The 56,067-nt window shown below is 62.8% G+C and carries 54 protein-coding genes and 2 pseudogenes (1 of these 56 cut by a window edge); 22 read left to right on the top strand and 34 right to left on the bottom strand.

Annotation, left to right across the window (positions count from 1 at the left end):
• Both aroB and XALGPE39_RS09755 read right to left on the bottom strand, forming a co-directional pair.
• Positions 1-33 carry the beginning of a 3-dehydroquinate synthase gene (gene aroB / locus XALGPE39_RS09760; protein ID WP_045728017.1) on the bottom strand. Its footprint begins 1,077 nt before the window's first position, so 33 of the gene's 1,110 nt are visible here — the first part of the coding sequence; it begins with the start codon at positions 31-33; its stop codon lies off the left edge, out of view.
• Positions 30-572, bottom strand: coding sequence for a shikimate kinase (locus XALGPE39_RS09755; RefSeq protein ID WP_045728016.1), 543 nt, complete (start codon positions 570-572; stop codon positions 30-32). Before XALGPE39_RS09755 ends, aroB begins: the two co-directional genes overlap by 4 nt.
• 120 nt (positions 573-692) lie before the next feature.
• Between XALGPE39_RS09755 and pdxH the strand changes: the two genes are divergently transcribed.
• Complete coding sequence (gene pdxH, locus XALGPE39_RS09750; protein ID WP_045728015.1) at positions 693-1,292, top strand: pyridoxamine 5'-phosphate oxidase; 600 nt, start codon at positions 693-695, stop codon at positions 1,290-1,292.
• A gap of 200 nt (positions 1,293-1,492) precedes the next feature.
• Here the strand turns inward: pdxH and proC are convergent, their stop codons facing one another.
• The 3 genes from proC to XALGPE39_RS09735 all read right to left on the bottom strand — a co-directional run bounded on the left by proC (position 1,493) and on the right by XALGPE39_RS09735 (position 4,463).
• The gene (gene proC, locus XALGPE39_RS09745; RefSeq protein WP_045728014.1) at positions 1,493-2,335 is read right to left on the bottom strand and encodes a pyrroline-5-carboxylate reductase; all 843 of its coding nucleotides are present in this window, start codon (positions 2,333-2,335) and stop codon (positions 1,493-1,495) included.
• A gap of 152 nt (positions 2,336-2,487) precedes the next feature.
• Positions 2,488-3,513 carry a hypothetical protein gene (locus tag XALGPE39_RS09740; protein WP_045728013.1) on the bottom strand — a complete coding sequence of 342 codons (1,026 nt, stop codon included), beginning with the start codon at positions 3,511-3,513 and terminating at the stop codon, positions 2,488-2,490.
• Positions 3,514-3,800: 287 nt separating this feature from the next.
• Positions 3,801-4,463 carry a YggS family pyridoxal phosphate-dependent enzyme gene (locus tag XALGPE39_RS09735; RefSeq protein ID WP_255352743.1) on the bottom strand — a complete coding sequence of 221 codons (663 nt, stop codon included), beginning with the start codon at positions 4,461-4,463 and terminating at the stop codon, positions 3,801-3,803.
• 112 nt (positions 4,464-4,575) lie between these two features.
• On the opposite strand from XALGPE39_RS09735, the gene XALGPE39_RS09730 reads away from it, so the two are divergent.
• On the top strand, positions 4,576-5,613 hold the full coding sequence (locus tag XALGPE39_RS09730; RefSeq protein ID WP_045728012.1) for a type IV pilus twitching motility protein PilT: 1,038 nt from the start codon (positions 4,576-4,578) through the stop codon (positions 5,611-5,613).
• Between the two features lie 124 nt (positions 5,614-5,737).
• Positions 5,738-6,868: a PilT/PilU family type 4a pilus ATPase gene (locus tag XALGPE39_RS09725; protein WP_045728011.1), complete on the top strand. Its 1,131-nt coding sequence runs from the start codon at positions 5,738-5,740 to the stop codon at positions 6,866-6,868.
• 36 nt (positions 6,869-6,904) lie between these two features.
• On the opposite strand, the gene XALGPE39_RS09720 is transcribed toward XALGPE39_RS09725, so the two are convergent.
• Together XALGPE39_RS09720 and XALGPE39_RS09715 are read right to left on the bottom strand one after the other, a co-directional pair.
• The gene (locus XALGPE39_RS09720) at positions 6,905-7,444 is read right to left on the bottom strand and encodes a DNA-3-methyladenine glycosylase I (RefSeq protein ID WP_045728010.1); all 540 of its coding nucleotides are present in this window, start codon (positions 7,442-7,444) and stop codon (positions 6,905-6,907) included.
• Positions 7,445-7,560: 116 nt separating this feature from the next.
• Positions 7,561-7,782 (bottom strand): annotated as a pseudogene (locus tag XALGPE39_RS09715) (DUF4153 domain-containing protein); the annotation flags it as partial.
• 105 nt (positions 7,783-7,887) lie between these two features.
• On the opposite strand from XALGPE39_RS09715, the gene XALGPE39_RS09710 reads away from it, so the two are divergent.
• The 7 genes and pseudogenes from XALGPE39_RS09710 (at position 7,888) to XALGPE39_RS09680 (ending at position 19,219) form a co-directional block, all read left to right on the top strand.
• Positions 7,888-8,454, top strand: coding sequence for a YqgE/AlgH family protein (locus XALGPE39_RS09710; RefSeq protein WP_045728008.1), 567 nt, complete (start codon positions 7,888-7,890; stop codon positions 8,452-8,454).
• A complete protein-coding gene (ruvX, locus tag XALGPE39_RS09705) occupies positions 8,447-8,944 on the top strand; it encodes a Holliday junction resolvase RuvX (protein ID WP_045728007.1) in 498 nt (165 codons plus the stop codon). Before XALGPE39_RS09710 ends, ruvX begins: the two co-directional genes overlap by 8 nt.
• Before the next feature lie 19 nt (positions 8,945-8,963).
• Positions 8,964-9,911, top strand: coding sequence for an aspartate carbamoyltransferase catalytic subunit (locus XALGPE39_RS09700; protein WP_045728006.1), 948 nt, complete (start codon positions 8,964-8,966; stop codon positions 9,909-9,911).
• A 112-nt stretch (positions 9,912-10,023) separates the two neighbouring features.
• Positions 10,024-12,012, top strand: coding sequence for a M1 family metallopeptidase (locus tag XALGPE39_RS09695; protein ID WP_045729110.1), 1,989 nt, complete (start codon positions 10,024-10,026; stop codon positions 12,010-12,012).
• A gap of 427 nt (positions 12,013-12,439) precedes the next feature.
• Positions 12,440-14,534 (top strand): annotated as a pseudogene (locus XALGPE39_RS16455) (methyl-accepting chemotaxis protein).
• A gap of 792 nt (positions 14,535-15,326) precedes the next feature.
• Positions 15,327-17,549 carry a methyl-accepting chemotaxis protein gene (locus XALGPE39_RS09685; protein ID WP_045728005.1) on the top strand — a complete coding sequence of 741 codons (2,223 nt, stop codon included), beginning with the start codon at positions 15,327-15,329 and terminating at the stop codon, positions 17,547-17,549.
• Between the two features lie 296 nt (positions 17,550-17,845).
• A complete protein-coding gene (locus tag XALGPE39_RS09680) occupies positions 17,846-19,219 on the top strand; it encodes an amino acid permease (protein ID WP_045728004.1) in 1,374 nt (457 codons plus the stop codon).
• A 9-nt stretch (positions 19,220-19,228) separates the two neighbouring features.
• Here the strand turns inward: XALGPE39_RS09680 and XALGPE39_RS09675 are convergent, their stop codons facing one another.
• From XALGPE39_RS09675 to XALGPE39_RS09600, 16 genes are all read right to left on the bottom strand, one after another.
• Positions 19,229-20,491, bottom strand: a complete 1,263-nt coding sequence (locus XALGPE39_RS09675; protein ID WP_200893872.1) for an arsenic transporter — start codon at positions 20,489-20,491, stop codon at positions 19,229-19,231.
• Between the two features lie 275 nt (positions 20,492-20,766).
• Entirely contained in the window at positions 20,767-21,585 is an 819-nt protein-coding gene (locus tag XALGPE39_RS09670; protein WP_045728003.1) for a prolyl oligopeptidase family serine peptidase, read from the bottom strand.
• Between the two features lie 96 nt (positions 21,586-21,681).
• Positions 21,682-23,040, bottom strand: coding sequence for a magnesium transporter (mgtE, locus tag XALGPE39_RS09665; protein ID WP_045728002.1), 1,359 nt, complete (start codon positions 23,038-23,040; stop codon positions 21,682-21,684).
• 339 nt (positions 23,041-23,379) lie between these two features.
• The gene (gene ptsP / locus XALGPE39_RS09660) at positions 23,380-25,086 is read right to left on the bottom strand and encodes a phosphoenolpyruvate--protein phosphotransferase (RefSeq protein ID WP_045729108.1); all 1,707 of its coding nucleotides are present in this window, start codon (positions 25,084-25,086) and stop codon (positions 23,380-23,382) included.
• Positions 25,087-25,144: 58 nt separating this feature from the next.
• Positions 25,145-25,414 carry an HPr family phosphocarrier protein gene (locus tag XALGPE39_RS09655; RefSeq protein ID WP_045728001.1) on the bottom strand — a complete coding sequence of 90 codons (270 nt, stop codon included), beginning with the start codon at positions 25,412-25,414 and terminating at the stop codon, positions 25,145-25,147.
• On the bottom strand, positions 25,407-25,799 hold the full coding sequence (locus XALGPE39_RS09650) for a PTS fructose IIA component family protein (protein WP_045728000.1): 393 nt from the start codon (positions 25,797-25,799) through the stop codon (positions 25,407-25,409). Before XALGPE39_RS09650 ends, XALGPE39_RS09655 begins: the two co-directional genes overlap by 8 nt.
• Positions 25,800-26,039: 240 nt before the next feature.
• Entirely contained in the window at positions 26,040-26,918 is an 879-nt protein-coding gene (rapZ, locus tag XALGPE39_RS09645; RefSeq protein WP_045727999.1) for an RNase adapter RapZ, read from the bottom strand.
• On the bottom strand, positions 26,915-27,865 hold the full coding sequence (hprK, locus tag XALGPE39_RS09640) for an HPr(Ser) kinase/phosphatase (protein ID WP_045727998.1): 951 nt from the start codon (positions 27,863-27,865) through the stop codon (positions 26,915-26,917). Before hprK ends, rapZ begins: the two co-directional genes overlap by 4 nt.
• Positions 27,866-28,016: 151 nt before the next feature.
• Entirely contained in the window at positions 28,017-28,253 is a 237-nt protein-coding gene (locus XALGPE39_RS09635) for a hypothetical protein (protein WP_045727997.1), read from the bottom strand.
• Positions 28,254-28,283: 30 nt separating this feature from the next.
• Positions 28,284-28,601 carry a ribosome-associated translation inhibitor RaiA gene (gene raiA / locus XALGPE39_RS09630; RefSeq protein WP_045727996.1) on the bottom strand — a complete coding sequence of 106 codons (318 nt, stop codon included), beginning with the start codon at positions 28,599-28,601 and terminating at the stop codon, positions 28,284-28,286.
• 45 nt (positions 28,602-28,646) lie between these two features.
• The gene (locus tag XALGPE39_RS09625) at positions 28,647-30,104 is read right to left on the bottom strand and encodes an RNA polymerase factor sigma-54 (protein ID WP_045727995.1); all 1,458 of its coding nucleotides are present in this window, start codon (positions 30,102-30,104) and stop codon (positions 28,647-28,649) included.
• Positions 30,105-30,144: 40 nt separating this feature from the next.
• Complete coding sequence (gene lptB / locus XALGPE39_RS09620) at positions 30,145-30,864, bottom strand: LPS export ABC transporter ATP-binding protein (RefSeq protein ID WP_045727994.1); 720 nt, start codon at positions 30,862-30,864, stop codon at positions 30,145-30,147.
• Positions 30,864-31,448 (bottom strand): lipopolysaccharide transport periplasmic protein LptA, encoded by a 585-nt coding sequence (lptA, locus tag XALGPE39_RS09615; RefSeq protein WP_045727993.1) that lies wholly within the window; start codon positions 31,446-31,448, stop codon positions 30,864-30,866. Before lptA ends, lptB begins: the two co-directional genes overlap by 1 nt.
• Positions 31,426-31,992 (bottom strand): LPS export ABC transporter periplasmic protein LptC, encoded by a 567-nt coding sequence (gene lptC / locus XALGPE39_RS09610; RefSeq protein ID WP_045727992.1) that lies wholly within the window; start codon positions 31,990-31,992, stop codon positions 31,426-31,428. Before lptC ends, lptA begins: the two co-directional genes overlap by 23 nt.
• Entirely contained in the window at positions 31,989-32,537 is a 549-nt protein-coding gene (locus XALGPE39_RS09605) for an HAD hydrolase family protein (RefSeq protein ID WP_045727991.1), read from the bottom strand. Before XALGPE39_RS09605 ends, lptC begins: the two co-directional genes overlap by 4 nt.
• 94 nt (positions 32,538-32,631) lie before the next feature.
• On the bottom strand, positions 32,632-33,633 hold the full coding sequence (locus XALGPE39_RS09600) for a KpsF/GutQ family sugar-phosphate isomerase (protein ID WP_045727990.1): 1,002 nt from the start codon (positions 33,631-33,633) through the stop codon (positions 32,632-32,634).
• 52 nt (positions 33,634-33,685) lie between these two features.
• Between XALGPE39_RS09600 and XALGPE39_RS09595 the strand changes: the two genes are divergently transcribed.
• The 3 genes from XALGPE39_RS09595 to XALGPE39_RS09585 are packed head-to-tail and all read left to right on the top strand — an operon-like array spanning position 33,686 to position 35,578.
• On the top strand, positions 33,686-33,928 hold the full coding sequence (locus XALGPE39_RS09595) for a BolA/IbaG family iron-sulfur metabolism protein (protein ID WP_045727989.1): 243 nt from the start codon (positions 33,686-33,688) through the stop codon (positions 33,926-33,928).
• 46 nt (positions 33,929-33,974) lie between these two features.
• On the top strand, positions 33,975-35,249 hold the full coding sequence (gene murA, locus XALGPE39_RS09590) for a UDP-N-acetylglucosamine 1-carboxyvinyltransferase (RefSeq protein ID WP_045727988.1): 1,275 nt from the start codon (positions 33,975-33,977) through the stop codon (positions 35,247-35,249).
• Positions 35,246-35,578: a hypothetical protein gene (locus XALGPE39_RS09585; RefSeq protein ID WP_045727987.1), complete on the top strand. Its 333-nt coding sequence runs from the start codon at positions 35,246-35,248 to the stop codon at positions 35,576-35,578. The genes murA and XALGPE39_RS09585 overlap by 4 nt, the downstream gene beginning before the upstream one ends.
• 124 nt (positions 35,579-35,702) lie before the next feature.
• Here XALGPE39_RS09585 and XALGPE39_RS09580 read toward each other — a convergent pair whose 3' ends face one another.
• Complete coding sequence (locus tag XALGPE39_RS09580; protein ID WP_045727986.1) at positions 35,703-36,392, bottom strand: DUF3108 domain-containing protein; 690 nt, start codon at positions 36,390-36,392, stop codon at positions 35,703-35,705.
• 395 nt (positions 36,393-36,787) lie between these two features.
• Between XALGPE39_RS09580 and XALGPE39_RS15685 the strand changes: the two genes are divergently transcribed.
• On the top strand, positions 36,788-36,973 hold the full coding sequence (locus tag XALGPE39_RS15685) for a hypothetical protein (protein WP_152624871.1): 186 nt from the start codon (positions 36,788-36,790) through the stop codon (positions 36,971-36,973).
• 97 nt (positions 36,974-37,070) lie between these two features.
• Entirely contained in the window at positions 37,071-37,259 is a 189-nt protein-coding gene (locus tag XALGPE39_RS09575; RefSeq protein ID WP_045727985.1) for a hypothetical protein, read from the top strand.
• A 105-nt stretch (positions 37,260-37,364) separates the two neighbouring features.
• Here the strand turns inward: XALGPE39_RS09575 and XALGPE39_RS09570 are convergent, their stop codons facing one another.
• The 5 genes from XALGPE39_RS09570 to purM all read right to left on the bottom strand — a co-directional run bounded on the left by XALGPE39_RS09570 (position 37,365) and on the right by purM (position 41,113).
• Positions 37,365-38,048, bottom strand: coding sequence for a DUF3108 domain-containing protein (locus tag XALGPE39_RS09570; protein ID WP_045727984.1), 684 nt, complete (start codon positions 38,046-38,048; stop codon positions 37,365-37,367).
• Between the two features lie 2 nt (positions 38,049-38,050).
• Complete coding sequence (locus tag XALGPE39_RS09565; protein ID WP_045727983.1) at positions 38,051-38,887, bottom strand: DUF3108 domain-containing protein; 837 nt, start codon at positions 38,885-38,887, stop codon at positions 38,051-38,053.
• 67 nt (positions 38,888-38,954) lie between these two features.
• A complete protein-coding gene (gene purN / locus XALGPE39_RS09560; protein WP_045727982.1) occupies positions 38,955-39,608 on the bottom strand; it encodes a phosphoribosylglycinamide formyltransferase in 654 nt (217 codons plus the stop codon).
• 55 nt (positions 39,609-39,663) lie between these two features.
• On the bottom strand, positions 39,664-40,107 hold the full coding sequence (locus tag XALGPE39_RS09555; RefSeq protein WP_045727981.1) for a hypothetical protein: 444 nt from the start codon (positions 40,105-40,107) through the stop codon (positions 39,664-39,666).
• Positions 40,091-41,113: a phosphoribosylformylglycinamidine cyclo-ligase gene (gene purM, locus XALGPE39_RS09550; RefSeq protein ID WP_235429893.1), complete on the bottom strand. Its 1,023-nt coding sequence runs from the start codon at positions 41,111-41,113 to the stop codon at positions 40,091-40,093. The genes XALGPE39_RS09555 and purM overlap by 17 nt, the downstream gene beginning before the upstream one ends.
• 128 nt (positions 41,114-41,241) lie before the next feature.
• Here purM and XALGPE39_RS09545 point away from each other — a divergent pair, with 128 nt between their 5' ends.
• The 3 genes from XALGPE39_RS09545 to hda are packed head-to-tail and all read left to right on the top strand — an operon-like array spanning position 41,242 to position 43,369.
• Positions 41,242-42,357 carry a DUF2066 domain-containing protein gene (locus XALGPE39_RS09545; RefSeq protein WP_045729107.1) on the top strand — a complete coding sequence of 372 codons (1,116 nt, stop codon included), beginning with the start codon at positions 41,242-41,244 and terminating at the stop codon, positions 42,355-42,357.
• Complete coding sequence (locus XALGPE39_RS15680) at positions 42,354-42,638, top strand: hypothetical protein (protein ID WP_152624869.1); 285 nt, start codon at positions 42,354-42,356, stop codon at positions 42,636-42,638. The genes XALGPE39_RS09545 and XALGPE39_RS15680 overlap by 4 nt, the downstream gene beginning before the upstream one ends.
• On the top strand, positions 42,635-43,369 hold the full coding sequence (hda, locus tag XALGPE39_RS09540; RefSeq protein ID WP_045727979.1) for a DnaA regulatory inactivator Hda: 735 nt from the start codon (positions 42,635-42,637) through the stop codon (positions 43,367-43,369). Before XALGPE39_RS15680 ends, hda begins: the two co-directional genes overlap by 4 nt.
• Before the next feature lie 42 nt (positions 43,370-43,411).
• Here hda and murU read toward each other — a convergent pair whose 3' ends face one another.
• From murU to XALGPE39_RS09520, 4 genes are all read right to left on the bottom strand, one after another.
• Positions 43,412-44,125, bottom strand: a complete 714-nt coding sequence (murU, locus tag XALGPE39_RS09535) for an N-acetylmuramate alpha-1-phosphate uridylyltransferase MurU (RefSeq protein WP_045727978.1) — start codon at positions 44,123-44,125, stop codon at positions 43,412-43,414.
• Complete coding sequence (locus XALGPE39_RS09530; protein ID WP_045727977.1) at positions 44,122-45,150, bottom strand: phosphotransferase; 1,029 nt, start codon at positions 45,148-45,150, stop codon at positions 44,122-44,124. The genes murU and XALGPE39_RS09530 overlap by 4 nt, the downstream gene beginning before the upstream one ends.
• 72 nt (positions 45,151-45,222) lie before the next feature.
• Positions 45,223-45,492 (bottom strand): GlsB/YeaQ/YmgE family stress response membrane protein, encoded by a 270-nt coding sequence (locus tag XALGPE39_RS09525; protein WP_045727976.1) that lies wholly within the window; start codon positions 45,490-45,492, stop codon positions 45,223-45,225.
• 141 nt (positions 45,493-45,633) lie between these two features.
• On the bottom strand, positions 45,634-47,124 hold the full coding sequence (locus tag XALGPE39_RS09520; RefSeq protein ID WP_045727975.1) for a M20 family metallopeptidase: 1,491 nt from the start codon (positions 47,122-47,124) through the stop codon (positions 45,634-45,636).
• A 208-nt stretch (positions 47,125-47,332) separates the two neighbouring features.
• Here XALGPE39_RS09520 and XALGPE39_RS09515 point away from each other — a divergent pair, with 208 nt between their 5' ends.
• The 3 genes from XALGPE39_RS09515 to XALGPE39_RS09505 all read left to right on the top strand — a co-directional run bounded on the left by XALGPE39_RS09515 (position 47,333) and on the right by XALGPE39_RS09505 (position 49,577).
• The gene (locus tag XALGPE39_RS09515) at positions 47,333-47,665 is read left to right on the top strand and encodes a helix-hairpin-helix domain-containing protein (RefSeq protein WP_045727974.1); all 333 of its coding nucleotides are present in this window, start codon (positions 47,333-47,335) and stop codon (positions 47,663-47,665) included.
• A 282-nt stretch (positions 47,666-47,947) separates the two neighbouring features.
• Entirely contained in the window at positions 47,948-48,556 is a 609-nt protein-coding gene (locus XALGPE39_RS09510; RefSeq protein ID WP_045729106.1) for a HutD family protein, read from the top strand.
• A 544-nt stretch (positions 48,557-49,100) separates the two neighbouring features.
• Positions 49,101-49,577, top strand: a complete 477-nt coding sequence (locus XALGPE39_RS09505) for a hypothetical protein (RefSeq protein WP_045727973.1) — start codon at positions 49,101-49,103, stop codon at positions 49,575-49,577.
• Here XALGPE39_RS09505 and XALGPE39_RS09500 read toward each other — a convergent pair.
• Complete coding sequence (locus XALGPE39_RS09500; RefSeq protein WP_045727972.1) at positions 49,556-50,626, bottom strand: cytochrome c peroxidase; 1,071 nt, start codon at positions 50,624-50,626, stop codon at positions 49,556-49,558. The genes XALGPE39_RS09505 and XALGPE39_RS09500 overlap by 22 nt on opposite strands.
• 110 nt (positions 50,627-50,736) lie before the next feature.
• Here XALGPE39_RS09500 and XALGPE39_RS09490 point away from each other — a divergent pair, with 110 nt between their 5' ends.
• Complete coding sequence (locus XALGPE39_RS09490) at positions 50,737-56,046, top strand: IPT/TIG domain-containing protein (protein WP_082061875.1); 5,310 nt, start codon at positions 50,737-50,739, stop codon at positions 56,044-56,046.
• Positions 56,047-56,067: the final 21 nt, after the last annotated feature.

Raw genomic sequence — 56,067 nt, 5'->3', positions numbered from 1 at the left:
AGCGACCTCGACCGTGCGCGATGCGGCGCTCATACAGTGGGTTCCGGAAGTTTCCACGACGCGATCAGGCGCACGACCAGTTGTGCGGTGGCCTCGGCGGGAGTGAGGTTGTCGGTGTCCATGATTAGGTCGGCGACCTCGCGGTACAGCGGCTCGCGCACCGCTTGCAAGTCACGCAGTACCTGCTCGCGGTCTCCTTCTTGCAACAGCGGGCGGTTGCGGTCGCGTTGCAGGCGCTGCAATTGCTCGTCGACGCCGACACGCAGGTACACCACGAAGCCGTGTTCGCGCATCTCGCGGCGGCTGTCGGGGTTGAGCACGGCACCGCCACCAGTGGAAATGAGGTGGCCGGGAGTATCCAGCACGCTTTGCAGGAAGGCGCGCTCGTGCTCGCGGAAGCCTGCTTCGCCGCTTCGCTCGAACAGTGCGGGGATGCTAGCGCCGGTGCGCTCGACGATGGCCTGGTCGCTGTCGACGAAGACCAGACAGAAGCGCTCGGCCAGGCGGCGGCCGATGACACTCTTGCCAGCGCCCATCGGGCCGACCAGCACCAAATTGGGGGCGGGATTCATCCCCAGATGCTAGCAGAGACACGCCTCGCCCCGCGCGTTGGCGCAGCGCTGCGCCAACGCGCGTGCGTCGGCCAGCGCCTGGGGCGACAATAGCGCTTCGTCCGCTGAGTATTTGCCGTCATGCCCGATCTCTACCAGGAAGCGTTGTCCACGTTCACCGACCTATTTGCCGAGGCGCGCGTCAGCGACGAGGCCGAATACAACGCCATGGTGGTGTCCTCGGCGACGCTGGAAGCACGTCCATCCTCGCGGGTCGTGCTGCTGAAGGCCTATGACGCGCGTGGTTTTGTGTTCTATAGCCATCTAGACAGCCAGAAGGGACGCGAGTTGCAGGCCAATCCACAGGCATCGTTGTTGTTCCTGTGGCGACGCATGCGCGAAGACGGCGTGCAGGTGCGTATCGATGGCGAGGTGCATCTTGTTGCCGATGCCGAGGCCGATGCGTATTTTGCCTCGCGCCCGCGCATGAGTCAGATCGGTGCCTGGGCCTCGGCGCAATCGCATACGCTGCACTCGCGTGAAGAGTTCGAGGAGCGCGTGGCCAAGGCCGAGGCCAGCTTCGAAGGCCGCGAGGTGCCGCGCCCGGACGGTTGGGGCGGGTTTCGCGTGATTCCGCGCAGTTTCGAGTTCTGGTACGGCGCCAAGTACCGCCTGCACGAGCGCTGGCGCTACGAGGCCGACGTTGCGGGCCACTGGAGCAAACGCATGCTGTTCCCATGACCGAGACGTTCTCGGTTCGCGCCGCGCTTGCAGCGGACCTGCTTTTGCGCGTGTTGGCCTAGGCCGAACGCATCGTGTATCTGGTTGTCTTGCGCGATCGAGTCTGATCTCAGCCGGCTCAGCGCATTGTTTGCCCGAACCATGATCCTGCAGGTCTGGGATGCGCTCGGCGCCCACTGGGTTGTAGCGTCGGCTCCAATTCAGTCGTTGGCTGCCGATAGGGCGCGACCACGCTCGGCGGCCGCGGCGATTGCGGTGGCAGTCAGTGCTTCGAAGCCGCCTGTTTGAAAAGTCTCGATTGCGGCCTGGGTGGTGCCATTGGGCGAAGTCACCCGTTGCCGCAGGACGCTCGGCGCTTCGCCGGACTCGGTCAGCATGCGCGCGGCACCGAGCAGGGTCTGCTGTACCAGCGTGCGTGCGCTGTCGGCGGGCAAGCCTTGCGCGATGCCGGCGGCTTCCATCGCCTCGGCGAGCAGAAACACGTAGGCTGGGCCGCTGCCGGATACGGCGGTGACCGCGTCGATCAACGCCTCGTCCTCGACCCACACGGTGACTCCGGCTGCAGCCAGTAGCTGCTCGACGTGCGCACGCTGAGGAGCGCTTGTACGGGCATTGGCGAACAGACCACTGACACCGGCGCCGAGCAGGGCGGGCGTGTTCGGCATCGCCCGGATCAGGGCGTGTCCGCCGCCCAACCAGCGGTCCAGTTGGTTGGTGGTGATGCCGGCGGCGATCGATACCAACAGTGGTCGCTGCGCCAGTGCCAGCGCTGCCACCTCGCTGCAGACGCTACGCAGTACCTGCGGTTTGACCGCGAAGATCCACACGTCGGCGCCGTCGACCGCTGCGGTGGCGGTGTCCCATGCCCGGACGGCGTAGTCCGCGACCAACGCCTCGCGCAACGCGGCAACCGGTTCGGCGACACGGAGGCGCTGTGGATCGACGCCCTGGCGGATCAGGCCGGCGATCAGGCTGCGCGCCATATTGCCGCCACCGATGAAGGCGATGTTGGTGGCGGTAGCGGCGTGGGAAGCGGAAGACATTGCACAGCACCGTCGCGGCGGAAAGGAAGCGACATGGTAGCGGCTGCGCCACGCAGCGGTGCAGCGGCGCGGTGCGGTGCGGCTGCTGGCGGCATGCTGTGCGGCGCTGGATATCGTGCCGGCGCTGGTCTGCTACGCCGGCGCGGGCAGGCTCAGTTCGCCTCGGTGAACGTGATCGAAGGCATATTGCCCCCAGCGATGTAACACTTGCCTAGATACAGGTTGTTGGTCTCGGCGGTGGTGCCGCCCGCCGTGCAGGTCGGGGCGGCCGTGTCGCCATTGAACGCGGCCACTTTCACCGTGATCGACGAACCCCGGTTGAAATTCGCGCGCGATGAATTTGAATTGCCGAATACGTTGAATTCCGAATCCGTCCATACCGTGGCGATATCGACCGCGCTGTCACTGGCGCTGACGCTGTGGGCAGTGTTGCCATTGGTGAAGGTCACGGTATCCAGGCCGTTGACGTTCGCCGAGGCGGTCAGCTTGAGGTTGGCCAAATGCGTGGCCGGCACGCTGGGCAACACGACGGCGTTGCTGTTGCGATAGCAACTGACATTGCCGTCGCTGACCCAGCCACTGGGGCAGTCGGAGCCGTAGCCCTGCAGCCAGTACTGCATGAATAGTCCTGCCTGGTTCTCGGAACCGCCGTTGGCGTAGATGAATTGTTGCCACACTGTGCAGTCTGATCGGTCTGCGCATGCGCTGGTGGTGGCATCGTCGTTTGAATTGATCTGCAACGAGTATTCGTCGGGACCGAGGCCGCCGCTGCCGTTGAGGCCGCGCTCGGAGGTGACGCCGCTGACCTTGGGGAAGCTACCGACGATCTTGCTGATGAGCGTATCGGAGCTGAGCACGTCGTCGCCGCCGTTGCCGACGGCTTGGATGGTGCGCATGCGGGTGTTGCGCGGGTGCGGATTGGAGTACAAGCCAGGCGGCAGGGTTGTGCAGGTGTCGGCTTGCCAAGTGGTGTCGGGGTAGTTGGCGTGGAAGCAGCCTTCTGCCGGCGTGGGCTGATGCGCCATGGTCTCGCGCCAGTTTTGATGCGCCTGGACTTCCTCGGGGGTCATCCGTGCTTCGTTCGTATCCCATGCCGCCGCTGGTGCGGCGGTTGCTGCGGTTGAATGCAGCAACGCGATCAAGCAGGAGCCAAGCAATGATTTGGTGGATGCTTTCATCTTTGATGATCTCATTGGCGCCGAGCACATTCGGCCATGGGCGGCGGACAGCCCGTCGCCGGGGCGTATCAGAGCCTGACCTCACGGACCAAGAATGTGAACCGTTTAACGGATTGCGGCGGCGGAGACCGTGCGCTGTCGCTGTCTTCGAAAGTAATTGTGGATTCCGTCAATAATTCAATATTTTTCAATAAGTTGTAATGATGTGAGGGCGCGGGAGCTGAGCCGGGGGGAGGGGGCGTTGCCGCTGCGGTGGGTGCGGCCTGCCTGTGCGTGTCTGCACACGTTTATTGCGCCATCTGTGGCGTGCGTGCACCGAACAGCGCGGTGCCGATACGCACCAAGGTCGCCCCCGCTGCGATCGCCTGGGCGAAATCACCGCTCATGCCCATCGATAGCGTATCCACCTGCGGGTAGGCGTCGCGCAGGCGTTCGAATAAGGTGCGCATGCGCATGAAGGCGGCTTGGCGGCGTTCCGCCTCGGGCCAGGGCGCGGGAATGGCCATCAGCCCGCGCAAGGCCAATGCCGGCTGCGTGGCGATGGCGGCGGCCAGGGACTCCATCTGATCGGGGTGACAGCCGTGCTTGCTGGCTTCGTCGTCGATGTTGACCTGGATCAACACATTCAGCGGTGCCCGCGTGCCGGGCCGGCCCTTGGCCAGTGGGGCGATCAGTTTGGGCCGGTCCACGCTCTGTACCCAGTCGAACAGGCTTGCCGCCAGCTCGGCCTTGTTTGACTGCAGGTGCCCGATCAGATGCCATTCCAGGCCGGCCTGTGCTAAGGCGGCGATCTTGTCCGCCGCCTCCTGCACGTAGTTCTCGCCGAATGCGCGTTGTCCCTGCGCGGCCAGCGCCGCGACCGCCGCCGCTGTCTGGGTCTTGGACACCGCGAGCAGGTGCGCGGGCGGCCGCCCAGCGGTGTCGGCGGCGCGGTCCATCTCCAGGCGGATCTGTTGCAGCGTGACGTGGCTCACGGGGGGGCGATTCCGGTAGGGGGAAGGGCGCTATACTGCCGGTCGGGGAATCATCCTTCCAGTCGCAGCCCAAGGGGGAAAGCAGCGCATGGATATTGCTGAACTATTGGCATTTTCGGTCAAGAACAAGGCGTCGGACCTGCACCTGTCCGCAGGCTTGCCGCCGATGATCCGGGTCGACGGCGATGTGCGCCGGATCAACATCCCGGCCCTGGACCATAAGCAGGTCCATGCGTTGGTCTACGACATCATGTCGGACCGGCAACGTCGCGACTACGAGGAATTCCTTGAGGTCGACTTCTCGTTCGAGATTCCCAGCCTGGCGCGGTTTCGCGTTAACGCGTTCAACCAGAACCGTGGCGCTGGCGCGGTGTTCCGGACCATTCCTTCGGAAGTGCTGACCCTGGAAGACCTGGGCTGCCCGCCGATTTTCCGCCAATTGATCGACCAGCCGCAGGGGCTGATCCTGGTGACTGGGCCGACCGGTTCCGGCAAGTCGACCACCCTGGCGGGCATGATCGACTACATCAACAAGAACGAATACGGCCACATTCTCACGGTCGAGGATCCGATCGAATTCGTGCACACCTCGCAGAAGTGCCTGATCAATCAGCGCGAGGTGCACCGCGATACTCTCGGATTCAACGAAGCGCTGCGTTCGGCCTTGCGCGAAGACCCCGATATCATCCTGGTCGGTGAGTTGCGCGATCTGGAAACCATCCGTCTGGCGCTGACCGCCGCGGAAACTGGCCACTTGGTGTTTGGCACCTTGCACACCAGTTCGGCCGCCAAGACCATCGACCGCATCATCGACGTGTTTCCCGCTGGCGAAAAGCCGATGGTGCGTTCGATGCTGTCCGAATCGCTGCGAGCGGTGATTTCCCAGGCGCTGCTGAAGAAGGTCGGCGGCGGCCGCGCCGCCGCCTGGGAGATCATGGTCGGTACCCCGGCGATTCGTAACCTGATTCGCGAGGACAAGGTGGCGCAGATGTATTCGGCGATCCAGACCGGTCAGCAGAGCGGCATGCAGACCCTGGACCAGCATCTGCAAGACCTGGTCAAGCGCAGTTTGATCACCCGGCACCAGGCCCGCGAGTATGCCAAGGACAAGCGGATTTTCGAATGAGACCTGGCCACAGGCATGCTCATCTCTTTTAGCGTAACTTGATATTCCATCAGATGGGCCGGATAGGATCGGGATCAGCCGCGTGTGCTGTTCGCATCCTGAGCCCGAGTCCCGGAGCCACAGCATGAGCGCCACCGACTTCACCTCGTTCTTGAAATTGATGGCGCACCAGAAGGCGTCGGATCTGTTCATCACCTCGGGCATGCCGCCGGCGATCAAGGTGCATGGCAAGATCAGCCCGATCACGCAGACGCCGCTGACCCCGCAGCAAAGCCGCGACATGGTGTTGAACGTGATGACGCCGGGGCAGCGCGAGGAATTCGAGAAGACCCACGAGTGCAATTTCGCCATCGGCGTGTCTGGTGTTGGCCGTTTCCGCGTCAGTTGCTTCTATCAGCGTAACCAGGTCGGCATGGTGTTGCGCCGGATCGAAACGCGCATCCCCGGCGTGGACGAACTGAGCTTGCCGCCGGTGATTAAGACCCTGGCGATGACCAAGCGCGGCATCATCATCTTCGTTGGTGCGACCGGCGCCGGTAAATCGACCTCGCTGGCGGCGATGATCGGTTATCGCAACCAGAACTCCACCGGACACATCATCACCATCGAAGATCCGATCGAGTTCGTGCACAAGCACGAGGGCTGCATCATTACCCAGCGCGAGGTCGGGATCGATACCGATAGCTGGGAAAACGCATTGAAAAATACCCTGCGTCAGGCACCGGATGTGATCATGATCGGCGAGGTGCGCACCCGCGAGGGCATGGACCACGCCATCTCCTTCGCCGAAACCGGCCACCTGGTGCTGTGTACGTTGCACGCCAATAACGCCAACCAGGCAATGGACCGCGTGATCAACTTCTTCCCCGAGGACCGTCGCAGTCAATTGCTGATGGATCTATCGCTGAACCTGCGTGGCGTGGTCGCCCAGCAATTGATCCCGACCCCGGATGGCAAGAGCCGTCGGGTGGCGATGGAGATCATGCTCGGGACTCCGTTGATCCAGGATTACATCCGCGATGGCGAGATCCACAAGCTCAAGGACGTGATGAAGGAGTCCATCAACCTGGGCATGCGCACCTTCGATCAGAGCTTGTTCGAGTTGTATCAGGCCGGCGAGATCAGCTACGAGGATGCGCTGCGTCATGCCGATTCGCAGAACGAAGTGCGCCTACGCATCAAGTTGGCCCAGGGCGGCGACGCCAGAACCCTGTCGCAGGGCTTGGACGGCGTCGAGATCGCCGAAGTACGTTGAGTTGGTTTGCTTGCAGCATCCGCTGACAGGGTTGGGTCAGCTCTCGCGCATCCATGGCGGGTTCAATCGCGCGATGCGCGCGTATGCCGGGCAGTCGGCTCGATGCGCACCGGGTAGATAGCCCAGACTCATCAAGAATTCGCCGGTGATCTCGCCGCCGGTGAAGCGGAACGTGCGTTTGAACAGTGCGACCCACTCGGGCTTGCTAAGTGGATGGTGCACATCCAGCCAGTTGGCGAAGCTGCCGTGAGCAGCGCGTAGGCCCAGGATCACCTGCGCGTTGTGGATCGCTGCTTGCACTTTGAGACGGTTGCGGATGATGTCGGGATCGGCGAGCAGGCGTCGTACATCGGCCTCGCCATAGGCCGCGACCGTGTCCACGTCGAACCCGGCGTAAGCGGCGCGGAAGCCTTGGCGCTTTTTCAACATCAGTTCCCAACTCAGCCCGGCCTGATTGATCTCCAGCACCAGGCGCTCGAACAGGACCCTGTCGTCGCGTTGCGGCACACCGTATTCGGCGTCGTGATAAGGGCCATGCAAGGGATGCCCGGGGGCGATGTCGCAATAGCTGCTCATGCGGGAGGTGTCCGTCAATCGTCTTTGTCGTCGTGCGTGGGCTTTAGCGCGGCGTGCTGCGCGCCCGGTAATCGCAAGATCATGCCAGGTCACACACAGCGTCAAGCGAACGTCTGCTGCCACAAGCGCGGGGTATCGAGGCGCAGCAGCGACAGCGAGAATATCGTCGGTACGGTCAGCACCAAGGCATCCCAGCACACTCTTACGCCCAGCGCGCCGAACGGCCATACGCCGGTCTCGGCGCCGCGTTGCGCCAGATACAGCGCGGCACCTTGCAGCAGGGCCACAAGGACGATAAGCGCGCGGCTCTGGCGTGGTAGATCGGTGGGCATGTCCATATGCTGCGGTATCCTTGGGAGCGCGCATCGCGCGATGTCGGGTGATTATGCCGATCATTGCAATCGACCGCAGCGCGCGTGCAGCAGGGGCGATAGAATGGACGCATGTCTGCCTTGCCCACGCCCCTGGCCAACCAACTGCTGATCGCGCTGCCGGCGCTGTCTGACCCCAACTTCGCGCGTAGCGTGGCGCTGATCTGTCAGCACGACGAGAACGGCGCGATGGGCGTGGTGGTCAACCGTGCTTCCGAATACACACTGGGCGAAGTGCTGGCGCAGATGGGCATCGCGACCATCGATGCGGCGTTGCGCGAGCAGGTGGTACTCAATGGCGGGCCGGTGCATCCGGAACGCGGCTTCGTGATTCACGACGGCGATCACCCCTGGAATTCGAGTCTGGCATTCGCCGAGGGCTTGTACCTCACCACCTCACGCGATGTGCTCGAAGCGATGGCACGTGGCGAGGGGCCGCGTAATGCGGTGGTCGCGCTGGGTTGCGCGGGCTGGGGGGCCGGGCAGCTCGAATACGAACTGGGCGAGAACAGTTGGCTGACCGCGCCAGCCGATGCGGAGTTGCTGTTTGTACTCCCGCTGGAGCGGCGTTGGCTGACCGCGGCCGGACGCATCGGCGTGGATCTGTTTCGCCTCACCGACTACAGCGGGCATGCCTGAAACTGTCACCCTCACTCCTGGCAACGACGGCTCCGCCACGATCCGTCACGACGCGACCGTGCTTGGTTTCGATGTTGGCCATCGTCGTATCGGCGTGGCGGTCGGCAGCCGTTTCGGCAGCGGCGCACGTGCACTGGCGGTGATCGACGTGCATGCGCAAGGGCCGGATTGGCCGGCGTTGGATCGCCTGCATGCCCAGTGGCGCCCGCATGGGTTGGTGGTCGGCGACCCGCTCACCCTCGATGGTGCCGATCAACCCAACCGCAAGCGCGCCCATGCCTTTGCCCGTGAACTCGGTGCGCGCTATCGCCTGCCGGTGGTGCTGGTCGACGAACGTTCCAGTTCGGTCGAGGCGGCTCAGCGTTTTGCCGTGGATCGTGCCGCTGGCCGTAAGCGCCGTCGTGATGCCGATGCGCTGGACGCGCTGGCGGCTGCCGTGATCGTCGAGCGTTGGTTGGCCGCGCCCGACGACGCGATTTCTCCTCTCTGACTGTTTGCCCGGATTCGTTATGACATATCCGCAACTCGATTCTCATGGACGCCTGCGTCATTTGCTCACCCTGGAAGGACTGCCGCGTGAGGTCCTATTGCAACTGCTGGACCGTGCCGGCCAGATCCGCGACGCGGCGGTGGGACGTGTCGGCAAGCGCAGCGTGCTGGCTGGGAGCGCGGTGTGCACGCTGTTCTTCGAGCCTTCCACGCGCACCCGTAGTTCGTTCCAACTGGCCGCACAGCGGCTGGGCGCGGACGTGTTGAACTTCGATGCCTCCACCTCGTCCACGCGCAAGGGCGAAACCGCGCGCGACACGTTGAAAAATCTGGAAGCGATGGGGGTACGCGGCTTCATCGTGCGCCATCCGGAGGACGGCGCAGTCGCGCAGCTTGCCGAAGCGGCGGGCGAGGGAACTGCGCTGATCAATGCCGGCGATGGCCGCAGTGCGCATCCAACCCAGGGCCTGCTCGACATGCTGACCCTGCGCCATGCCAAGGGCGGCGATTTCTCCAAGCTCAAGTTGATCATCGTCGGCGACGTCAAACACTCGCGCGTGGCGCGCTCGGACCTGCATGCCCTGCGCACCTTGGGTGCGGGCGAGGTGCGCGTGTGCGGCCCGCAGACGCTGTTGCCGGACGACGATACCCTGCGCGGCTGCGTGGTCGGCGATGACCTCGACGCCATGCTCGAAGGCGTGGACGCAGTGATGATGCTGCGGCTACAGCGCGAACGCATGGAGGAGGGCCTGGTGGCATCGCTGGAGCAGTACCACGCCCAGTATGGCCTCACCGCCGAACGCTTGCGTCGCGCGTCCAAGGACGCCGTTGTGCTGCATCCGGGTCCGATCAATCGCGGCGTGGAGATCACCGACGAAGTCGCCGATGGCGCGCAATCGTGCGTGCTGCGCCAGGTCGCCAACGGTGTGGCGGTGCGCATGGCGGTGCTGGAGACACTGTTGGGTTGAGCGGCGTGGGCCATGAGGGGCGTGGCCGACTGCGGCGCTCGCCCCTTCCGGCATATCCGTGTCGGGCCGATTCGGCTTAGCATTGACGATGGTTCTGCCCACGGATGCCACCATGCACTACGATTTGCGTCGCGCCAGTTGCGCTGCGGTTTGCTTTTTCTGCCTCGCCTTCGCCCAAGCGCGTGCCGCTGCTCCGGTGTCGGCGTCGACCAGTGCATACGATCCGCTCGCTCTGTTCGCCCCGCTGCAGTTGCCGCAACCAGCCACGGCCTACCGCAGCGGTAGTGGCGTTCCTGGGCCGCTGTATTGGCAGAATCGTGCCGACTACACCTTGCAGGTGACGCTGGAACCGGACACGCATACGCTCCGAGGCCAGGAAACCATCACCTACAGCAATCGCAGCCCGGATACGCTGGATGTGCTGTGGCTGCAACTTGACCAGAACTTGTATCGCGCCGACGCACGTGCGCGCAGCCTGCATGCCGCGCGCGCCGACCGACCAGCCACCGACGGCGACCGCATTGCGAGAGTGGAACTGGAGCAGGACGGCAAGCGTGTGCCGGCGAAGTTCCTGGTCGACGACACCCGGATGCGGGTGGATTTGCCGCAGCCGCTGCGCAGCGGCAAAGCACTCAAACTGCACATCGACTATGCCTATACCGTGCCTGGCACCTGGGGCGGTCGCACGGCGGTCACCCCGACCCGCGATGGCGATATCTACGAAATCGCACAGTGGTATCCGCGCATGGCGGTGTACGACGATCTGCGCGGCTGGGACACACAGCCCTACCTAAACGCTGAGTTTTATCTGGAATACGGCGATTTCGACTACGCGGTGACAGTGCCGTGGAACTATCTCGTTGCCGGCTCTGGCGAACTGGTGAACCCCACGCAGGTGTTGACGGCCACGCAGCGCCAACGGCTGGCCCAAGCTGCTGCCAGCGACCGTACCGTGACCATCCGTGGCGCTGACGAAATCGGCGACCCGGCCAGTCGCCCCAGCGCCAGCGGTACCCAGACTTGGCGCTTCCATATGGACCATACCCGGGATGTGGCATTTGCCGCCTCGCCGGCGTTCGTCTGGGATGCCGCGCGCATCAATCTGCCGCAGGGCCGGCACGCGCTGGCGATGTCGGTGTACCCGCGCCAGTCGGTCGGTGCCGATAAGTGGGGGCGTTCCACTGAATTTGTGAAAGCGTCGATCGAGCATTTTTCGCAGTGGTATCCGTATCCGTGGCCGGTGGCGGTGAATCTCGGTGGACATGGCGCCGACATGGAGTATCCCGGCATCGTTTTCGAGGACATGGACGATAGTGGCAAGCAACTGTTCTGGATCACTGCTCATGAACTGGGACATGGCTGGTTCCCGATGATCGTCGGTTCCAACGAGCGTCGTCATGCGTTCATGGACGAAGGGTTCAACACCTTCATCGATGTCTATGCTTCCGACGCATTCAATCACGGCGAATACGCGCCCAAGCGCGACGGCGAATACGCGCCGAATGGCGGCAACCCGGTGGACGAAATCCTGCCGCTGCTGGCCGATGTGCAGGCACCGACGTTACTCGCCCATGCCGATGCCACACGCGAGACCTATCGACATCCGGTGATCTATTTCAAGGCAGCTCTGGGTCTGGTGCTGTTGCGCGAACAAATCCTCGGGCCGGCGCGCTTCGACCCGGCTTTCCGCAAGTACATCGCCACCTGGGCCTACAAGCATCCGACACCATCGGATTTCTTCCGGCTGATGGAAAGCGAGTCCGGCGAGGATCTGGCCTGGTGGTGGCGCGGTTGGTACTTCAACAACTGGCAACTGGACATGGGTGTTCAAGCCGCCGCGTATGTCGACCACGATCCGGCCAAGGGCTTACTGGTCACTCTGCGCAGCCGGCAGAAGCTGGTGATGCCGGCGACGTTGCGTATCGATTTCGCCGATGGCCACCATCTGGACCAGCGTGTGCCGGTCGAAACCTGGATGCAGCAGACCGAGCCGCAGATTCGCGTGCCAAGCACGCAGAAAGTGCTTCACGTCACGCTCGATCCCGACCACGTGTTGCCTGACGCCGACCGTGGCGACAACCGCCTGGACAGGGTGAGCTGAGTCGGGGCGCACCGTTTGCACTGCATTGCAGTGGCTACAGCACCACCGCGCGAACGTGCTGCAAGCGCAGTCAATGGGTTACCGCAACAAATGGCATGCTCTATCCCGTGAGTGTCGTTGTGCGCGCAAACTTGCCTTATTGCCGAAATTGTGCGTGCCCCATCAGATTGCATGAGTGATCTGCGTTGCGTTTCCTCGTTCCTCATGAGGCAGGAATCAAAACGGATGCTCATTGGTTCGTAAAGAACCTGGGGTACTGGCCGTTACAGTCAAGCGAGCACTCAAAAAGATATCGCCGCTGTGGTGGGTACGAAGTGTGCTTTTGTCTTTCCTCCTCATCTCGTCTGACTGGGAGGCTGGCAGATGTGTCGCGTGATCCTTGAGCGTGGCGCGTGCTCCTCCAACTTTCTCATTATTTGGTGATCTGATGATCCATTTCCTTCAACGCTACAACGTCGGCACGCGCCTATCTTCGGCCTTTGGTGTGCTCATTTTGCTTTCCTGCGGTCTGGTCGTCGCCGGTTTGATCGCATTGGCTCAGGCGCGTGACCGAATGGAACTGATCGTCAAGCGCAACATGACCATCCTCGATTACACCAGCACGATGCGCGGCTCAAGCTCAGCCATTGCCGTGCAACTGCGTAACATCGTGTTGCCGACCTCGCAGGAAGACAACATCGGTTTCGCCAAGATCATCGAGCAACAGCGCGCCTCTTATATTGAAGCGCACGACAAGCTTTATAAGATTCCTGTGCTTAGTGAAACTGGTATGCAGATGCGTCGGCAGATCGACCAAACCTACGAGCGCGCCAGGGCTGCCAACCAGAAAGTGTTAGATCTTGGCATGAACGACAAGTCTGACGAGGCGCTAAAGCAGTTGATGGTGAATGCAGCGCCTGCCACGCAGAAGTGGCAGGACGCGATCAACGCGTATGCCAATCGGCAGCGCGACAACAACACCACTGCCTACAATCTCGCCAATAAAGCGATGAATAATGGCCGCATGCTACTGATCCTGGGTGGTGTTGCCGTATTGGTCGTCAGCAGCCTGCTGGCGTGGTTGATCACCCGTAGTCTGAGCTTGCCGTTGAATCGTGCGACCCGCGTTGCCGAGGCGATTGCGGGGGGCAATCTGGATAACGACGTGCGCACCGCCGCCAAGGACGAGACCGGCCGGCTGTTGATCGCGATGGATGGGATGCAGCAGCAGTTACGCAGCCTGATCGGCGCGCAGTTGGAGATGGCCAAGCGCCACGATGCCGGCGAGGTCAGTCATCGTATCGATGCGCAGACGTTCCCAGGCGATTACGGGCGCATGGCGGCGGAAACCAATGCGCTGGTGTCCTCGCACCTGGCGGTCAAGAGCAAGCTGGCACAGATCATGGGGCGCTATGCGATTGGCGATCTGAGTCAGGACATGGATCGCCTGCCCGGCGAGGAAGCGGTGTTGAGCAAGACCATGGACGAGGTGAAGGCAAACCTGTCGGCGATGAACGGGCAGATCAAGCAATTGGCGCACTCGGCGGCGCATGGTGACTTCGCCGCGCGCGGGGATGCCGAGCGCTTCCAGTACGACTTCCGGGTGATGGTGGAGAGCCTCAATCAACTGATGTCCACCGCCGATGGCAATTTGCAGTCCTTGTCGGCGCTGTTGCAGGCGATTGCGGCGGGCGATCTGACCGCACGCATGCGTGGCGACTTCCACGGTGTGTTCGCGCAGATGCGCGACGATGCCAATGCCACGGCCGAGCAACTGGCCAGTATCGTCGGGCGAATCAAGCAGTCGGCCAGTTCGATCAACGCTGCCGCCAGTGAAATCGCCACGGGTAACGATGACTTGTCGCAACGGACCGAGCAGCAGGCGGCGAGCCTGGAGGAAACGGCCGCTTCGATGGAGGAGCTGACCTCCACGGTGAAGCAGAATGCCGAAAGCGCCCGCCAAGCCAACCAACTTGCTGTCGGCGCCGCGTCGGTGGCCTCGCAAGGCGGTGCGGTGGTCGATCAAGTGGTGCAGACCATGAGCGGCATCGAGGCGGCCTCGAAGAAGATTGCCGACATCATCAGCGTGATCGATGGCATCGCATTCCAGACNGTTGATCGACGACTCGGTGACTCGCGTGGCGGAAGGTTCGCAGTTGGTGGATCAGGCGGGCAAGACGATGCAGGAGATCGTGTCCTCGGTGCAGCGCGTGACCGACATCATGGGCGAGATTTCTGCGGCTTCGCAGGAGCAGTCAGCGGGCATCGAGCAGGTCAACCAAACGGTGACGCAGATGGACGAGAGTACGCAGCAGAACGCGGCGCTGGTGGAAGAAGCCACGGCTGCGGCGCGTTCGATGGAGCAGCAGGCGGTGGAGTTGAGCCAGGCGGTGGCGTTGTTCAAGCTCGATGCCTCTGCGGCGATGCCGCCGCGTCAGAGCAAGGCGGCGGTGGCGTCCGTGGTGAAGCCGGTCGTGGCCGCCACGCGACGCGAGCGGCCGGTTGCGGCGGTAGCGCTGGAGAAGGGTTGGCAGGAGTTCTAAGCCACGTCCTTGTGGAACGATGGCGCTGCTGCGCGGCGCCATCGGACATGGTTGTATCGGGTATTACAGTTCTGGGCCAGAGGCGTTGAGCCTAGGACACGCCAAGATCAAGTCATGGCTGACCATGACGGCCGCGTTACTACATTCACTGCACGTCGGCCTACAGTTCCTGGCTCAACCAGGTCGAGCGCTGGTTTGCTCTGATCACCCTGCAGACGATCCGGCGTGGATCCTTCGACCCGGCGGCTGATCTGAAATGCAAGATCAATGCGTTCGTCGAGCACTACAACCAACACCTTCGACCGTTCAATGGACTGCCACCGCTGACTCGATCCTCGCCAAGGTCGAACGACGCTGCAAAGTTTTCAACGCAGCGGAGCACGAGTGCCTACTGCATTCACATCGTTCGCTTCGCCAGAGATTTTATCGTGCACGATGCAGTGCGGTCCGGTCAGTGTGTGCTTGGCACTGCGGCAATATTTTGCAACTTGGCTCGCACGCGAATTTCATGCAGATCAACCGATTCGGGTCGGATTCTTGGATTCCATAAATTATGCATTTATTTACATGAATTAATTTGAGGGTCGACGCCCATGCCTATTAAGTTTTCCTGATGGTCGCCGTTATACCGCCCAAGCACTGCGTTGAAGGGGCTGTAGTTGCTGAATCTAAGAATTTTTAGGTTCATTACGCTTGCTTGCCCATATCGATGTAGCTCACTACAGCGCTGGAGTGTCATGTGCCTGCCGGGCGTTGCATTTTGTTTCTCTCCTTATCACGGAGTCGTTCCTCATGATCGCTTTCCTTCAGCGCTACAACGTCGGTGCTCGACTCTCCACGGCGTTCGGCTTGCTTATCCTGCTTTCCTGCTCGCTCGTCGTTGCTGGGCTTGTCACCCTCGTTCAGGCGCGCGGACGGTTGGACGGGATTGTCAATTACAACATTGCCGCAATACGCGCATCCAACGACATGCTCGACTCGAGTTCGGCCGTCGCCATCAATCTGCGCAACATCGTGTTGCCGACCTCTCAGGAGGACAACATCCGTTTCTCCAAGGTGATCGCTCAGCAGCGCGGGCGCTATCTCGCAGCGCGCAAGCGGTTGGATGAGATTCCAAGTGACGCGCAAAGCCTTGCCACGTTGGATGAGGTCGACCGCATGCGGGCGAGTTCAGTCGAGATCAATAACCGCGTCATCGACCTTGGTATGCATGACAAGGCACAAGAGGCGCTGGATTTGATGATGAGCAAGTCCGTTCCGGTGGTGCAGAAGTGGCAAGATGCCATTGCTGTCTATGCGGATTTGCAGGCCAAACGCAGTAGCGATGCCTATGCCGAGGCGAGAGCGGCGATGGGGCGTGGGCGCAATTTGCTCATTGCCGGTGGCGTTCTCGTGGTCCTGGTCAGCAGTTTATTGGCCTGGTTGATCACGCGCAGTCTGACCATGCCGCTGAATCGTGCGACCCGCGCTGCCGAGGCGATTGCGGCGGGCAATCTGGATAACGACGTGCGCACCGACGCCAAGGACGAGACCGGCCGGCTGTTGATCGCGATGGATGGGATGCAGCGGCAGTTGCGCAGCCTGATCGGCGCACAGTTGGAGATGGCCAAGCGCCACGATGCCGGTGAGGTCAGTCATCGTATCGATGCGCAGACGTTCCCCGGCGATTATGGGCGGATGGCGGCGGAAACCAATGCACTGGTGTCCTCGCACCTGGCGGTCAAGACCAAGCTGGCGCAGATCATGGGGCGCTATGCGATTGGCGATCTGAGTCAGGACATGGATCGCCTGCCCGGCGAGGAAGCGGTATTGAGCAAGACCATGGACGAGGTGAAGGCGAACCTGTCAGCGATGAACGGGCAGATCAAGCAATTGGCGCACTCGGCGGCGCATGGCGACTTCGCCGCGCGCGGGGATGCCGAGCGCTTCCAGTACGACTTCCGGTTGATGGTGGAGAGCCTCAATCAACTGATGTCCACGGCCGATGGCAATCTACAGTCCTTGTCGACGCTGCTGCAGGCGATTGCGGCGGGCGATCTGACCGCGCGCATGCATGGCGAGTTCCACGGTGTGTTCGCGCAAATGCGCGACGATGCCAATGCCACGGCCGAGCAACTGGCCAGTATCGTCGGGCGAATCAAGCAGTCGGCCGGTTCGATCAACGCCGCCGCCAGTGAAATCGCCACGGGTAACGATGACTTGTCGCAACGGACCGAGCAGCAGGCGGCGAGCCTGGAGGAAACGGCCGCTTCGATGGAAGAGCTGACCTCCACGGTGAAGCAGAACGCGGAGAATGCACGCCAAGCCAACCAACTTGCTGCCGGCGCCGCGTCGGTGGCCTCGCAAGGCGGTGCGGTGGTCGGTCAAGTGGTGCAGACGATGAGTGGTATCGAGGCGGCCTCGAAGAAGATTGCCGACATCATCAGCGTGATCGATGGCATCGCATTCCAGACCAATATTCTGGCGCTCAACGCGGCGGTGGAAGCGGCGCGCGCCGGCGAGCAGGGACGTGGATTTGCGGTGGTGGCGAGCGAAGTGCGGACGTTGGCGCAGCGTTCGGCGAATGCGGCCAAGGAGATCAAGGGGTTGATCGACGACTCGGTGACTCGCGTGGCGGAAGGTTCGCAGTTGGTGGATCAGGCGGGCAAGACGATGCAGGAGATCGTGTCCTCGGTGCAGCACGTGACCGACATCATGGGTGAGATTTCTGCGGCTTCGCAGGAGCAGTCAGCGGGCATCGAGCAGGTCAACCAGACGGTGACGCAGATGGACGAGAGCACGCAGCAGAACGCGGCGCTGGTGGAAGAAGCCACGGCGGCGGCGCGTTCGATGGAGCAGCAGGCGCTGGAGTTGAGCCAGGCGGTGGCGTTGTTCAAGCTCGATGCCTCTGCGGCGATGCCGCCGCGTCAGAGCAAGGCGACGGTGACGTCCGTGGTCAAGCCGGTCGTGGCTGCCACGCGACGCGAGCGGCCGGTTGCGGCGGTAGCGCTGGAAAAGGGTTGGCAGGAGTTCTAAGCCGCGCCCGTGTGCAACGATGGCGCTGCTGCGCGGCGCCATCCAGCAGGTTGTAACGGATTTCTCATGCGCTGTGCCTGCGGCGGCGCGGCGGTAGCTGCCCGTGCCGTGCGTGGTTGGCCGCCTCTGCAATCGGCATGACAGCGCCGTTTGCTTTGCGGGCCTCGCCGCGTGGCTGACAACGCAAGGTGCGTTTGCCAGTGCAGTTCTCCGATTCGCCCTGCATTCTAGGCCGCAGCTCGCACGTTGCCCCGGCGACGTTGTATCGTGTCATGGTTTGGCCTTCCGATTGCACGATGCCGCCTCCATCCACGCCTGTCCGTCCTGCCACCACCGTGCCCCTGCGCCATGCGTTGAGGCCGCGGCAATTGATCATGATGGGATTGGGCGGCGCGATCGGTGCCGGTCTGTTCCTCGGCTCCGGCGTTGGCGTGCATCTGGCCGGACCGGCGGTGCTGATCTCCTATCTGCTCGCCGGTGCCCTGGTGATCATCGTGATGAATGCGCTCGGCGAAATGGCCGCAGCCAATCCGTCCAGTGGCGCGTTCTCGGTATATGCCGCCGACGCGATGGGCCCGACCATCGGTGCAACCGTGGGGTGGTTGTGGTGGCTGCAGTTGGTGATCGTGATTGCCGCCGAGGTGGTGGGCGCGGCTGGCTTGCTGGCGACGCTCTGCCCAGTGTCGGTCCCGCTGGTCGCACTCGGGTTCATGATCGTGCTCACCGCGATCAATTTGTTGGGTGTGCGCAACTTCGGCGAGTGCGAGTTCTGGTTTGCCATCCTCAAGGTGGCGGCGATCCTGGCCTTCATTTTGCTCGGCGTGGCGTTGTTGGCTGGTTGGTTGCCGGGAGTGGTCGCGCCGGGTTTGTCCAATATCACTGGTAACGGCGGGTTTGCGCCCAGGGGCATCGCCGGTATCGCGGCGGCGCTGTTGGTCGTGGTGTTCGCCTTCGGTGGCACCGAGATCGTGGCGGTGGCGGCGGCCGAGACCGCTGACCCGGAGCGCAGTATCGCGCGGGCGATCCGCACCGTGGCTTGGCGGATCCTGGTGTTTTACATCGGCTCGCTGAGCGTCATCGTCGCGGTGGTGCCTTGGCAGAGCGCGGCGCTGGCATCGCCATTCGCCGCAGTGCTGCAGGTGGCCAGGATTCCCGGCGCGGCGACCGGCATGACCTTGATCGCGGTGATCGCGTTGTTGTCGGCGCTCAATGCCAATCTGTACGGCGCATCGCGGATGATCTTTTCGCTGGCTCAACGCGGTGAGGCACCGCGTCTGCTGGCGCTCGCCAGCCGCCAGCAGGTGCCGTGGCTGGCGGTGCTGGTCAGTGTGTCGTTCGGGTTCGTCGCTGCGCTGCTGGAGCTGCTGTATCCCAACCGCGTATTGCCGGTGCTGCTCAACATCGTCGGTGCGACTTGCCTGCTGGTGTGGACGATTTCGCTGGTGTCGCAGTTGATTTTGCGCGCGCGTGCCGACCGTCGTGGTACGCGCTTGCCTTTCCGCATGCGCGGTTATCCGCTGCTGAGCGTGCTGGGGTTGGTGATTCTGGCGCTGATTTTCGCTCTGTTGGTGGCGTCGCCGGACACGCGTGGACAATTTCTATCGATTGCGGCAATGACCGCGGCGATTGCCTTGGTCAGTGGTGTGGCGCGGCGGTGGCGCGCCCGTTAGGACGGCGGCTCAGCTTAGGAGCAAGCGCGCACCCAGCGCGCATAGCAGTGCTGGCGGCATCACCAGTACGCCGACTTTGAGAAAGCGCCAGAAGCCGACGTTCTCGCCCTCGCGACGGATCGCGGTCAGCCACAGGATGGTCGCCAGCGAGCCGGTGATCGACAGGTTCGGGCCAAGATCCACACCGATCAGCAGCGCATCCACCACCAGTTGCGGCGGCTGCGCCTGGGCCACGGTGGTGCTGGCAATCAGCCCGGCAGGCAGGTTGTTCATCAGGTTGGAGCCGAATGCCAGCAAGGTTCCGGCGATGCCGGCGGTGGCCTGCGGCGCGTGCGCGGCGGCGGCGCTCAGGTGCTGTGCGAGCATGCCGATCACGCCGGTGCGCGATAGCGCTTCGACCAGGACGAACAGGCCCGCGACCAGTGGCAACACCGACCACGACACCGCCCGCACCATCGGCAGCGGTGACTGCCGCCCGCCCAGGCAGACCACGCCCAGTGTGGCCAGGCCGGCCAGACAGGTGGGCAGCCCCAGGTCCAGGCCCAGCGCGGAGACGCCCACCAGTAGTGCGGCGGTGGCGAGAATGCCGATCAGTGCGAACGTGCCGCCACGGGTCAATGGCACGGTGTCCACGCGCTCGGCGCAGCGCCCGGTCAGGTCCTTGCGTTCGGCCCAGCGCAGCATGCAGAAGGTCACGCCGATTGCCAGCACCGATGGCAGCGCGAATGCGGACATCCAGGCGCCCAGGGTCGGCATCTGTCCGCCGTACATCACCAGATTGGCGGGGTTGGAGATCGGCAACACGAAGCTGCCCGCGTTGGCGATCAGCGCGCAGGCGAACAGCAGCGGCAGAGGCTTGGCTCCGGCCTTGCGGGCGGCGGCGTACACCGCCGGGGTCAGTACGACCGCAGTGGCATCGTTGGACAAAAATGCGGTGACGACGATGCCGACGCCGAATACAAGCGTGAACAGGCGTGGAGTCGAGCCACCGGCCAGGTTCACTGCGTGCATGGCGACCCAGTCGAACAGGCCTTCGGCGCGTGCGGTTTCCGACAGCAGCATCATGCCGATCAGGAACAGATACACGTCCATACCTTTGAGCACCGCCCGCCACGCTTCACCGCCTGGCATCAGCCCCAGCGCCATCAGCAATAGCGCGCCACCGACCGCCCAGCACGCCTCGGGTAATTTGAACGGCCGCACGATCACTGCGGCAGTGGCCAGTGCGCAGATGCCCCAGGTGACCAGATGAGCGGTGTGCGTGTCGAGCATGTGCATCATGCCGCTGCCGCCGGATGCAGCACGCGCACGACGGCGTGGGTCGGCTGTACGATGGCACAGGCGAAGCGGGGAAGTGTGGTGTCACTGGCGGCAGGCATGAGTGTGGTCGATGCAGGCAGCAATGGGGAAGGTAAGGATAGCAGTGGTCGGGGTGGGGCTTGGAGCAAGCGCTACTGGAAGTGCCGAGGTTGCGTGCATCGAGAGAGCCAGTGCATGCGCCATTGCATCGCATCGCGGCGTTTGCATGGTTGCCGATGTGGTGCGGCTCAGTCGTCGGTTGCGCTCTTTGTGCCGGTGTCGAGGCGTTTTTGCGCGAACAGCCACTGCCACATCTTCGGATCGCGATAGGTGGCATCCCACGCGTTGTGATTGCCGTGTGGGTATTCGGTGTAGTGCACGTCGGCGTTGAGGTTATTGAACGCGCGAAAAATCTTGCGGTCGTCGTGCGGCAGCACCAGATCGTCCTGAGCGCCGTGGAAGATCCACACCGGGATGTGCTGCAGGCGTTGCGCCAGGGCCGTGTAGGGGTCGGATAGATAGGCCACCGGTGTGACCACCAGATATTCGCGATCTTCGTGCGGGGACAGAATCGCTCCGCAGATCGGCACCAATGCGGCGAAACGCTGTGGCTGCTGCAGCGCGATCTCCCAGGTGCCGTAACCGCCCATCGACATCCCGGTCAGGTAAGTGCGTTGCGGGTCGCCGTTGAATTCCGCGCTGGCCTCGTCCAACGCTTGCAGCGCCATGGTCGCATTGATGCCGTTCCACTCTTCGCCGTCGGGCACTTGCGGCAGCACCACCAATGCAGGGAAATCGCCCAGATGGCGGCGCAGATACGGCCCCAGGCCGGTGTCGACCTGATCGAGGTTATTGTTGCCGCGCTCGCCCGAGCCATGCAGGAACAACACGATGGGCATCAATCCTTGGCGATACGCCGGCGCTGGTACGAACACTTGGTAACGGTACACGCGCCCATCGAGGTTGAGCTGGCGGCTGACGAAATGGCCGGTGGCCGGATCGCTGGGCAAGCTGCTGCATCCCACCATCGAGAGACACAGCACAAGCAGCAGCGCACGCACGGACATGATGGGATCTCGGGTCGTAGGTTCGCAGTATCGTGGCCCTGGCATCCCAACGACAATCCACCTGCACCCGACGGACATGCGCCAGTCAGGCGTGACTTATAACAGCATCAGGGTGGCCAGACCGAGGAAGCTGAGAAATCCCATCACGTCGGTCAGTGTGGTCAGGATGACGCCACCGGCTAGCGCCGGATCGAACCCCAGGCGTTTGAGCGTCAACGGCACCAGGACGCCGCCGAGCGCGGCGGTGAGCAGGTTGATGGTCAGCGCCGAGCCGATCACCAGCGACAGCAGCGGTTGTCCTAACCACACCAGCACGATCAGGCCCAGGCCGATGCCCAGTGCCAAGCCGTTGATCAGTGCCACCGAGAGTTCCTTGCGCAGCAGCACGATCACGTTGGACGCGCCGATCTGGCCCAACGCCAGGCCGCGCACCATCAGTGCCAGCACTTGGGTGCCGGCATTGCCGCCCATCCCGGCCACGATCGGCATCAATGCGGCCAGCGCCACTAGTTTGGCGATGGTGTGCTCGAATTGGCTGACCACGCTGGAGGCGATGAATGCGGTGCCGAGATTGATGGTCAGCCACAGCAAGCGCCGCCGGAACGCGCGTCGTACCGGGCTGAACAGATCCTCGTCTTCGTCCAGGCCGGCGGCGCTCATTGCCTGGTGCTCGGCCTGGTCGCGGATGATGTCGACCACGTCGTCGATGGTGATGCGACCGAGCAGGATGTTGTTGTCGTCCACGACCGGTGCGGAGATCCAGTCGTGGTCGGAGAACCGCCGTGCGACTTCGTCGGCGCTTGCGTTGACGTCGATGGCCGGTTGCTCGTCGTCGATCAGCCGGTTGATCGGGGTGGAGTCCTCGTGGGTGACCAATGCCGCCAGCGATACCCGTCCCAGGTATTGGTGACGGCGGCTCACCACGAATAAATGGTCGGTGTGGTCGGGCAGTTCGCCGCGCAGGCGCAGGTAGCGCAGCACCATGTCCAGGTTGACGTCGGCGCGCACCGTCACCACGTCCGGATTCATCAGGCGGCCGGCGCTGTTCTCGGGATAGGACAGCACCTGCTCCAGCCGCTCGCGGTTCTCGCGATCCATCGACTTGAGTACTTCGTCGATGACGGTGTCTGGCAGATCCTCGACCAGATTGGCCAGGTCGTCGATGTCGAGATCTTCGACCGCGGCGACGATTTCGTCCGGGTCCATGTGTGCGAGCAGGTTCTCGCGGACTTCCTCACCGACGTGCAGCAACACCTCGCCATCGTCTTCCGGATCGACCAGACCCCACACCACCTCGCGTTTGCCCGGCGGCAGCGATTCCAGCAGATTGCCGATCTCCGCTGGCGTCAGCGTATTGACCAGCCGGCGTACCGGGCCCAGGCGCCGGCTGTCCAACGCATCGCTGAGCAGGCGCAGTTGTCGCGCGGTCTTCTCGTGGCGGACGGCATCGGCCATGCGCTGCTCCCTCTGGTCGTGGTCGCGCGCCGAAGCAGCGCGGGCGGTCAGGTGTTCATGTCGACATTATCGCCTGCATCGTGCGTTGATGCGCGGCGTCAGTGGTCGCAGCAGCGGGTGGTTCGGGATTTTCGCGCGTGCGCGTCAGCGCTCTGCTGCAAGCACACGCTCAGCGCCATTGCGTTGCGAGCAAAGGACTGGTGAGACTTGGACAACAAAACGTGGATGTCGGCAGGCGTTCGTGGCGACATCCAAATGCAGTGCGCGAAATACAGTCGCACTGTTGTGCGATAGCGCGAGCGCATCTGGCTAGCGCAGTGTGTAGGTGTCGCGAACGGCTCAGCCCAACCAGCGCTCGATGCCACGCCGATCCCGGGCGGCCAGCAGTTTCGCTGCACGGGCGCGCAGCGTTGCCAGGTCGCTGTCGCGGATCACCCGACGCACTTCCAGCAGCGTCGCCGGATGCAGGCTGAACTCGCGCAGTCCCAACGCCAGCAGCATTGAGGTCAGAGCCGGGTCGCCGGCAATTTCGCCGCATACGGCCACCGGCTTGGCGTGGGCCTGGCCGGTGGCGATGACCTGCGCGATCAGCCGCAGGACCGCCGGATGCAGTGGCGAGTACAGTTCGCCCAGTGCCTCGTTGTTGCGGTCGGCGGCCAGGAGATACTGCACCAGATCGTTGGTGCCGATCGACAGGAAGTCCACGGCGTCGATGAAGCTGTCCAGCGCAATCGCCGCCGCGGGCACCTCGATCATCGCGCCGAGTTGGACATGTTCGGCAATCGCGTGGCCTTCACGGCGCAACTGCGTGGCGATGCGCTTGAGGTGCCGGCGCATCGCCATGATTTCCTCGCGCGCGCCGATCATCGGCAGCAGTACGCGCATCGGCCCGTAGGCGGAGGCGCGCAGGATCGCGCGCAACTGGGTGTTGGATATCCTGGGTCTGGCCAGCGACAGGCGCACGCCGCGCAGCCCCAACGCCGGGTTCTGTTCGTTGCTCAGGGTCAGGCCGGTGCGGTCGGCCTTGTCCGCGCCCAGATCCAGGGTGCGAATCGTCACCGGTCGTCCGCTCATGCCCAGCACCGCATCGCGGTAAGTGTGGAACTGCTCTTCCTCGTCCGGCAGCGCTTCGCGTTGCAGGAACAAGAACTCGGTGCGATACAGGCCCAGGCCGTCGACGCCGAGCGCATGCGCGCGGGCCACGTCCTCGCGCGATTCGGCGTTGGCCAGCAGCGTAATGTCCACGCCGTCGCGGGTGCGGCTTGGCTTGGAGCGCAGCTTGCCCAGGCCGCGCTGCAACTTCGCCTGCTCGCGCACACGCACTCGGTAGTTTTGCAGGTCCTGCGGAGTCGGATCCAGTAGCACCGCGCCCTGGGTGCCATCGATGATCAGCACGTCGCCGTCGTTGATTTTCTGTAGTGCATCGGCGACGCCCACCACCAGGGGCAGGTGCAGGCTGCGCGCCAGAATCGCGCTGTGCGACAGGGTGCTGCCGGCACTGGTGACGATGCCGACCACACCTTGCGTCTGCAACTGCGCCAGTTCCGACGGGGCCACGTTTTCACAGACCAGGATCTCGCCGGCCAGGCCTTCGTTGTCCGGCTGGCGCTTGTGCAAGAACGCATGGATTCGCCCAATCACATGGTCCAGATCGTCCATGCGGCTTTTCAGATAGGCGTCTTCCATGTTGTCGAACACGGTCGCCAGGCGGTCGCGTTGCAAGCGCAGTGCATAGTCGGCGCTGTAGCGGCCGGTGCGGATCAGCTCGTCCAGACCGAACAGCAGTTCGGGATCGTCGAGCAATAACGCGTGCAGGTCGAGGAATTCGCCGACTTCCTTGGCGAGCGCGCCATGCAGGCGCAGGCGCAGTCCGTGCATTTCTGCGCGTGCCGCATCCACGGCACCATGCAGGCGCTGGAGTTCGTCGGGAATTTGCGCCGCGCTGATACGCTGTTCGGCCACATCCAGTGCGTGCGGCAGGCGTACCCGTGCGCGGCCCAAGGCATTGCCGCGTGACGCGCCGTGACCGGCGATACGCACGCTCACCACGCGCGCCCATTGCGGCGGCACCGCTTTGTGATCTGCCGCCGCCTGCAGCGCATGCTCAGCTATCCTCGTCGAAGCGCCGCGCGAACAGGTCGATCGTGGCCTGGAGCGCCTCGGCTTCATCGACGCCGTCCACCCGCACCGTCACCGCAGTGCCTTGTGCAGCAGCCAGCAGCATCACCCCCATGATGCTTTTGGCGTTGACTTCGCGTCCTTTGGCCGCCAGCGTGGCGTTGCAGCGGAACGACGATAGCATCTGCACCAGTTTGGCGGTTGCCCGGGCATGCAGGCCCAAGCGGTTGGAGACCAGGAGTTCGCTTTCAAGCATCGTCGATCACCACGCCATTGCGGGAGCCAGCGGCAGCGGTCGCCGGCAGTTGCTCCAGGTTCTGTTCGGGATAGTTCATGATCCGCAGCAGCATCGGCAGACTGAGTGCGGAGACGCGTCGTACCGGGGTGCCCAGCCGCGCCAAGCGTATCGCCAGATTGCTTGGGCTGGCACCGTATAAGTCGGTGAGCACCAGCACGCCATCGCCATCGTCGACCCGGCGTAGCGCTGCCGATGCCTTCGGTAACAGTGCGTCGAGGTCGGCATCCAATGGGACTTCGAAGGCTTCGGTCTTCAGCGGCAATTGCTGCAACAGTCCGGTCGCCACGCTCAACAGCGCCGCGCCGATGCCAGGATGAGTGATGAGGAGAATGCCGCAGGCCATGGGTCAACGTTAACAGGTCGGGCAGGGGGCAGGGAATGGGCGTTTGACGCCCACATGGGTGCTGCTGATTCGAAGAATGGTTGCGATGTGTGCCTGCTTGGTGGCCGACATGGTCTGGTCATTGCCTCAATCAAGTGGTGGCGATGCTGCAAACGCGATGCGCGCGCTCGCGGTCAGAGTGGTCAACAAAACGTCGCCAGTCGCTGTCCGGTGGGCGCGGACAGCGCGGCGTTGCTGCATTCAATCCTGTTCGCGATGAAAGGTCGCCACTTCCTGCCAGCCCTGCTCGCGGGCGTGTCGGGCCATGCGTTCGGCCAGGTACACCGAGCGGTGCTTGCCACCGGTGCAGCCGAAGGCGATGGTGACGTAGCTGCGGGTGTCGTTACGTAGCCGTGGTAGCCAGGTGTCGAGGAAGTCGATCAACTGTGCGGTATAGCGCTGCACTTCCGGCTGGGCGTCCAGGTAGTCGCGCACCGCGCCGTCGCGGCCACCCAGCGGGCGCAGTTCCGGATCCCAGTGCGGATTGGGCAGCATGCGCGCGTCGAAGACGAAGTCGGCCTCGACCGGCACACCGCGCTTGTAGGCAAAGGATTCGAACAGCAACGAGAGAGTGTTTTCGGCGGCAAGCGCGAATTCGGTGGTCACGCGCCTGCGTAGCTGATGGACGTTGAGCGTGCTGGTGTCGATCACCGCATCGGCTTCGTGGCGCAACGGCATGGTCAGCCCGCGCTCGCGCTCGATCGCTTCCGGCAGCGACAGGCCCTGGTGCGAGAGCGGATGGCGCCGACGCGTATCGGCATAGCGCTTGATCAGCGCGTCGTCGTTGGCGTCGAAAAACAACAGCCGTGCGTCCAGGCCGAACTGCGCCACCACTTCGCGCCAGCGCGGAAATTGGGTGAGGTCGCTGTGGCGGTTGCGCACATCGATACCGACAGCGAGCTTGCTGGGGCCGCCATCCTCGCGCACCAGACTCTTGACGAAAGCCGGCAGCAATTCCACCGGCAGGTTGTCCACGCAGTAGTAGTCCAGGTCCTCGAAGGTTTTCAGTGCCACCGATTTGCCGGAGCCGGACAGGCCGCTGACGACCACCAGGGTAGAGGTGTTCGCCATGGTATTCATGGGCCGCGTCGCTCCAGCATATTGCTATGGCGGGCGATGAACATCGCTGCGGGGTCGATACCCTTGGTGCGCAGGATGTGCAGGCGCGTGGCGGCTTCGGTCAGCACCGCCAGGTTGCGGCCTGGCATCACCGGCAGGGTGATCAGCGGCACGTCCAGGTCCAGGACGTGGCGGGTTCCCGAATCGCCGGTGAGGCGTTCGTAGCCATGGGGGGTGGGTTCGGTCATGGGGCGGGTCAGATGCACGATCAAGCGAAGATACTTGTTCTTCTTGACAGCCGTGTCGCCGAACATGTCGCGTACATTCAGCACGCCCAGCCCGCGCACTTCCAGCAGGTCCTGCAGCAGTTCCGGACAGGTGCCGTCGAGTACATCCGGGGCGATCTGGGTGAACTCGGGGGCGTCGTCGGCAACCAGGCGGTGGCCGCGACTGAGCAATTCCAGCGCCAGTTCGCTCTTGCCCGAGCCTGCATCGCCGGTGATCAAGACGCCGATCGAGTAGATCTCCATGAACACGCCGTGCAGGATGATGCGTGGCGCCAGCGTGCGCGCCAAGTGGTAGGAGAGGTGATTGAGCAACTCGTGGCCACGTTTGGGCGAGACCCACAGCGGGGTGTCGGACTCGTCGGCGGCCGCCCGTAGATCTTCCGGGCACGACTGGTTCTTGGTGATGACCAGCGCCAGTGGCCGGACATCGACGATTTTCTCGATTGTCTCCCAGCGCTGGCGTGCGTCCAACGAATCCAGCCATGCCAGTTCTTCGCTGCCGAGAATCTGGACTTTGTTGGGATAGATGGTGTTGAGATAGCCAGCCAGGGACGGGCGTCGGGAGACTGTGTTGCCCGCTTCCAGGATGCGGTGTTCGCCCTTGTGGCCAGCCAGCCAGCGCAGGCCGAGCCGGTCGCGCTGTTGATCGAACAGTTCGCGGGCGTCGATGCTGGTGTTCATGCGGTGCTGGTCTGGGTGTCGTCACCCTGCCGCGAATAAGCTGCGGTGGTATTGGGTGCGTGGCGGAGTGTCCGGTTGGCATGATCGATGCCGCATGGTCGATCGTGCTGCGATTTCGCCATCCATTGCTGGGGATCGTGTGTTCGCACCGTCATGGCGAAGCGAAGCTCTGATCGACCGGCGCGGCAGCCATCGGAATTGATCGATTGCCGCCACCGCACGAGGCGTCCAGACGCCGAGCATGGCCGTGAGCGACGGCCATGCCATGTGCGCTGGTGATGCTGCCATGCCGTGTTTTCTGGCTCAGGCGGGAGACGGTGTGCAACAAGATGGTGCGACCAGCGACCGACAGCGCCTGGGTGCCGTCGGTCGCGATCAGCTCGGTCAAAGGGCATGGCGGCGCACTATCTGCGAAGAGTCAGGCGAGATTGTCGCGTACCTCGGCCGCATGGTGATCCTGTTTCTTTTCTTTGTGCTTGATGATTAAGCGGTCGAGCTTGTCGGCGAGCAGGTCAATGGCCGCGTACATGGTCTGCGCTGTGGCGTCGGCGTGCAGGGTGCGGCCGGGGACGTTGATCGTGGCTTCGACGTGATGGTCGGGCTTGCGCAGCGCCAATTGGGCGCGGACCTCGATGGTTTCTTCGTAGTGTCGCTTCAGCCGTTGCAGCTTGGTCTCCACGTATTCGCGCAGGGCGGGGGTGACTTCAATCTGGTGGCCGTAGGTCTCGATACGCATCGGATACTCCTTGGTTCGGGGTTCACCTATGAACGATTGCCGCCGTTAGCCGATACGCACGCGTTCGTGGGAGGCGGGAATGTTCATGGCCTCACGATACTTCGCCACGGTGCGGCGCGCTACCGGTACGCCGGTATTTTTCAGCAGGTCGGCCAGCTTGGCGTCAGAAAGCGGCTTGCGTGGGTTCTCCGCCTCGATCAGACGCCGGATCATCGCTTGAATGGCGGTGCTCGATGCCTCGCCGCCACTGTCGGTGTCGATACCGGAGGCGAAAAAGGCACGTAGCGGGATGGTGCCACGCGGTGTGCGCACGTATTTGCGGGCAATGGCACGGGAGATGGTGCTTTCGTGCAGACCCAGTTCGCCGGCGATCTCGCGCAGGGTCAGCGGACGCAGGGCTTGTTCGCCGAATTCCAGGAAACCGGCTTGTTGTCGCAGTAAGCAGCGGGTCACCTTGAGCAGGGTCTCGCCACGGGCCTCCACGCTCTTGAGCAGCCAGCGCGCTTCCTGCAATTGTCCGCGCAGGTAGCCGGCGTCGCTTTCGCCACATTGGCGGATCAGTCGTTCGTAGCCGCGATGGATAGTGACCTTGGGTTGGGCGTGTGCGGACAGGGCCGCGTGCCAGACGCCGCGTTGGCGCCAGACGATACAGTCGGGCACGACATAGGTATCGCTACCGAGTTCGCCGATCTGTTTGCCTGGACGTGGGTCCAGCGAGCGTAGCAACGCGACTGCCGTGTCCACGTCCGCAACCGGGTGTTTGAGCGCGTGAGCCAGGCCGGCGATGCCGCTGCGCGGGAGTTTTTCCAATGATCCGTTGACGATCGTGCGCGCCAGTTCCAGTCCGGGGGTGGCCTTGGGCAGCATGTCCAGTTGCAGGGTCAGGCATTCCTCCAGGCTGCGCGCGGCGATGCCGGTCGGGTCGAAGCGCTGGATTTGGTGCAGCACGGTGAGGATTTCGTCCTCGTCGGCGATGATGTTCGGGCGCAGTGTGTCGGCGATCGCAGCCAGCGGCTCACGCAGGTAGCCGTCGCTGTCGAGCGCGTCGATCAGTGCGACACCGATACTGCGGTCGCGTGCGGACAGGGGCGAGAGGTGCAATTGCCACAGCAGATGATCGATCAAGGTTTCCGGCTCAGCCACGCGTTCGGCGAGGCTGCCCGTGTCGTCGTCGTCGAACCCACCGCCGCTGCCGTGACTCCAGGCCGGGTCGGTTGCTGTCCAGTCTTCTCCGCTGTCGGCCGGCGACGTTTCGTCATGGGCGTCGCCGGCAGGAGCGAGGGTGTCGCGATCGGCAGCGGTGCTGCTCGCCTCGCGACCATCGCTGCGCTCGAACGTGAGGCCGGCGTCCTCGGACCACTCCAGCAGCGGGTTACTCTCCACCGCTGCGGCGATTTCCACCTCCAGCTCGGCGCTGGACATCTGCAATAGCTTGATCGCCTGGCGCAACTGCGGCGTCATGACCAGATGCTGTCCCAGCGATGTCTGCAGCCGTGCTTTCATGCGTGTGCTCAGCGCGGAAAGAGCGTAAAAGGAGGCGCGCTCAGAGCCGGAAGGTTTCTCCGAGGTACACGCGGCGCACGTCGCTGTTGGCCAGCAGGGCCTCCGGTGCTCCCTGCGCCAGCACGCCGCCTTCGTTGAGAATATAGGCCCGGTCGCAGATTCCCAGGGTTTCGCGCACGTTGTGGTCGGTGATCAGCACGCCGATGCCACGTTGTTTGAGGTGGGTCACGATGCGTTGGATCTCGCCGACCGAGATCGGGTCGACGCCGGCAAAAGGTTCGTCGAGCAGCATCAGTCGCGGCTTGGCCGCCAGCGCGCGGGCGATCTCGCAGCGGCGGCGTTCGCCACCGGACAGGCTGGCACCGAGTTGCTCGGCGACGTGGCCGATCTGCAGTTCGTCCAGCAGCGAGAGCAGTTCGCGTTCCTGTCCGGCTTCGTCGAGATCCTCGCGCAATTCCAGTACTAGGCGGATGTTGTCGGCGACGCTGAGCTTGCGGAACACCGATGGCTCCTGCGGCAAGTAGCCGACGCCGAGTTTGGCGCGTTTGTACATCGGCAGCGCGGTGATATCGCTGCCGTCGAGCACGATACGCCCGGCATCGGCCTCGACCAGGCCGACGATCATGTAGAAACAGGTGGTCTTGCCGGCACCGTTGGGGCCGAGCAGGCCGACCACTTCGCCCGCGTCTAGGGTCAGGCCGAAATCGCGCACCACTTCACGCTGCTTGTAACGCTTGCGCAGGCCTTCGGCGAGTAGCATCACTGGCCTCCTTGCTTGGCGGACTTGGTGGGTGTCGTCGCGGGTTTGGTCGCGGCAGCGGGTTTGGCACCATTCGCCGGCGGGCTGGCCGCCGCGGCGTTCTTCGGCTGGATCACCGTATGCACGCGGGTGCCGTCGCCGCCGCCCTGCATGTCGCCGGTCTTGGTGTTGTAGACCATGCGCTGGCCAGCGTTGGTGCCTTTCGGCGAGGTCATTTTGTAGTTGCCGGTCAGGATCACGCTGTCGTTGTTGACGGTGTAGTCGATGGTGTCGGCGATGCCATTGACCATGGAGCCATCGTCCATTTGCTGCTTGAACGTTGCCTGTTTGCCGTTGAGCAGCACGCGATCGATTTGGCCGTTCTTGCGGAAGATGTCGGCGGTATCGGCATGCGCTTCCAGCGTTCCCTGCACAATGACCACATGGCCGGAAAAGCGGCACTTGCCGTTGTCGTCGGTCAGATTGCAGTTGTTGGAGTCGGAGTTGACGTCTACTAGCTGATTGCGGTCGGTCGACTTGGCCAGCGCGATGGCGGGAAACAGCAGCGCGAGCAGCGCTAGCTTAGCGGGCAGCATTCGGTTCATAACGGGTCTTGACCTGTGAAAGGAGCTTGTACTGCCGGGATTTCAAATCGACTTCCAGGCCGACGCCGGTTTGCATCATACCGGGCCGCGCCATGGTGACGGGTGCGGTGGTGTGGGCGCTGTTGGTTTGCGGGAAGACGTCCAGACTCTGGGTGCGGAAGGTGGTGGGCGGGATGCTGGGGACTTTGGGGCTGTCGCCAGCGACGTCGCCACGCAGGCGCAGTTCCTTGCCGTCGGCGCTGACCCAGCCGGTCTTGCTGCGCATTTCCCAATGCTGGTCGTTGGCGTCCGGGAGCAGGAACAACGGGGTGACGATCGATAGCGTCTGGTCGGCACGGCTGCGTTCCATCTCCGGTGCGCGTAGGGTCATCGCTTCCTTGCCTTGCTTGTTCAGGCTGACGATCTCGAAATCGCGGGCGATATAGTCAGAACGTGCCTCGGCTGTGGTGGCCAGGGTTGGCCTGCTGCGCTGGTTCCAGGCCGACCAGCCACTGATGACCGCAGTGACCAGGAGGATGCTGCCGAGGGTGCGGCGCCAGTTCATGCGCCATGCTCCTGCAGCAGCGAGGGAAGGTGGCCTTGCGCAGCGAGTAGTACGTCGCACAGTTCGCGTGCTGCGCCTTCGCCGCCGCGGGCACGGGTGATCCAGTGCGCGTGCTCGGCGGTCCACGGATGCGCGTTGGCCGGGGCGACCGCCAGACCGACCGCGCGCAGCGCGATCACGTCGGGCAAGTCATCGCCCATGAAGCAGACCTGCTCCAGGCTCAGTCCGCGTTCTGCGCACAGTGCCTGCACGCCGGCACGCTTGTTTTGGACTCCGATCTGTACCCGCAGGCCCAGCTCCTGGCCGCGCTTCTCTGCGGCCAAACTGTGGCGTGCGGTGATCAGCGCGACCTCGATCCCGTGCTTGCGCAATTGCACCAGACCCTGGCCGTCCAGCACGTGGAAGGCTTTGCTTTCGTTGCCGTCGCGGTCGTAGTACAGGCGGCCGTCGGTGAGCGTGCCATCCACATCGAAGCACGCCAGACGGATGCGCGCGGCGCGATCGATCAGGTCGGCGGGGAGGGCGGCCAGCGGGGAGTAGGGCATGAGGGCGATATCGGGGCGGGGAGGCCGGGTTTCCAGCGGCTGGATCTCAAGGAACCTGGTTGTGGCCGGACGGAAGGTAAATGGCTTCAGCCTGTTAAACCACTCGAGCGCGCAACAGGTCGTGAATGTTGAGCGCACCGACTGCGTGGCCGGCTGCATCGACCACGATCAGGCCGTTGATCTGGTGGGTTTCCATCATCCGTGCGGCCTCGGCGGCAAGCTGGTCGGTGCCGATTGTGCGCGGCTGCCGGGTCATCACCTCGGCGATACGGGTTTGGCGCACGTCCAGCGCGCTGTCCAGGGCGCGGCGTAGATCGCCATCGGTAAACAGTCCCAGCAGGCGATCATCGGCATCGACCACGGCGGTCATGCCCAGACGCTTGCGGCTCATCTCCACCAGTGCCTCGCTGAGGCTGGCGTCTTCGCGCACTTTCGGCAGTTCCTCGCCGCTGTGCATGATGTCGGTGATGTGCAGCAGCAAGCGCCGACCAAGGCTGCCTGCCGGGTGCGAGCGGGCGAAGTCGTCGGCGGTAAAGCCGCGCGCATCCAGCAGCGCCACCGCCAGGGCATCGCCCAAGGCCAGCGAGGCGGTGGTACTGGAGGTCGGGGCCAGGTCGAGCGGGCAGGCCTCGGCCGGTACGCTGACATCCAGGTGCAGATCCGCTTCCCGGGCCAGCGTGGACTGGGCGCGGCCGGTCATCGCGATCACCGCATTGCCCTGGCGCTTGAGCACCGGCAACAGCATCAGGATCTCGTCCGATTCGCCGGAATAGGACAACGCCAGAACGACGTCGGCGTCGGTGATCATGCCCAGGTCGCCATGCCCTGCTTCCCCGGGGTGAACGAAGAACGCGGGGGTTCCGGTCGAGGCGAGGGTGGCGGCGATCTTGCGCGCCACGTGCCCGGACTTGCCCATGCCAGTGGCGACCACACGGCCGTGCGAGGCCAGGATCAGCCGGCACGCGGCGGCGAAGGCGGCACCGATGCGGCCACCCACCGCCGCCAGCGCGGCTTGTTCGATCTCGACCACGCGGCGACCGCTGGCGATCAGGCCAACATCGCCGTGCGCGGTGGGAGACAGGGTCGATACATCCATGCGGGTGCCGGTCGGAGGGTAGAATGAGCGCCCATTTTAGGAGGAAAGCCCGGTGGACGCCGAAACCATCCGTAAACTGATCCAGGCGGGCCTGCCAGACGCGCACGTGCAGGTGCAGGGCGACGACGGCGTGCACTTCGAGGCCACCGTGGTCAGCGCGGCCTTCGCAGGCAAACTGCCGCTGGCGCGTCACCGCATGGTCTATGCCACATTGGGCCAATTGATGGGGGGCGCCATCCACGCGCTGGCGCTGACCACGCTGACCCCCGAGCAGGCCGAGCATCCGGCGCGTTGAGCGACCGTCTATCGCATTTTCATTTTCTCCATTTTCCACGAGACCCATGGCCAAAATCGTAGTGACCGGCGGCAATGCCCTGCACGGTGAAGTGAATATCTCCGGCGCCAAGAACGCGGTGCTGCCGATCCTGTGCGCGACCCTGCTGGCCGATGCGCCGGTGGAGATCACCAACGTGCCGCAATTGCACGATGTGATCACCACGGTGAAATTGCTCGGCGAATTGGGCGCGGAAGTCACCATCGATGAAGGCACGTTGGCACGCGGCAGTGCGATCACCGTGGATCCGCGCAAGGTCAATCAACACGTCGCGCCCTATGAGTTGGTGCGCACCATGCGTGCTTCGATTCTGGTGCTTGGCCCCTTGCTGGCCAAGTTCGGCGAGGCGGAAGTCTCGCTGCCCGGCGGCTGTGCGATTGGTTCGCGGCCGGTGGATCAACACATCAAGGGATTGCAGGCGCTGGGCGCGGAAATCAGCGTCGAGAATGGCTATATCAAGGCCAGCAGCCATGGTCGGCTCAAGGGCGGGCGCTATGTGTTCGATATGGTCAGCGTCACCGGCACCGAGAACGTGCTGATGGCCGCAACCCTGGCCGAGGGCACCACGGTGCTGGAGAATGCGGCGATGGAGCCGGAGGTCAGCGACCTGGCTGATTGTCTGATCGCGCTTGGCGCCCGCATCGAAGGTGCCGGGACATCGCGGATCGTGGTGCAGGGCGTGGAGCGCCTGTCCGGCGGCCGTCACGCGGTGTTGCCCGACCGCATCGAGACCGGCACGTTTCTGGTGGCCGCGGCGATGACCGGTGGCAGCGTCACCGTGCGTCGTGCGCGCGCCGACACGCTCGATGCGGTGCTCGACAAACTCACCGAGGCCGGTGCCAGCATCGAGACTGGCGTGGACTTCATCCGTCTGGACATGCACGGCAAGCGTCCGCGTGCGGTCAACCTCACCACTGCGCCGTATCCGGCTTTCCCGACCGACATGCAGGCACAGTTCATGGCGCTCAACTGCGTGGCCGACGGTGTTGGCGTGATCAATGAGACGATCTTCGAGAACCGTTTCATGCACGTCAACGAGTTGCTGCGCTTGGGCGCGGACATTCAGATCGAAGGGCATACCGCGATCGTGCGCGGCAGCGAGCGGCTCAGTGGCGCGCCGGTGATGGCGACCGATCTGCGTGCATCGGCCTCGCTGATTCTGGCTGGCCTGGTTGCCGACGGCGACACCATCATCGACCGTATCTACCACCTGGATCGTGGGTACGAGAACATCGAGGAAAAGCTGGGGGCGTTGGGTGCGTCGATCCGGCGGGTCGCATGATCCTCAGCGGCCGCTTCAGCCGTCGCCGCAAGTTGTTGCTGGCGATCATGGCGCTACTGCTGGCCTGGGTCGGCTATGCCTGGTATGCAGGGATCGCCATCACCCAGGGCATCGAAGAGCGCGACATGGATTGGAATGGCGATGGTCATGTCAGTCGCGAGGAAATCTGGCAGGCGTTCTACGCTGTCGGCGTGACCAAAACCCAGCAGGGCGCACGCCAGTGCAGCACGTTCTATTGGCGTAGTAGTGGTGCGCAGATTCGGGTGGATTGCCGCACCAGCTTCGCGCCGGTGGGTAATGCGGTGCAGGACGCAAAGAAGAAACCATAAGCGATGTCATCATCGCCTTGGCGTCGCCAGCGCATGGCGCTAGCGGATGTGGCGTGGTCTTGTCGCCGCAGTGGGGAGGAACAAGGCAGGCCGTGTAGCCCGCCTTGTTCATGACGCTTTGGATTCAGTTGAGTGACTTCATGACCAGAAGCACCGTTTGTTTGCCGTTTTCGATTTGCTGAATCCGTACCGGAGCTGGTGCGTCGGGCACGATCCATGCCAGGGTCTGCTTCGTACCGTCAGCGTTTGTATAGCTGATTTTGGTCGCATTCTCGGTCTTGCCGTTGAAGCTGACCGCTTCCTTGTCGACCACCTGATAGGTCACCTGTGCAGCTTGACCCAGATCCACAATGTGATAGCTCAGAGGATTGCCCGCGGTGACGTCGCTGACGATCGCCAGATTGATCAGCAGCGGACTCAGATCGCCAGCCGTCAGCGCCACTGGGCCGGTTTGATCGGAGTTAACGTCGCCAGACCAGGTTGCTTGCAGGCTGCTCCAGTCGTAGTCGCCAAGCACTTCGGTCTTTTTGAGCAAGGTCTTCAAGACATTGTCGCTGGTGAGCGGGCGCAAATGGCCAGTGGTTGTATCGAATACAGTGGTCTGGTTGAGTTCTGCCAGCAAACTTTTGACATCTAAATTATAGACCCACTGATTAGAATCGCCCTGCGTCAGGGTCATTGTGGCATTGGCTTGCGTGCCCATGTAGTTGGCTTGATATTTAGCTTGGAATGGTTGGATTGCCATAGCCGACAAGCTTGCCATGCTCAACACCGCTGCGGCGATGGCGGAGAGAGAACGTGAGATGCATGTCATGTTTAGATTCCTCGGTGCATTGATTAAGACAGATCGATACGGTCATCGGCTGTATTCATGCGTGTAGCCTGTACGCCGATGTCGGTACGTCATTAATGAGCTGCATGAAGTTTTTTTCGCCGCCAATCAATCAGTGGGATGTATGGCGATTCGCGCATTAAATATTGTGAATTAACATTTAACTGGTGAAACGCCATTTTGACGGCAGGGTGAAAATGCTATCTAAACATTCTTATGTCAACTTAATATTTTGTAAAAAAAATATAAAACTTTTCGAAAAGGGATGGTGCGCATTTTTATTTTCTGATGGCGATGCAATATGTGTTCAGTAACCGCGCGTGGCTGAATTAATCCGACTTGGCTCCTGGCATTCGTTGCCTGATGGAGACAGGGAGATGAATAAGGAAATCTTTGAAGAGCATCTCATCGGGCTGGATAACTCGATAACTCGATGGGTCGGTGCGTGGACCTTTATGAAAGTTATTCCATGTTCGTCTGCTGCAGCATGCTGGCGCGTGCAGCGTCACGCCGCTGTCGCCGACGATCACCGGCCCATGCGGGTCGCTTGTAAGGATTGGTGAAGAGCGACGAACGACATTGTTGCGCCGCCGTCTAGTGGTCTGTCATCAATCGCCCGGACAGGCCAATGCTTGTTGTATCTTTCGGCATCACCCTGCAATGGCACGTCGCTACGCCCTGCGAGATGATCAGTGGGATCACATCCGCGCGGTGGCGTTTCATCTGACTTCAGGCCAGGCGTCGGATATGAAAGGTGCCGATGCTGGTTGCCGCTTCTATCGGTCGGCGCCTTGCTTGCTGGCCGAGCCTATGACGGCTGCCGCGATCATGCGCGGCAGCAATACGTGAGGTGGCCGAGTGGCACGCCAGCGGCGCAACCGACCTGCGCGGGGCGGTTGCGCCGATGCAAAGCGGGTCTGTCTGGATCGCTGTATTGATGCGATGCCGCCGTGCTCAGTGCAGCGACTTGATCGTCAGGTCCAGGGCGTCCTGGCCGTTTTCGCGTTGCAGAATGCGCGCCGGCACTGGCATGTTCGGCACGACCCAGGCCACGATCTCCTTGGAGCCGTCGCTACGGCTGACTTTGGTCGCCTGTTCGGTTTTGCCGTTGACGGTGATCGCTTCCTTGCCCACGACGTGGTAGGTCATCGATTTTGCGCGACCCTCTTCGACCATGCGGTAGCTCGGAGTTTTGCCGGCGTTGACGTCGCGCGCGATCGCCAGGTCGATCAGCAGCGCATCCATGTCGCCGGGCTGCAGCTTCACCGGGCCCTGGCGATCCGGCTTGAGGTCGCCCGCCCAGGTGGCCTGTCCGCTGCTCCAATCGTACTTGGCGGTCACCGTCTTCTTCTTGATCAGGAACATCGAACGGTCTTCGCTACTGAGCGGGCGCAACTGGCCGCCCTTGTCTTCGAATACGGTGATCTGGCTCAGGTCGGCAATCTGATTCTTGATCGCCAAACTGTAGCGCCAGCGATTGCCGCTTTCTTTGCTCAGGGTCATCACGCCGTTGGCTTGCATCCCCATGTAACTGGCCTGGTAATCGGCAGTGAACGGTTCCAGCGCCAACGCCGGCAGACTGGCCAGTGTCAGTAGAGCGGCGGCGAGCGCGGATAGTGGTCGAGCGATACGTGTCATGTTCAGGCTCCTTGATATTCGGTCAGGCGCAGATCAATGCGATCTTGACCGTCTTCGCGTTGCAGGATGCGCACCGGCGTCGGCACGCCGTTGGCGATCCACAGGATGGTCTCATTTTTGCCGCCATTGGTTCGCCAAACGCGCAGCGCGTCGTAGCTAAGGTCGCCGACCTGCACGGTTTCGGTGTGGTCTGCGGCGCGGTAGATGTGTTCGCGGACACGGCCAACGTCGACGAAGCGGTAGCGCATGGTCTTGCCCGGTTGCGCATCGCGCATCAGCGACAGGTTGATAAGCAGTGCGCTCTGGTCGCCGGGCTCCAGCCGGATCGGTGCCCGACGGTCTTCCTTCAGGTCGCCGTCCCAACGTGCCACACCTTGGTTCCAATCGTAGGTGCCGGTGGCTTTCTTGCCGAAAAACAGCGCTTTCTTGACCGTGCTCTGGCTTTGCGGAATGTAGTGGTCGTCGTGGACGGTAAACACCGTGCTCTGCTCGATGTTCAAACCGAGGATGCTGGCAAAGCCGCTGCGCCCATGCACGTCCAGGTCCACACGCCACTGTTGGCCGTCGGTATGCGCCACATCCATCCGCGCATCGCCTGCTGGCCGGCCCTTGTAGCGTGCTTCGTAGGTCGCGACGAAGGGCTGCAATGGTGGTGGAGTCCATGCCTCGGTTGTTGGCGCTTCTCCCGCAGGCGGAGCCGGTGCGACGGGTGCAGCCTGGATTGGCGTATTCGTTGTTGGCGCCGCATGGTCGTGCAGCGTTTGTGCGTCGACGATGGGCGCCGACAGACACAGGCTGGATGCGACGAGGAGAGCGAACGGACGCGAAGCGAGCTTCATTGGATCGGCTGGCCTAGTCGGGAGGGAGTGACGGCATGGTCGCCATCGCGGTGGCGCGACAGCACGCTCACGGTTGCAGGATGTCCTGGCAATCTAGGCGCAGCGGACTAAACCGGCACTGACCGTCTAGCCAGACCCTGCCGTCGCGTTCAGTCAGACGCCCGGCGGCGGCCAGTTGCAGAACCGCGCACAGCAGCCGGTGTTCGTGTGGCAGTAGCCGTTGCGCGAGGTCGTCTGCTTGGTCGCCGGGTTGCACCGGCACGCGCACCTGCGCGATCACCGCGCCGGCATCCAGTTCCGGAATCACGAAATGCACGCTGGCACCGTGTTCCGTGTCGCCAGCGGCCAGTGCTTGCGCATGCGTATGCAGGCCACGGTACTTGGGTAGCAGCGAGGGATGGATGTTGAGCAGGCGTCCCGCGAAGCGATGCACGACGCTGGCGCCGAGGATGCGCATGTAGCCGGCGCAGACGATCCAGTCCGGGCATGTCGCGGCGATCGCCTCGCCCAAGGCGTGATCGAACGCGGCACGTTCGGCGAAGGCTTTGGGCTTGGCCGACCAGCGCTGCGCCGGCGCCACTTTGGTCAAGGCCGGCGCCTCGGGATGGTCGCTGAACACACCGACCACCTCGGCGTCCAGTGTGCCTGCCGTGATCGCGTCGAGAATGGCTTGCAAATTGGAGCCGCGGCCCGACACCAGGACGGCAAGTCGGATGGTCATCGTCCCGGCTCCCGCAATAGGGCGGGTGCGGTGGTCATGTTCGCCATGCGCATCCTCACGCCGATTGGGCGAACAATTGCTTGACCGAAGGCCGTGTCAGCACCAGCAGGGTAAACACGCCGAGCACGGTGCCGAACGGCATCATCACGCAGGATAGGCCCGCGACGATCACGCAGTAGGTGTGGCGGCGGCGCGCGCCGAGACAGCGCCCGGCATAGAGCATCGCCGTGGCCAGGCTGAGCCCGGCCACGATGAGTAGGCTGGCGATCACCACGAAGATCCAGGCGAACAGATGTGCCTGCTCTGCCTGCGCAGCGTTGGTTGCATTCATAGGCAGGCGGCCGTTGAGTATCATCAGGCCGATGCTCAGATGCAGCACCGGGATCAGCGCGAACACGCCGGTCAACCCGCCGATCACGTAATGGCCGATGCCGAGCATGCGCAGATGCTCGGCGTCCTGGTTCGGTGCGCCGACGATGGTGTCAGCCGATGTGGACACGCGCGTCCCCGTTGGCCGCCACCACTGCGCCAATTTGCCAGTGGGCCAGGCCATGGCCGTCCAGGCTGCGTTCCAGCGCGGCGACCTGGTCGGGCGCGGCTACCAAGACGAAGCCAATGCCGCAGTTGAAGGTGCGCCACATTTCGTTGTCGGCCACCGCGCCTTCGCGCTGCAGCCACTCGAACACTGGCGGTAGGGGCCATGCGCTGGCACGGATGTCCAGGCCCAGTCCGTCGGGGATCACCCGGATGATGTTCTCGCTCAGGCCACCCCCGGTGATATGCGCCATCGCATGGATCGCCTCGCCGTGCGCGCGTAGCAGCGCCAGGATCGGCTTGACGTACAGCGCGGTCGGTAGCATCAGGGCATCGGCCAGGGCGACGCCGCCGACCTGCAGATCGGCCGGGCGTCCGGCGCGGTCGTAGATGCGCCGGATCAGCGAATAACCGTTCGAATGCGGGCCGGACGAGGCGATGCCGATCAAGACATCGCCCTGGCGTACCTTGGCACCGTCGAGCAACTGCGACTTTTCCACCGCGCCCACGGTGAAGCCGGCCAAGTCGTATTCCCCGGGCGGATACATGTCGGGCATTTCCGCAGTCTCACCGCCGATCAGCGCACAGCCGGCCAGTTCGCAACCGCGGGCGATACCGCCGACCACCGCGACGGTGGTCTCCACGTCGAGCTTGCCGGTGGCGAAATAATCCAGGAAGAACAGCGGTTCGGCGCCTTGCACCAGCACGTCGTTGACGCACATGCCGACCAGGTCGATGCCGATGCTGTCGTGCCGTCCCAACTGCTGCGCCAGCTTCAGCTTGGTGCCGACGCCATCGGTGCCGGAGACCAGGACCGGCTCGCGGTACTTGCCAGACAGGTCGAACAGCGCGCCGAAGCCGCCCAATCCGCCCATCACTTCGGGTCTGAAGCTGCGTTTGACCAAGGGTTTGATGCGTTCGACGACGGCATTGCCGGCATCGATATCGACACCAGCGTCGCGGTAGGTCAACGGGGTGGCAGCGGAAGGCGGGGGAGTGGTCACGGGCGGTGGGTTCGGCGGAAAGATGGCGATTTTAACAGGCCACGTTGGCGCTACGGCCCCATTCGCGCAACAATTCGCCCCGGATACGCCGAGCACTGGACCCTTCGATGCGCCGCAGCCTTGCTTTTCTCTTGTCTTTCGCGCTGTGCCTGCCTGCCATGACCGCTCTGGCTCAGGCCGATCTGCGCACCGAGGGCGATGTCGCCAGCGCACACAGCCCTTACGAGGCCGAGGTGCCGGTCAACAGCCAAAGTGATGCCGACCGCAGCGGGGCGCTGGCGCGCGCGCTGGGTGTCGTACTGGGCAAGATCTCCGGCGACCGGGCCGTGATGTCGCGGCCGGGAGTGACCCAGGCGCTGCGCAATGCCAAAAACGTCGTCGATAGCTTCGACTATCGTCAGGACCAGGGCACCTCGCCCAGTGGCGCGCCGAGCTTCCGCACCATGCTGGTTGCGCGCTTCCGTCCGGAAGAGGTGGACAGCCTGGCCGAGGCGCTAGGTCTGCCGATCTGGCCGCAGCCGCGGCCCAAGCCGGTGGTGTGGCTGGCGATTGACGATGGCAGCGGCCCGCGTCTGGTCGCCGTACAGCAGGCCAACGCTGCGCGTAGCCTGCTTGATCGGGCCATCGAGCGTGGCTACCGGCTCGGGTTGCCCAGTGGTACCGCTGCCGAACAGGCGCTGGCCGGCGCGATCTGGCGTCAGGATACCGCCGCCGTGGCCAACGCGTCCGCGCGCTACAGCCCGCCAATGCAATTGATCGGCAAACTGTACCGCAGCAATGCCGGCGGCTGGACTGCGGATTGGACCTTCGTGGATGGCGGCAAAGTGCTGGCGACGTGGTCCACCAGCGACGCCGACGCGCGCCGCGCCATGGCCAGTGGTGCCGATGGCGCCGCCGATGTGCTGGTCAAGCACTATGCCAGGACCGTCAGCACCGGCCCGGCCGGGATTTATCGTGTGGTGATCACCGGCATTCGTAACGCCGACGATTACCTGCGTGCGTCCGCAGCACTGCAGAACGTGTCGGTGGTCCGGCGCATCGTGCCGATCCATGCCGAAGGTGACCGCCTGGAATTGGATCTGGATCTGCTCAGCGGCATTCCCGGACTGAACCGCATGCTCGGCGCCGACAGCGACTTGCAACCGATCACGACTCCGGTCGAAGGGCCGGTCGTCCTCAACACCGAGCCGACCGAGTACCGTCTCAAATGACGTTGTTTTCGCAAGTTGAGGTCGTGTTGTTTCTGCGCCGGTTGCAATGGCTGGCAGGCGTTGTCGCCGGCTTGTGGGGAGTATCGCGGCTTGCACCGATGCTGAGGCCAATGGCCCTGGCGCTGCCGCGCTTGTGTGGGACATTGCTGGCGCTGCCGCTGGCTGTGGTGCGCAAGGCGCTGCTGCACGATTTGCATGCGCAGGATCGGCAGAGCGCGTTGTCCGCTGGCGAGACTTCTAAGTTCCTCGCGTTGCTTTTGCACAGCCCCGCAAAGCTGTGAGCGTGCCGCAACTGCCGTTGGCCTTGCGCTATCCACCGGAACAGCGCCTGGATCGTTATATCGGTGCGCCTGCGGGGTTGCTGGCGCACCTGCAGGCGGTCGCGGCCGGTGTCGCGGCCGACTGGGTTTACCTGTCCGGTCCTACCGGTACCGGCAAGACCCATCTGGCGTTGGCGCTGTGCGCCGCCGCCGAGCAGGCCGGACGCAGCGCCGCCTACCTGCCATTGCAGGCCGCCACAGGCCGTTTGCGCGATGCACTGGAAGCGCTGGAAGGGCGCGACTTGGTCGCGCTGGACGGATTGGAGGCTGTCGCCGGCCAGCGCGAGGACGAAGTAGCACTGTTCGATTTCCACAACCGCGCGCGTAGCGCTGGCGTGACCTTGCTGTACACCGCGCAGGCGATGCCCGACGGTTTGGCCTTGTGCCTGCCCGATCTGCATTCGCGTCTGGCGCAGTGCACGCGCATCGCGTTGCCGCCGCTGGAGGATGCTGATCGTGCGGCGGTGCTGCGCGAGCGTGCGCAGCGGCGCGGTCTGGTGCTGGAGGATGCGGCGATCGACTGGTTGCTGACGCATGTCGGACGCGATCTGGCCGGTTTGATCGGCTTGCTGGAGCGTCTGGACCGCGAGTCGTTGGCGGCACAGCGCAGGGTGACGCTGCCGTTCCTGCGTCGGGTATTGCAGCGCTCTGCATCCGGGGCGGGCCAGGGGCCTGAACATGCAAACGGGTAAATGTCGTGGTGGCTCTGGGAGCCGCGCCAGGGGCGCAGCGTTTCAGCAGCGCTGAGTCTCGAGTTTCAACGCTTCATTCAGTTCGGCCAACCGTTGTGGCGTGCCGACATCGGTCCAACGGCCGCGATGATGCAGCCCGTGGATACGGTCCGCGTGCATGTGCGCGCGCAGGATCGGCGCCAGTGGGAAGCGTGGCGGCGTACCGTGGTCGCTGGACGGATCGAAAGCCGCCTGCCACTCGCGCAGCATGGCGGGTCGATAAACGCCGATGCCGGCGTAGGTCAACAGCGGCGCGCCGTCGCTGCGCAGGCGCGCATCCGGCAATAGTGCGAAGTCGCCGTGCGCGGCATAAGCCGGTGGATCGACCAGCACCAGTTGCGCCAAACCAGGCGGCTCTGCACTCAGTTGTGCGAAATCGAAATCGCTCCAGATGTCGCCGTTCACTAGTAAAAACGGTGCATCGCCGAGCAGCGGCAAGGCATGCAGCATGCCGCCGCCGGTTTCCAGTGGCGTAGCGCCTTCGTAGGAATAGACGATGCGCAGCCCGAACGCGCTGCCATCGCCGAGCGTCTGCGGGAATTGTTCGGCCAGCCATGAGGTATTGATGATCGCCTCGCCGATGCCCAGCGCGGCGAGCTTGCGCAGGTGCCAGACGATCAATGGCGTGTCGCCGACGCACAGCAGTGGCTTGGGCGTGCGTTCGGTCAGTGGGCGCATCCGTTCGCCGAAACCGGCGGCGAAGATCAGTGCCTTCATGTGCCGGATTCCGCGCGCTGTGCCAGTGCCGGCTTGATCCGCGTATCCAACAACTCCTGCAGCGGCTGCAGCGTGGGATGTCGTGGTAGCACCTCGTCGAGATAGCCGATGAAGCGCGGTACGTTGTCCAGGTACCAGGCTTTGCCATCGCGGTAGTTCAATCGCGCGAAGATGCCGAGATTCTTCAAATGACGCTGCACGCCCATCCAGTCCGCGTCGCGCAGGAACTGCGCCAGCGGCGGCAGCGCAATTCCAACGTGCAAGGCGCGTGCGTGATAGCGCGTCAGCCATGCGTCCACCTGCGCCAGTGGCCAGCTCACCGTGGTGTCCTTGAACAGACTGATTGGATCGTAGGCCACCGGCCCACGCACACAGTCCTGGAAGTCCAGTACCGCCGGACCGTCAATTGCCGGCATCAGGTTGCGCGGCATGAAGTCGCGATGCACCAGCACCTGTGGTTGCGCCAGCGCGTTCTCCATCAGTTGCCGTTGCACGCCGCGCAAGGCGGCGCTGTCTGCGGCGTCCAGGGTGAGTTGCAGGTGACGTTGTAGGAACCATTCCTCGAACAGGCCAGCGTCGCGCTGTAACAGCGCTTCGCCGAAGACACCCAGATCCGTCGGTGGTGCGATGGCCTGCAAGCGGAGTAACTGGCCCAATGCGGCATCGAATTGCGCATCGGCGGTGCTTGCATCGAGGATCTGCGCCAGGGTCGGCTGGCCCAGGTCTTCCAGTAGCAGGAAGCCGGCATCGATCTCCTGTGCCAGGATCGCGGGCACGCGGACGTCGCCGCTGTGCAACAGCGTGTGCATCCGTAACCACGGTCGCACGTCCTCCAGATCCGGCGGTGAGTCCATCACGATGCGGCTTTCCCCCGCGCCTTCGCTGCGCCAGTAGCTACGCTGGCCGGCATCGACCGAAGCGCGTTGCAGCGTTGCCTGCGGATCGTGCAATACCGCCCGTGCCCAGCTCAGGCGGTGCGCGGCACGTGTCGCGGTGGCGTCGGGAACAGCGGAATTGGCACTCATCGGCGGGCTGCGGTGGACATCGGTGGCACAGCGTAAACGCGCGGCACCGGCCTGGCGAGCGCTACCCGCCGCTCAGCGTTTGCTCGAAAACAGCCGCAGCAGTGCGAGCACGGCGATGGCACCGAGCACCGCGCCAAGGAAACCCGCCGGCTCGCCGCGTCTGTACCAGCCCATGTAGTGTCCGAACCAGCCCGCCAGCAAGGCGCCGGCGATGCCGAGCAGGATAGTGAACAGGCAGCCAGAGCGACCGCTGCTGGGGCCAAGGATACGTGCCAATAAGCCGACCACGAAGCCGGCCAGGATGATGTAGAGCCAGCTATCGCTGTCGAACAACGTGTGCATGGAAGCGTTCCGAGCATGGGAAGTGAGGCCGGATCCTGCCAGATCGGGTGCGCTGACGGCGTCGATGCCGGGTGGCCGGGCGTCAGGTCTTTCAGGAACGGTGCAGTTGCGCTGCCGCTCGCCCGGCCTTGCTGGTGAGCCTCAGCAGCAGCCGTGTCCGCCGTGTTGTTCGCCACCGGCCATCACCGCGCTGCCGGTGGTCTCACCGCGCAGGCTGGCGGCGTGATGGGCGGCGATCACCTGCGAGACACAGGCGGTCACCCGCTTGCCCATCGGAATATCAAGAAATTCGTTCGGTCCGTGCGCGTTGGAGTGCGGGCCGAGTACGCCGGTGATCATGAACTGCGCATCGGGGAACTTCTCGCCGAGCATGCCCATGAACGGGATCGAGCCGCCTTCGCCCATGTACATCGCCGGCTTGCCGAATGTGGCCTGCGAGGCGGATGCGATTGCTTCGCTCAGCCACGGCGCCTGCGTCGGCGCGTTCCAGCCAGAGGACGACTTCTCTAGTGTCAGCGATACTTGCGCGCCGCAGGGTGGATCGCGCAGCAACACGTCCTCGAGCAAGGTGCTGGCGTGCTTGCCGCTCAGCGTTGGCGGCAGCCGCAGCGACAGTTTGACCGCCGTCTGCGGGCGCAGCACATTGCCCGCCGATGCAAGTGTTGGCATCCCCTCGGCGCCGGTGACCGATAGTGCCGGGCGCCACGTGCGGTTGAGCACCAACTCGGCCAGGTCTTCGTGCATGGGCCGCATGCCCGCCAGAAATGGGAACTTGTCGTAGACCGTATCGCCGAGCACCTCGGCGGCCTTGCGTGCCTGCAGCCGCCGTTCGGCAGGAATGTCCACGTGCAGGCCCGCGATCTGGATCTGGCCGGTGGCCTCGTCCTCCAGTCGCGACAGTAAATGGCGCAGGATCCGGAAGCTGGACGGCACCACCCCGGAGGCATCGCCCGAATGCACGCCCTCACTCAGCACCTTGACGCTGAGATTGCCGCTGGCCAAACCGCGCAGCGAGGTAGTGCACCACAGTTGCTCGTAGTTGCCGCAGCCCGAGTCCAGGCACACCACCAGCGATGGATTGCCGATGCGCCCCGCCAAGTGATCGACATAGGCAGGTAGGTCGTAGCTGCCCGACTCCTCGCACGCCTCGATCAACACGACGCAGCGCGCATGCGCGATGCCTTGATCCTGCAACGCCTGGATCGCCGCCAGCGAACCGAACAGCGCATAGCCATCGTCGGCGCCGCCACGGCCGTACAGGCGCTCGCCCTTGAGCACGGGGGTCCACGGCCCCAGGTCCGCATCCCAGCCGGTCATTTCTGGCTGCTTGTCCAAGTGGCCATACAACAGCACGGTATCCTGGCCGGCGGCGTCGCTGCTTGCCGGCAACTCCAGGTAGAGCAACGGCGTGCGTCCCTGTAGTTGTACGACCTCCACCTGCAATCCGGGGATCGCTTGCGCCTTCGCCCACCGTTGCATCAGTTCCACTGCATCGGCCATATAGCCGTGCGCGACCCAGTCGGGGTCGAACATGGGCGATTTGTTGGGAATGCGGATGTACTCGACCAACTGCGGGACGATGTCGTCGTCCCATTTTTCGCTGAGGAAACGCGCGATCTTGGCGTTGTCCATGGGAGTGCTCCAGCCGTTTTTATCCAGATACCCATCCATTCTACGCTTGGAGTTGAGTGTAGGGGTTTTCCTACACTACGACGCGTCGTTTACCTGCTTTTTCCTGAGTGTTGTAGCGATAGGATGTACCCATGTGGAGAGCGATGCTGATCGCGCCGGTAAGGAACGCCCCGGCGAAGTCCTCATCTAAGTCACAAGGAGTGTTGCTATGCAGTCTTTTATCGTAGTGCTGAAGTCTATGGTCGTTGCGTTGTTGTTGTCCGGATCCGCATTTGCTGCGGAAAAAGTCAACATCAACTCCGCTGGTGCGGCGGAAATCGACCGGGTATTGATGAACGTTGGGGCTTCCAAGGCCCAGGCGATCGTCGATTACCGACAGGCACACGGGCCCTTCAAAAGTGCCGAGGAACTGGCGCATGTGAAGGGGATCGGGCTCAAAACGGTCGAACGGAACCACGACCGGATTGATGTAGGGGCCATGAAGGCCGCTACGCCGACGGCAGCCAAGACGGTAGCCGCCAAGCCGGTGAAAAGGCAGTAAAGGGATTTCAAGGAGAGGATAGGGTTGGCGCTGGATGCGCGGCCACGACCTTGCTGAGCAGGATGCTTGCGGGATGGCAGGACGCCGACATGGAAGTACATCATCGCCCGGTGGTGCACATTGACGTGCAGCCGGGCGATGTTTTTTGGTGGGTGGTTTGCCGACGTTGTGAATCCACATCTCCAAAATGATGTGAGCGCTGCGATGAAAGACGATGTAGTGCAATCCGTGCATGCGCGGCACGATGCAGGTATGGCGCTTGGAATCGTGCAGAATGCACTCATGGATTGGTGCAACCTCTCTGCGCGGGTGATTCCCGCCAACAGTTATCGCCGCGAACGCTGGCGCAACGGACTCGGTTGGACCTGGGAAATCCTCTGCTTGCCGATGTCAGGCGAGCAGTGGGTGTTGCGCCTGTCGATCGCCGAGATCGAGCAGGACGCCGCGTTTTCGGTTTTTCCAGGAATTGATCGCGAGCTGGTCCTACTGCAAGGCGAAGGTGTGCGCCTGTGTTTCGAGGATGGTGTCCAGCACGTGTTGCAGCAGCCTTGCGCACGCTTGCGCTTTGCAGGCGAGCGTCCATTACGTGGCGAACTACTCGCAGGCCCGACCCACGATTTCAACGTCATGTGGCGTCGTGACCGCGTGCGCACGCAGGTGCTGCACCGGCCTCTGGTTGGGTCAATGCTGTTCTTTGCCGAACCCGGAGTTGCCTGGATCGTTTACTTACTTGCAGGGCAGGCACACTTCGACGACGCCAGTGGATTGCCGCCGCTAGAAGCTGGCGACAGCGCATGGTTGGCTGCCGATGCGCGACAGCGCTTTGCTTTGAGCGGCGGTGGAGAAGTCTTGGCAATCCGGATCGAGCCGCTCACCGCATCTGCGGATTGACGTCAGGCACGGTTGTGCTGTGCTTGTGGCGCTGAATATTAGCTCGTCCAGTGTGCGAATATGTTCATGCTGGCGCTGTACAGCGGGATATGACGGAGCCACGAAAAAACGGTGGTGATTGGCTGCGTGCAATGAAAGCGCTGCGGCCCATGGATGGCGTGGTATCGACCTAAGGGTATTGTGGCGACGGAAAAAGCTAGGCGACGATTCGCTGGTGCTGCAGTGGACTTGCACTTTGAGCGGCAAGGAGTATTTGTTCGGGCCGCAACGTCTCGGCACTGCGGTCGCGCGTTGAATCCAATGGCGATGGCTCCCTCGAAGTAGGTCATGTCAAAGTGTGCACCGTGAGTTCGCGAGCGACTGGTATGGATGCGATTAAAGTCCGGATAGAAGTATGCGTTGCAGTAGGGTATTTCGAGTCGCTTGCGGGCAAGCCAGATGGTGTCGCGGTGCAAACACGATGCAACGGCAAGCGCGATGCCATTTGGACGGCTGATTATTGATAGAATCGCGCCGAAACTGGGACATAAAAAAGGAGTCGAAAATGAGCAAGCCGTTGTATGCAAGTATGCTTATGGTGGCCGTCGCGTTGTGCGGTTGCACGGGCGCAGGTTCGGGGGCTGGCGCAGCGGCGCAGGCGTCGGCTGCGCAGGGGGCGGTGGCGATTCGGCAGATTCTGCTGGGCGGGGAAAGCGGTACGCTCAATGCGGGTCAGCCCCCTAAGCCGGTTACGCCGCAGACCACGGTGGTCGCCACTGTGGCGTTGAATGCTGCCGCGCGCGAGCCACAGCCTCTCTCGCTGCGCCTGATTGATGTGTCCAACGGCAAGACGGTTGGCGAACAACATGCCGTCATCGCGGCAGGGGCGGAGTCGGCGCGTTTCGAGTTCAAACCAGCACAATCCTGGACGTCGGGCCGGCATCTGCTGGAGGCCCGCCTGGGTCAGGCAGGGAAAGTCTTCCAGCGCGAATTCGATGTCGTGCCGGAAAACGCGGGCGGTCACTCTGCACCGGGTGCGTGAGCGCTCCGCGCTGTAGCGTCCTCAAGTGCAGATAGGAAGGCGCGCAGGTCGCTTTGCTCCTGTGTCGTCAGCGTGATCGGGGTGCCGCGCGTGAGGCTGCGGTAATAGATTTCCCGTTGTATTGCCGCATCCAGAGACGGCACACTGCCGTCGTGCATATAAGGCGCGGTGCGGGTGACATTGCGCAGCGTGGGCGTGCGGTAGGCCGACAGGTTTTCGCCTTGGCCGTCCACGGCGAAACGCCCTAGCGCCGCCATCTCCGGATCCGAGAGCACCAATTCGGCAAGCGGAATTCCCTGCTGCCGTTTGGCTTGAAAGGCCGCGATGGTGGTTTTTACGTGGCCTGCCAGTTGTTCCAGGCCGACATTGGAGTGATGAAAGCGATTGTCGGTGAAACTTGCCGGCGTGCCGTCGAGCCGATGGCACGCCGCGCAGTCGGCTTTATCGCGGAAGATCGCCAGGCCGCGCTGTTCTGATTCTGTCAGCGCGCTGGTGTTACCGGCGGCATAGGCATCGTAACGGCTATGCCCGATGGCGACAGAGTTGAGATAGGCTAGGATCGCGCGCGAAATGCGCGCCTCATCGATGTTGTCATCGCCGAAGGATGCTTGAAAGCGCTGCCGATAGGCTGGTTGGCGGCGCAGTAGGTCGACCACTGCCGCCATGTCTGGCTGCGCCATTTCCGCTCGGTTGGTGAAAGCGGCGACCGCCACGCGTTGAATATGGTCTTCCCGCCCATCCCAGAAGTAATGCTGGAAATACGGCAGGTCCAGCAGGCTGGGCGCATTACGTGTGCCGACACGGCCGCCGTCCAGATGCGGAACCGCCTCGGGTTGGGTGAAAGCATAATCCGCACGATGGCACGTTGCGCAGGCCAGTGTGCCGGTCGCACTTAATGAAGTGTCATGGAACAGCGCACTGCCAAGCGCTGAGGTGGCTAGAGCGGCCTGATGTTTTTCTCGCTGCTGCAGGGAGGTGAGCGCATAGGCTGCAGCCCCGATGGTGAGTGCGGTCCCTGCAAGCAGGCCGAGCCAGACGATCCGTCGCATATGGAGGTGGAAATGTTGTCGGGAGTTATCTAGTATAAAGGAGCCGGGGGGCCAGGATCATTCCGCTTACGAGCGGCTGCCAATTGATAGTTCATAGGGGAAGATGTCGCATGGAAAGGCGATTGATGGAGCGTGTTCTATCGTTTGGTAAGGCGGCCCAGGGTATTCGGTGGCGTGTCGCAGGCTCACTGGGTGTATTGATCGGCTTATTGCTGTGTTCGCTGTGCGCGTTGGCGACGTCCTACGTGTACGACGCGGGCGGGCGGCTGGTTGCGACCAGCAACGATACTGGCGGTAGCGCTCGCTACAGTTACGACAATATCGGCAACTTGGTCGCGGTCGATACGATTGCCGGCCAACTGGCGATTTTCGCCTTCAGTCCAGGGCGTGGCGCGCCAGGCACATCGGTCACGATCAAGGGCCAAGGCTTCAGCGCGACCGCCAGCCAGAACGCGGTCCAGTTCAATGGCGTGGCGGCGACAGTATCGACTGCCAGCAGCACCGAACTGACCGTGGTCGTACCCTCCGGCGCCACCACCGGCCCCATTGCGATCACCGTTGGCAGTGCTACGGCCAGCAGCGCCATGAACTTCGTCGTGGACCCTGCAGCAACAGCTCCGACCATCGACACAGTCGCGCCCACCTTGCTGGCGATTGGCGAATCGGTCACCGTCACGGGTAAAGGGTTTTTGCCGGCGCAGGGGCAGACCTCGACCTTGCTCAACGCACGCCAAGTATCGCCGACGACATTATCGAACACCGCGATTGTCTTCCCGGCACCGGCCAACGTTGGCAGCGGTAAGGTCACCGTGACCACGCCATATGGTTCTGCGACAAGCGCGCAGGATGTGGTGGTCGTTCCGCCATTAGTCGATAAGACGCAGATTGAATCGATCAAACGCTTGACCATTGGGGGTGCACCTCAGCCCATGAGTGTCACTACAGCGGGAAATTCGCTTGCGGTGCTCTACGATCTGACGGCCGGCGATTATCCAAGTCTGCAGTTCAGTGGGTTGGGTGGGGTATCGGTCAACTACACCGTTTATGGCCCGACGAACGCTACGCTGGCCTCTGGCTGGGTGAATGTCAAAAATCCTAGTGCGCATCTGCCAAGAACTTCGGTCAGCGGCACCTATATGGTGCTTTTGCAGCCGTCCCAGGCACCTGCGACGTGGCAACTTGCGGTCGAAAAAGCAGTGTTGCTTGGGGTCGATGGGGCTGTTTTAGCTCAGCCACTCACCGGCACCGCACAAAGCAAGCGATTCGTTTTCAACGCAGTAAAAGGTCAGAATCTTGGTCTTGGCCTGAGCGACATCGTTGCATCTACATATATTACGTTGCAGGTTATTGATTCTATTGGGTCTGGTGTGGTTTACCGGGATTGCTATGTATCCAATCACGGCTGCCAAGTGAACCTATCCAACTTGCAGGGGGGAGCCTATACCGTTTTGGTGACGCCGCTTTTAGATGGCGACCAGACGATGCAGTTCAAGGCTACGCTCTCGACGGATTTCGTCGGCAACCTGCCGTTGAACACAGCCAAGGTGATGAGCCTGACGCGGTATGGACAAAATGGCCGATTGACTTTCAGCGGCAAAGCGGGACAGCAGGGACTGGCGCTGCAAGTCTCGGGGCAGAGCACCATGCCGACCAATGCCAATGTCTATTACACAGTCTACGCGCCGGATGGGTCGCTGTTGAACATCACGACGGTGGCGGGCAGTTTGAGCGGGTCATTGAGTCTGTCCAAGTTGCCTGTGGACGGTGTGTACACGGTTTTTGTCGATCCGTATTACGGTGAGACTGCCAACGCGACCCTACTTTTCTCCTCGCCTATCACCGACACCATGCCGGTTGACGGCACGCCAGGCAGTTACACAACCACCGAGCCTGGGCAGAACGTATCTCTGAGCTTCACCGCCATGGCGGGGCAGAAACTTGGGTTTGCGCTGAGCGATATCGTGACGCCGAATGCGACGTCCCCCATCTATCTGCAAGTGCGCGATTCTAGCGGCACTGCGGTGGCCTCCCAATATTGCTACGCATTCAATCAAGGCTGTCAGGTCAACCTGTCCAGCCTTGCTGGAGGCATGTACACCGCAATCGTGTCGCCGCCGTCGGACGGGGACCAGACGATGCAGTTCACGTCCACGCTCTCGGCCGATCTCGCCGACAGTTTGTCGTTGAATACGGCAAAGGCGATGAGCTTGATGCGGCGTGGGCAGAATGCTCGCTTGAGTTTTAGTGGCAAAGCGGGACAGCAGGGATTGGCGCTGCAAGTCTCTGGTCAGAGCACGGCGCCGGCCAGTGCCAATGTCTACTACACTGTCTACGCTCCGGATGGATCGCAGTTGAACAGCATGGTGGTGACGGGGAGTGGGGTCTTGAACCTTTCCAAGCTGCCTGCTGACGGGACGTACACGGTCTTCGTCGATCCGTATTACGGCGAGACAGCCAGTGCCACCGTGCTGCTTTCTGCGCCGATCACCGATACCGCGCCAGTCGACGGCACGCCGGGCAGCTATGCGACGACCATGCCCGGGCAGAACGTATATCTGAGTTTCACCGCGACGGCAGGGCAGAATCTAGGTTTGGCGTTGAGCGATATTGTGACGCCCAATGCGACGTCGCCTATCAATTTGAAAGTAAGCGATTCCGCAGGTAACGGTGTCGCCTACCAGTCTTGCTACGCATCCAATTACGGCTGTCAGGTGAACCTGTCGAACCTGGCGGGCGGGACGTATACCGTGGTGATGTTGCCGCCGTCTGACGGAAGCAACATGATGCAGTTCACGTCCACGCTCTCGGCCGATATCGCTGACATCATGCCTTTGAACACGGCCAAGGCGATAAGCCTGACGCGGCATGGTCAGAATGCTCGCTTGAGTTTCAGTGGCAAAGCGGGACAGCAGGGATTGGCGCTGCAAGTCTCGGGTCAGAGCACGGCGCCGGCCAGCGCTTCTGTCTACTACACAGTCTACGCACCGGATGGGTCGCAAGTGAGTAGCATACTAGTGTATGGAGCCGGGACCTTGAACCTGTCCAAGCTACCTGCGGACGGGACATACACGGTCTTCGTCGATCCTCATTATGGCGAAACAGCCAATGCGACTCTGCTGCTTTCGGTGCCAATCAACGACACCACGCCGGTCGACGGCACGCCTGGCAGTTATGCCACCACTGTGACCGGGCAGAACGTGTCTCTGAGTTTCACCGCCATGGCGGGGCAGAGCCTCGGTTTGGCGTTGAGCGACATCGTGACGCCAAATACGACCTCGCCCATTTATCTGCTAGTGCGCGATCCCAACGGCACTCCGGTGAGCTATCAGTATTGCTACGCGTCCTATCACGGTTGTCAGGTGAACCTGTCCAACCTGGTGGGGGGGACGTATACCGTGGTGATGTCGCCGCCGTCAGACGGGGACCAGACGATGCAGTTCACGTCCACGCTCTCGAGTGATCTCGTCGACAGCCTGCCGTTGAACACGGTAAAGGCGATAAGCCTGATGCGACATGGGCAAAATGCCCGTTTGAGCTTCAGCGGCAAAGCAGGGCAGCAGGGACTGGCACTGAGCGTTTCTGGGCAGAGTACGGTGCCTGCCAATGCGTACGTCTACTACACAGTCTACGCGCCGAATGGGGTGCTGTTGAACAGCGTGCAGATTACTGGAAGTGGTGCCTTGAGCTTGTCCAAGTTGCCTGCGGACGGTACGTACACGGTTTTCGTCGATCCGTATTACGGCGAGACGGTCAATGCGACCGTGCTGCTCTCAGCGCCCATCAACGGCACAACGTCTATCGACGGCACGCCAGGCAGTTACGCCGCTACTGTGCCGGGGCAGAACGTTTATCTGAGTTTCACCGCCACCGCGGGGCAAAATCTCGGATTTGCGTTGAGCGACATCGTGACGCCGAATGCGACGTCGCGCATCTATTTGCAAGTTAGCGATCCGAGCGGTATTGCAGTGGCTTCCCAGTCCTGCTATGCGTCCATTAACCGCTGTCAGGTGAACCTGGCCAACCTGGTGGGAGGCACGTACACCGTGGTCATGTCACCGCCGTCTGATGGTGACCAGACGATGCAGTTCACGACCACGCTCTCGGCCGATCTTGCCGATAGCCTGCCGTTGAACACGGCCAAGGCGATGAGCTTGACACGGCGTGGTCAGAATGCTCGCTTGAGTTTCATTGGCAAAGCTGGACAGCAGGGGCTGGTGTTGCAAGTCTCTGGGCAGAGCACGGTTCCGGCTAGTGCCAATGTCTACTACACGGTGTACGCGCCGGATGGGTCGGAATTGAGCGGCATGGCTGTGGGAGGGATGGGAGGGAGAAGTGGTGCCTTGAGCCTGCCCAAGCTACCTGTGGACGGGACGTACACGGTTTTCGTCGACCCGCATTACGGCGAGATGGCCAATGCGACCGTACTGCTCTCCGCGCCCATCAACGGCACTACGCCGGTCGACGGCACGCCGGGCAGCTACGCCACCACTGTGCCGGGGCAGAACGTGTATCTGAGTTTCACAGCTATGGCGGGGCAGTACCTTGGATTTACGTTGAGCGACATCGTGACGCCTAATGCGACGTCGCCGATCAATTTGCAGGTGATTGATCCTACAGGTAATCCTGTGGCCTACGCGTCTTGCTCCGCTTACTATCACGGCTGTCAGTTGAGCCTTTCCAACCTGGTAGGAGGTAGATATACCGTGGTGTTGTCGCCGCCGTCGGATGGCGACCAGACCATGCAATTCACAGCGGCGCTCTCGACCGATCTCGCCGACAGCCTGGTGCTGAACACGCCCAAGTCCATGAGCCTGACGCGGCGTGGGCAGAATGCCCTCCTGAGTTTCACTGCGACGGCGGGGCAGAGTCTGGGATTGGGGCTGAGTGACATCGTGACGCCGAATGCGTCGTCGTTGTCCTTGCAAGTCTTCGATTCCAGAGGGACTGTTGTGACCACTCAGTCTTGCTACGTGGTCAATAACGGTTGCCAGGTCAACTTGTCCAACCTGGCGGGAGGCACGTATGCAGTGGTGGTGTCGCCACCCTCGGATGGCGACCAAACGATGCAGTTCACGGCCACGCTCTCGGCGGATCTCGCCGATAGCCTAGCCCTGAATACACCCAAATCCATGAGTCTGACGCGTCGAGGGCAGAACGCTAGTCTGAGTTTCAGCGGCACCGCTGGCCAGCAGGGACTGGAGTTGCACGTTTGGGGGCAGAGCATGTTGCCGCTCAATGGCAATTCTTCTGTTTACTACACGGTCTATACCCCGGATGGGTCGCTACTCGGCAGCATGGGGGTGACGAAGAGTGGAGTATTGGTGTTGTCCGAGCTGCCGGCGACTGGTGTGTACACGGTTTTCGTCGATCTGATACGCCCAGGGTTCCCTAGACATCTCAAGGCCATGGAAAATGGCTAATTCGGAGGTGTCCATGAGCAG

The organism is Xanthomonas sp. GPE 39, assembly GCF_000963005.1.
In the GTDB taxonomy this organism is placed as follows: Bacteria; Pseudomonadota; Gammaproteobacteria; order Xanthomonadales; family Xanthomonadaceae; genus Xanthomonas_A.
The sequence above is the reverse complement of the archived record's forward strand: the minus strand, read 5'-3'. Positions and strand labels throughout refer to the sequence as shown.

Bases quoted from the DNA above. Each gene is read 5' to 3' on its own strand.
- XALGPE39_RS09720 (WP_045728010.1), bottom strand. From the start codon at position 7,444: ATGAGCAGCTATTGCGACATCGCCCCCGGGCATCCCTTGCATGGCCCT.
- XALGPE39_RS09585 (WP_045727987.1), top strand. From the start codon at position 35,246: ATGATCCTCAGCGGCCGCTTCAGCCGTCGCCGCAAGTTGTTGCTGGCG.
- XALGPE39_RS09685 (WP_045728005.1), top strand. From the start codon at position 15,327: ATGATCGCTTTCCTTCAGCGCTACAACGTCGGTGCTCGACTCTCCACG.
- ruvX (WP_045728007.1), top strand. From the start codon at position 8,447: ATGCCTGAAACTGTCACCCTCACTCCTGGCAACGACGGCTCCGCCACG.
- lptC (WP_045727992.1), bottom strand. From the start codon at position 31,992: ATGAACTGGCGCCGCACCCTCGGCAGCATCCTCCTGGTCACTGCGGTC.
- XALGPE39_RS15685 (WP_152624871.1), top strand. From the start codon at position 36,788: ATGAATAAGGAAATCTTTGAAGAGCATCTCATCGGGCTGGATAACTCG.
- XALGPE39_RS09680 (WP_045728004.1), top strand. From the start codon at position 17,846: ATGCCGCCTCCATCCACGCCTGTCCGTCCTGCCACCACCGTGCCCCTG.
- XALGPE39_RS09510 (WP_045729106.1), top strand. From the start codon at position 47,948: ATGGATTGGTGCAACCTCTCTGCGCGGGTGATTCCCGCCAACAGTTAT.
- XALGPE39_RS09700 (WP_045728006.1), top strand. From the start codon at position 8,964: ATGACATATCCGCAACTCGATTCTCATGGACGCCTGCGTCATTTGCTC.
- pdxH (WP_045728015.1), top strand. From the start codon at position 693: ATGCCCGATCTCTACCAGGAAGCGTTGTCCACGTTCACCGACCTATTT.
- XALGPE39_RS15680 (WP_152624869.1), top strand. From the start codon at position 42,354: ATGACGTTGTTTTCGCAAGTTGAGGTCGTGTTGTTTCTGCGCCGGTTG.
- XALGPE39_RS09695 (WP_045729110.1), top strand. From the start codon at position 10,024: ATGCACTACGATTTGCGTCGCGCCAGTTGCGCTGCGGTTTGCTTTTTC.
- XALGPE39_RS09725 (WP_045728011.1), top strand. From the start codon at position 5,738: ATGAGCGCCACCGACTTCACCTCGTTCTTGAAATTGATGGCGCACCAG.
- XALGPE39_RS09515 (WP_045727974.1), top strand. From the start codon at position 47,333: ATGCAGTCTTTTATCGTAGTGCTGAAGTCTATGGTCGTTGCGTTGTTG.
- XALGPE39_RS09570 (WP_045727984.1), bottom strand. From the start codon at position 38,048: ATGACACGTATCGCTCGACCACTATCCGCGCTCGCCGCCGCTCTACTG.
- murU (WP_045727978.1), bottom strand. From the start codon at position 44,125: ATGAAGGCACTGATCTTCGCCGCCGGTTTCGGCGAACGGATGCGCCCA.
- lptB (WP_045727994.1), bottom strand. From the start codon at position 30,864: ATGCTACTCGCCGAAGGCCTGCGCAAGCGTTACAAGCAGCGTGAAGTG.
- XALGPE39_RS09710 (WP_045728008.1), top strand. From the start codon at position 7,888: ATGTCTGCCTTGCCCACGCCCCTGGCCAACCAACTGCTGATCGCGCTG.
- XALGPE39_RS09525 (WP_045727976.1), bottom strand. From the start codon at position 45,492: ATGCACACGTTGTTCGACAGCGATAGCTGGCTCTACATCATCCTGGCC.
- XALGPE39_RS09520 (WP_045727975.1), bottom strand. From the start codon at position 47,124: ATGGACAACGCCAAGATCGCGCGTTTCCTCAGCGAAAAATGGGACGAC.
- XALGPE39_RS09600 (WP_045727990.1), bottom strand. From the start codon at position 33,633: ATGGATGTATCGACCCTGTCTCCCACCGCGCACGGCGATGTTGGCCTG.
- purN (WP_045727982.1), bottom strand. From the start codon at position 39,608: ATGACCATCCGACTTGCCGTCCTGGTGTCGGGCCGCGGCTCCAATTTG.
- XALGPE39_RS09650 (WP_045728000.1), bottom strand. From the start codon at position 25,799: ATGGCCTGCGGCATTCTCCTCATCACTCATCCTGGCATCGGCGCGGCG.
- XALGPE39_RS09580 (WP_045727986.1), bottom strand. From the start codon at position 36,392: ATGACATGCATCTCACGTTCTCTCTCCGCCATCGCCGCAGCGGTGTTG.
- XALGPE39_RS09490 (WP_082061875.1), top strand. From the start codon at position 50,737: ATGGAAAGGCGATTGATGGAGCGTGTTCTATCGTTTGGTAAGGCGGCC.
- XALGPE39_RS09505 (WP_045727973.1), top strand. From the start codon at position 49,101: ATGAGCAAGCCGTTGTATGCAAGTATGCTTATGGTGGCCGTCGCGTTG.
- raiA (WP_045727996.1), bottom strand. From the start codon at position 28,601: ATGCGTATCGAGACCTACGGCCACCAGATTGAAGTCACCCCCGCCCTG.
- XALGPE39_RS09730 (WP_045728012.1), top strand. From the start codon at position 4,576: ATGGATATTGCTGAACTATTGGCATTTTCGGTCAAGAACAAGGCGTCG.
- mgtE (WP_045728002.1), bottom strand. From the start codon at position 23,040: ATGGCCGATGCCGTCCGCCACGAGAAGACCGCGCGACAACTGCGCCTG.
- XALGPE39_RS09530 (WP_045727977.1), bottom strand. From the start codon at position 45,150: ATGAGTGCCAATTCCGCTGTTCCCGACGCCACCGCGACACGTGCCGCG.
- rapZ (WP_045727999.1), bottom strand. From the start codon at position 26,918: ATGAATACCATGGCGAACACCTCTACCCTGGTGGTCGTCAGCGGCCTG.
- XALGPE39_RS09675 (WP_200893872.1), bottom strand. From the start codon at position 20,491: ATGCTCGACACGCACACCGCTCATCTGGTCACCTGGGGCATCTGCGCA.
- hprK (WP_045727998.1), bottom strand. From the start codon at position 27,865: ATGAACACCAGCATCGACGCCCGCGAACTGTTCGATCAACAGCGCGAC.
- XALGPE39_RS09740 (WP_045728013.1), bottom strand. From the start codon at position 3,513: ATGAAAGCATCCACCAAATCATTGCTTGGCTCCTGCTTGATCGCGTTG.
- XALGPE39_RS09500 (WP_045727972.1), bottom strand. From the start codon at position 50,626: ATGCGACGGATCGTCTGGCTCGGCCTGCTTGCAGGGACCGCACTCACC.
- XALGPE39_RS09755 (WP_045728016.1), bottom strand. From the start codon at position 572: ATGAATCCCGCCCCCAATTTGGTGCTGGTCGGCCCGATGGGCGCTGGC.
- lptA (WP_045727993.1), bottom strand. From the start codon at position 31,448: ATGAACCGAATGCTGCCCGCTAAGCTAGCGCTGCTCGCGCTGCTGTTT.
- proC (WP_045728014.1), bottom strand. From the start codon at position 2,335: ATGTCTTCCGCTTCCCACGCCGCTACCGCCACCAACATCGCCTTCATC.
- XALGPE39_RS09605 (WP_045727991.1), bottom strand. From the start codon at position 32,537: ATGCCCTACTCCCCGCTGGCCGCCCTCCCCGCCGACCTGATCGATCGC.
- XALGPE39_RS09625 (WP_045727995.1), bottom strand. From the start codon at position 30,104: ATGAAAGCACGGCTGCAGACATCGCTGGGACAGCATCTGGTCATGACG.
- XALGPE39_RS09565 (WP_045727983.1), bottom strand. From the start codon at position 38,887: ATGAAGCTCGCTTCGCGTCCGTTCGCTCTCCTCGTCGCATCCAGCCTG.
- XALGPE39_RS09670 (WP_045728003.1), bottom strand. From the start codon at position 21,585: ATGTCCGTGCGTGCGCTGCTGCTTGTGCTGTGTCTCTCGATGGTGGGA.
- XALGPE39_RS09575 (WP_045727985.1), top strand. From the start codon at position 37,071: ATGGCACGTCGCTACGCCCTGCGAGATGATCAGTGGGATCACATCCGC.
- XALGPE39_RS09655 (WP_045728001.1), bottom strand. From the start codon at position 25,414: ATGCTTGAAAGCGAACTCCTGGTCTCCAACCGCTTGGGCCTGCATGCC.
- murA (WP_045727988.1), top strand. From the start codon at position 33,975: ATGGCCAAAATCGTAGTGACCGGCGGCAATGCCCTGCACGGTGAAGTG.